Genomic DNA, 57499 nt, shown 5'->3' on the forward strand with positions numbered 1-57499 from the left:
AGAAGTTGTCGCCGTACTTCCACGCATCGGCGTGTTCGAAGGTCACGGTTTGCTGGATCTGCGGGTTAACAGTGAAGTTCTTGCCCCACAGATAAGTCAGGCTGTTGTTCTGCCACTGCAGCAGATCACCGGCCATGGCCTGGCCCCCGGCCAGCAGGGATCCTGCCAGCATCAGGCTGTTCACGGTACGTTTCATTCGGTTGCTCCCGAGGTAAAGGTTTCTGGTTTTTTTTCTAAGCGGACGCTCTGGTGTGGCGTCTTTTTGCTTGCCGCAAAAATCGTCTGTTCGGTCAGCTTTAATGCTTTTAGCAAGAGCTGCGCCAAGGTGTTTAAAAAGCCAAAAAATCCCCGTCGGCTGTGATGAACACAGTCGAATTCGGAGAGTTTTTGCACACGTTGGCTGCGGACTTGGGGCCCGGATAAGTTGGCCTTGCAGTCAGCTTTTACATTCGCTGTTTTTTTTTGAGTCGATTTGAGCGGGCGCCGAGAATACTGACTCCGAGGCTGGTGCTCAAGTGCGCTGTTACAGCGCGCGCGGGGCGAGAATGGGGCACGGCGCGTGGCCGGCCCCGGGTGAATGGCGTGCATAGTGTGTTCCCTGATCGTTATTGTTTTTGTTGTGACGCAGGAATCAATGTGGGTGTGCGTGAGCGCTTGCGGCAGCGCGTTCGGCGCCGCCCAGAATGTTGAATAACAGGTTCAGTGACAGCGCGCTGAGGGTGGCCATGGCGATGCCGCTGTGAGTGATCGGGCTCATCCACAGCGGCAACTGTGCAAAGAACTCGGGACGTACGACCGGGATCAAACCCATGCCGATACTGACCGCCACCAGCAACTGGTTACGGCGGTCGGCGATGTCGGCTTCCTGGAGGATCTTGATCCCGGTGGCTGCCACCATGCCGAACATGGCAATCGCCGCGCCGCCCAGCACTGCGGGTGGAATCGACGCTACCAGGAACGCGGCCTTGGGCAGCAGGCTCAGCACAATCAGAAACGCCCCGGCCACGATCGTCACCGAACGGCAGCGCACACCGGTCATCTGCACCAGGCCGATGTTTTGCGCGAACGAGGAGTGGGTAAAGGTGTTGAAGAACCCGGCAAAAAACGACGCGCCGGCATCACACAACAGGCCGCGACGCAGCATCCTCGGCGTGACGTCCTGGCCGGTGATCTTGCCCAGGGCGAGGAACATCCCGGTGGACTCGACGAAGATAATCACCACCACCAGGCACATCGACAGAATGGGCGCCAACTCGAACTTCGGCATGCCGAAATGCAGCGGCGTCACCACTTGCACCCACGGTGCCTGGGCCAGGCCGCTGAGGTCGACCATGCCGATCATCCCGCACAGTCCATAGCCCAGAGCCATGCCGATCAGCACCGAGATATTCACCCAGAAGCCGCGCATGAAACGGTTGATCAGCAGGATAGTGGCCAGCACCAGCGCGGCAATCGCCAGGTAAATCGGTGAGCCAAAGGTGGAGGCCGCCGCGCCACCGCCGGCCCAGTTGACCGCGACGGGAAACAGCGAAAGGCCAATGGCGGTGATCACAGTGCCGGTCACCAGCGGCGGAAAGAAGCGTACGACCTTGGACATGAACGGCGCGATCAGGATGCCGAAAAAGCCGGCGGCGATGGTCGCACCGAAGATCCCTTGCAGGCCGATGCCGGGCATGCCTGCCATGGCGACCATGCTGCCGACTGCGGCGAAACTGGCGCCCATCATCACGGGCATGCGAATGCCCACCGGGCCGATGCCGAATGACTGGACCATGGTTGCGATGCCCGCCACCAGCAGGTCGGCGTTGATCAGGAAGGCGATTTCTTCACGGCTCAGGCCTGCCGCCTGGCCGATGATCAAAGGCACGGCGACGGCGCCGCCGTACATCAGCAAGACGTGTTGCAGGCCCACCAGAATCAGTTGCAAGAGGGGCAGCCGCACCATGGCGGGCGCGGCAGGAGTCTGCGTTTCTAGCTGGGACATGCAACACCTCGGATCTTTTTATTGTTGTGTTGTTCGGCATTCAATTGCCGGGTGGAACTCATTCTTCAATACACACCGCAGATCCAATGTGGGAGCGGGCTTGCTCGCGAATGCGGTGGTTCAGTCACCTGAAGTGTTGAATGACACACCGCATTCGCGAGCAAGCCCGCTCCCACACGAGTCCTGCGTTAATCAGTCAGTTGGTACGCGCCCCCTGAGTGATCCAGGTGCCAATCAAGTCTCGTTCCTGCTGGGTCATCTGGGTGATATTGCCCAGTGGCATGATCTGGCTGGCCACGGCCTGCGCCTGGATCCGTGGCGCCATTTGCTGGATCTGCTGCGGCGTATCAAACATCACCCCGGCCGGTGCGGCGCTGAACAGTGGGCTGGTGGGCTTGGCCGAATGGCATACCGCACAGCGCTCCTGAATCACCCCGTGGACCTTGTCAAAATCAACCGATGCCTGGGCCGGTGCTGCTTCGGCGGGCGCCGGTGCAGGGGCTGTTGGCGCCGCTGGTTTAAGCCCGCCACCCAGCGCCGTTTCCGGCAGTGGCTGGTACTCGATGGCCGCGGGTGCCTTGGCCACTTCCGGTGCAGTCGCCACTGGTTTTGGGCCGGTCACGTAGGCCAGGCAAATCATCGCCAGCGCGCCCACCGGCAAGGTCCAGGCATATTTCTGGCTGTTGTGACGGGTGTTGAAGTAGTGACGCACCAACACCGCCGCCACCGCGATACCCGCCAGGATCAGCCAGTTGTATTGGCTGCCGTAGGTGCTCGGGAAGTGGTTGCTGATCATGATGAACAGCACCGGCAAGGTGAAGTAGTTGTTGTGGCGCGAACGCAGCAAACCCTTGGCCGGCAGTGCCGGGTCGGGCGTGCGGTTTTCCGCGATGGCCGCTACCAGCGCACGCTGGGCCGGCATGATGATGCGGAACACGTTGCCCACCATGATGGTGCCGATCACGGCGCCCACATGCAGGTACGCACCACGGCCACTGAACACTTTGCTGAAGCCGTACGCGGCGCCGATCAACAGCACGAACAGGATCAGGCCGAGCAGGGCAGGGCGTTTGCCCAGTGCCGAGTCGCAGAGAAAGGAGTAGATGAACCAGCCGGCCAGCAGCGAGCCGAGGCCCAGCAACACACCTTCCGGACCACTGAGGCTGCTGCCCGGGGCCAGCAGGTACAAGGTCGGGTTGGCATAGAACACCACGCACAGCAGCGCGATGCCGGACATCCAGGTGAAATAGGCTTCCCATTTGAACCAGTGCAGGTTGTCCGGCATGGTCGGTGGGGCCAGTTTGTATTTTTCCAGGTGGTAGATACCGCCACCGTGGATCGCCCACAAGTCACCGGCGAGGCCGTCCTTGGGGTTCACGCGATTGAGGTTGTTTTCCAGCCAGACGAAGTAGAACGAAGCGCCGATCCAGGCGACGCCAGTGATCATGTGAACCCAGCGCACGCTCAGGTTCAGCCATTCCATCAAATGTGCTTCCACAGTCTTTACCTCTCGCCTGTCACTCTGTCGTCGAGTGATCAGACCTTCTCTTATTGGTGGGGGGCGAGGATCAACCGCTCATCCTCTTTGAAAAAATGCTCATCGCAGTTATTGCCTGTGCCACTGCGATCAACCACCAGGAAGTCATCCCGCTTTTCGATCGTCAGCACCGGGTGGTGCCAGACGCCGCGATGGTAATTAATGCCCTGCCTGCCGTTGGTAACGAAGGCGCGGACCAAGCCCGATACAGGTTCATCGCCAAGTGGCGCGACCACGATCAGAAAGGGGTTGCCGAGCAGCGGGATGAAAGCCTGGCTGCCCAGCGGGTGTCGTTCCAGCATGCACACGGTCAGCGGCATGTCCTGCGCGTCGGCGCGGAAGATGCTGATGATCGCGTTATCTTCTGGCGTGGCGGTTTGCACCGTCGCCAGTTTATGAAAGCGCATGGTCGACCCGTTGTTGATCATGAAGTGATCGCTGCCATCGGTTTCGATAACGTCTCCGAAAGGGGCGAAGGCTTCTTTGGTCAGGGGTTCGATCATCAGTGTGCGCATGGCTGTCTTCTTAATCTTGTGTATGGATCGTTCCCACGCTCTGCGTGGGAACGCCGCCCTGGACGCTCTGCGTCCGCTCTTGTGACGCAGAGCGTCACGGTATGCATTCCCACGCAGTGCGTGGGAACGATCGGGTGTTACTTCGAGACCTTGCCCAAAACCCGCAGGCGGCTCACACCACCATCCGGGAACACATTCAAACGAATGTGAGTGATCGGGCCCAGCGCCTTGATTTGCTCGGCAAACGTGTGTTCAGCGTGCATTTCCAGTTTCTGCGCCGGCAGCAGTTCGCGCCAGAACAGCGATTGGGTTTCGATCTGGCTGTCGGTGCCACCCTTCACGAATGCGCCCTGGATCGAGCAAGTGTCCGGGTAGTTGCCCTTGAAGTGCAGGGTGTCGACCACGATCTTCTCGATCTCGCCCGGGTGGCCCAGTGCGACGATGACCCAGTCATTGCCCGGCGTACGACGACGTGCGGTTTCCCAGCCATCGCCCATGTTGATGCCACGGCCCGGGTTGAGGATGTTGCTCATGCGTCCGAAGTGTTCATCGGAGCAGGCCAGTGCGCGGCCGCCGTTCAATGCAGCAGCCAGGTCCACCTGTTCGTTGTCGCCCACCGCCGACCAGTCGCGGAACGGAATGCCGTACACACGCAGACGGGCCACACCACCGTCCGGGTAGATGTTGAAGCGCAGGTGGCTGAAGGCCTGGTCGTTGTTGATCTCGTGGAAGTGATGGCTGTTGCCTTGCAGCTCCACCGCCGACAGCACTTCAACCCACTGGGTGTTGTCATCCGGCTCGCCGCTCGCGAGGAAGCAGGCTTCCAGGGACGCCGATGGCGGGAAGTTGCCGGTGAAGAATGAAGTGTCGATGTCCACGCCTTTGATCGAACCCGGTACACCCAGGCGGATCACGGCGCTGTCGTAGCCTTCGAAGCGCTTGCGGCGCGACTCCCAGCCGTCCATCCACTTGCCGTTGTCATCGAAAACGCCCTCCTTCCACACGGCCGGGGTCGGCTGGAACAGGCGGTTGGCGTCGGCGAACCAGTCATCGGTGACAGAGATGATCTTGGTGCCCAGGCGGGCGTCGGCCAGGTTGACGAACTTCTCGAAAGGTACGGGTTGCGCTTTCATTCTTCTTGTCTGCCTTAAAGTAAGTGGCTTGGGATGCTCGCCAGACCCTGGGCGTTCATGAACCGCTCGGGCCAGGTCTGCTAAAGGGTCAGTAATCGGAACAACGCGATTTTATTGATCTCGGCCAGCGCACATTTGAACTCGGCTTCCACCGAGTGGTGAATGCGCGTTTCAAACGCGGCGAGGATCTGGTGCCGGTTGCTGCCTTTTACCGCCATGATGAAGGGAAACTTGAACTTGGCTTTGTAGCCATCGTTCAGCTCGGTGAAGCGAGAAAACTCTTCGGCCGTGCATTGGTGAATACCGGCGCCAGCCTGTTCATTAGTGCTGGCTTCGGTCAACTGGCCCTGGACGGCCGCTTTGCCCGCCAGGTCCGGGTGAGCGTTGATCAGGGCCAGTTGACTGGTGTGATCGGCGCTCAACAGGATGTCGCTCATGCGCTGGTGCAGGGTTTCGATCTGGTCGATCGAAGCGTCCTGGCCCAGGTCGAAGGCCTTTTCGGCCACCCATGGCGAATGTTCGTAGATGTCGGCGAAGGCTTTGACGAACGCGTCGCGGCTCAGGGTCGAGGGTTTCAGGGTCTGGAACGCAGTCATTTGGCGGCTCCCTGGAAAGGGTGCACGTCATGCCAGTGACGGGCAATGTCCACGCGGCGGGCGAACCACACCTGGTCATGGCCCTTGGCGTATTCGATAAAGCGCTTGAGTGCAGCCAGGCGTGCCGGGCGGCCGATCAGGCGGCAGTGCAAGCCGATGGAGAGCATCTTCGGTGCTTCCGCGCCTTCGGCATACAGCACGTCGAACGCGTCTTTCAGGTATTCGAAAAAGTCGTCGCCCTTGTTGAAACCCTGGACCTGGGTGAAGCGCATGTCGTTGGTGTCCAGGGTGTAGGGGATCACCAGGTGCGGCTTGCCGGTCGGGTTGTTGGGTTCCCAGTAGGGCAGGTCATCGTCGTAGGTGTCGCAGTCGTAGAGGAAACCGCCTTCCTCCATTAACAGCCGCCGGGTGTTGGGGCCGGTGCGCCCGGTGTACCAGCCCAGTGGGCGCTCGCCGGTGAGTTCGGTGAGGATGCGGATCGCTTCGAGCATGTGCTCGCGTTCCTGGGCCTCATCCATGTATTGGTAGTCGATCCAGCGGTAGCCGTGGCTGCAGATCTCGTGGCCGGCGGCGACCATCGCGCGGATCACGTCCGGGTGGCGCTGGGCGGCCATGGCCACGGCGAAAATGGTCAGCGGGATATCGAATTCCTTGAACAACTTGAGGATGCGCCACACGCCGGCCCGGCTGCCGTATTCGTACAGCGACTCCATGCTCATGTTGCGCTCGCCTTGCAGCGGTTGCGCCGAGACCATTTCCGAGAGGAAGGCTTCCGACTCTTTGTCGCCGTGCAGGATGTTGCGCTCACCACCTTCTTCGTAATTGAGTACGAACGACAGGGCGATACGGGCCTTGCCCGGCCAGTGTGGGTGAGGAGGGTTACTGCCGTAACCGACCAGGTCGCGTGGGTAGTCAGCGCTCACTGCAGTCTTCCTTCTTGTTCGTGGTAGCGGTGTGTGTGGCGGCCGGGCAGCGGAAAGACTGGGTGGCGTCACAACGATGACTGATTGTATACAACTTAGTGCGCACTTTGTAAGCCTGTATTTCTGCATTTTTTCCGCAGGGTCTTCGCAGAATAGCATTGCAAGAAACCTGCCTGACTGGTCAGCTAAATTGAAAAAAACCTCATTCACTGTAGGAGCGAGCTTGCTCGCGAAAAACCTGAGAATGCCTCGGTAACCCTGAAGCGCTGCGTTATCGTTGAAGGTCTTCGCGAGCAAGCTTGCTCCTACAGAATCGATGTCAGCAACGGAAAGCAGGCTTGTTGAATTTATTGTGTACAATTTTTTTGAAAAGTGTCTTAATCAGCCATCGCCGGCTTTTTCAGTGACCTGAAAAGGTGCGGTCTTTCACTTTACTGACTTCGGGAGGCGCGTAGACGCTATGGGACGTTTGACCACACACGTATTGGACTCCGCGCATGGCTGCCCCGGTAGCGCGATCAAGGTTGAGTTGTACCGTGTCGAGGGTGCACAGCTTGAGCTGGTGGCGAGCACCCTGACCAACAACGATGGCCGCTGCGATGCCCCCCTGCTGCAAGGCGATGACTACCGCAGCGGTGTCTATCAGTTGCAGTTCAGCGCCGGTGATTATTACCGCGCTCGCGGTGTGCAACTGCCCGAACCTGCGTTTCTCGATGTGGTAGTGCTGCGCTTCGGCATCAGTGCCGAACAGGATCACTACCACGTGCCTCTGCTGATTTCGCCTTACAGCTACTCCACCTATCGCGGTAGCTGAGTCGTCACCGCGCTTCATACCCCCAAAGCTCTTCGTTGATTTCGCCCGCTCACACTGCGGGCTTTTTTTCGTCTGCCGGTTGAGGTCCGGTAACTATGTATAGCCTGCGGGGTCCGGCGCCTGCTTACCCTCGGTGTTTCATTTGGAGCCGTTGGCGACATGACTACCGAACAAGACGATGCCGACACCCTGGACCAGCAAGCGCAGATTCGCCAGCGCCTGACTCGGCGCCTCGACGCCAGCGGCCAGCCCAGCCGGTTCATCAATGAGCTGCATGCCGCCGAAGTGCGTTGCCGCGACGCGATCAGACAGTTGCGCCGCCTGCTGGAACCGGCGCCGGGCATTTATCGCCTGGTGCGCAAGGCTTTGCGTGAGGCCTTTTTCCTTGACCCCGACACGCTGTTGTTCAGCGAGCCGTCGACGCCTGGCGGGTCGCCAGTGGTGGACAGCCTGACTGACCGGGCGCTGGGCTTGCTGGACAATCCCCTGTTCCCGATCAACATCAATCGCTACACCCGCCTCAGCATGAGCACTGATGCCAGTTTCAAAGTGGCTTTCACCGCCAGTGACGCGCTGCATAAGGTCAATGCCTTGGGGTTGCCCGCACAGATCAACTCGGCGATCGCCGACTACTGGCAGGGGTTGGCGTTTGGCAGCGCGGTGTCGCGCGAGGAGCGTTGGGTGCAGGTGCACAGCGACTTCTTCGCCGAGCGGGCGTTTCTGGCCCATGCCCTGTACGACTTGTCGGACCATGGTTTTGCCATGGCGCTGGGCATCCTGGACGCGCCCACCCCACAGGCACGTGAGCAGGCGGGTGGCGCGTGGGGGCGCTTGCAGGTCTGCGAGCTGGTGTGGCCAACAGCTGAAGGGCACGGGGTGCCGTTCAGCGGCGCACTGCATATCTACCGCGAGGGCGATGAGCGAACCAGGCGCCAGGTGGTCTACCTGCCGGGCTCGGACAAGGTCTTTCATGAATTCGCCAGCCTGGCGCAGATGCAACTGAAATTGCCCGAACGGGTCCACGGCCCTGAGCGTGCAGCCCTCTGGCAGCGCCTGCCCCTGGCGCGCCGACAGGCGTTGGCGCACGCGTTCACGGTGCGTCGGTCGGCGGCGCTGACGGATGACGCCCTGCGGCTCAGCGCACTGGCGCAACTGAATACCCAGCGGGACAACGAATGGAACAGCCTGCTGGCGCGGCATGCCCCGTGGGTGATCGATGGGCCGGCAAGCGTCACGTTGAGTGCTGCGCAGCGCCTGAAAATAGTGGAGCGGGGCCGGCGCCCGGCACCCGCCAGCGAACGGCTGAGAGCCGCACTGGACCAACTGCTGGAGTGGGATCGTCGGCGCCGTGGCCAGGAAGTGAGTTGCGCCACACTGAACCCGGGCCTGGCCATGCGCACCGCCGAAGACCTGGTGCGGCGTCACGAGCAGGGCGCGCTGGCGCTGCTGAACAAGGCTGACCTGAGCGAAAAGTCCCGCCCTTACGACAGCCTCCAGACCCTGCAGGCGCAATGGCATGAACAGGTATCGGCTGTGTACGCGTTGCTCGACGGGCAGGAACATCGTGTGGGCCAGCGCGAGTTCTGGCTGGAAAAGGCCCCGGGGTCGACCCGCCATCGCGCAGCTCAACGCCTCAATGCCCAGCGGTCTGCGCTGGCAAAAGAAGCACAGTTGCAATTCAGCCTGGGGTTGATCAACGCCACCGACCTGGCACTGCTCACCGAGGTACTCGACCAACCGCTGGACGCTGAGCCTGGCAATAGCACCACCCGTGTTCTGCAACTGTCCGTCGGCCAGGCCCGGCAGCCGCTCTACCGGTTGACCGGGGCGTTTGTGGTCACCACCGCTGAGGCCCTGGAGGACATGGCTCGACAGCTGCCGGTGGTGCTGCATCTGCCGGGTAAGGACGGCGGCCTGCAAGCGTTCGATTGCCTGGATGAACTGTCGAAAAGCCTCGACCTCAGCCTCAAATGCCCGGACGGTTCGATGCTCTGGCACTGTATCGGGCGTGACCAGCGCCGGGAGGCGCGCGCAGTGATCGCTGCGTTGGGCCAGGCGCCGACGCTGGTGTACTTCGAGGTGCTGGAGAGCAATGTGCTGTCAGAGACCTTCAAGGAGCAGATCAGGCAATTCGCGCGGGTTGAGCGCTGGACGGCCGAGGGAGGGCGGCCCTTCAGCGAGGTGACGGACCAGGCGCTGGCCCGAGCCTTGCTGGCTCGCGAATGGGCAGACACGCTGCAACTGCCCCGCAGTATCGCTCGGGCGCAGGCACTGGCCAACGTCAGCGTACTGCGCCTGGCGGTGGCCCAGGCGAAGACGCTGCCGGCCTGGCTGGCGAGTGCATCGCCAGTGTTGCGCAAGCGTTATCAGCGCCAGCAAACGCATTGCCTGGCCAGCGCCATGGTCGTGGAGCAGCAACTGGCAGAGGCGCTGCCGAGCCTGGAGGATTTCGCCCGGCGCACGCTGATCGCGCAACTGATGCAGGATGAGTTGCACCCGCTGCTGGACATCGATACCCCATTCCTGGACATGCCTGACGATGTCAGTACGCACTGGGAGTCTCATCCCCAGCGGCCGGTGGGGGATTCCGGAATCAGGACCGTGGTCAGCAGGACACGCCATACCTACAGCCTGTTGCAGTTGGCGCTGCATAACCTGGACCCTGATGCGCCCTGGACCCGCTGGCGATTGCAGCACAGCCGTTACCTTGAGCCGCTATGGATGAAGCATTTGCCCCCCAGGCAGTTGATCCAGCTGATCGCGGAGCTGGACCTGGCGGGACAGTATGAGCGGCTGATTGCCCGGGCGTTTTACCCCTCGTCTGCGCAGGTGCCGGCGCGGTTATCTCAGGCCCTGCTTGAGCGGCCGTTGATCCAGCGGGCGCGGCTGGAGGAGTTCAGCGCTGCGCAGCAAGGTCTCAGTGAAGCAGCCCTCAGCCTGTTCTCCACGGCCTTGGCGGCGAGGACGCCTGCCGACCTTGAAAAAAACGGTCATCACATTCGGCTGTGCTGTGCCCATCTGGCAGCGCTGACCCTGGAGCAACCACGCCATATCAGCGGGATGCTGATTATCCAGGATCATCTGTCGGCCAAGACCCTGCTTTACTGGCCTGGCGTGCAGGGTTACCCGGCGCTCACCGAACACCACACGGTGGCAGCGGCCCGGCGGGCGTTGCTGGAAATGGCGGCTGCGCCTGGAAACCTCAAGGTCCTGGCGACAAAAGTCGCGCCGGGTTGGGAGCAGCAAGCCCTCGAGCGTTACCCCGTGACGCTGCGCTCCACCGGCTCGATGCTTGAGCCTGGTGTGTCGTTCATTGTGCGTGGAAATTCATTTTTTCCGTTACCCATCAGGGGGGTGTGGTGGGCAGTGGATGGCATCCGGCGCTGGTTCAGGGTGCGACGCGCACAACCGGCGACGGCGTTATCGGAGGTTGAAAAGGAGATCCGGGAGCAACTGGAAGCCGACCCCGGGCAGTGGCTGGGCATCACCGGCACCAACGGTTGTGACCTGTTGCGCATCCTTGCGCACGGCCAGGTGCTGGGGCTTGAGCGAGCGGTGCGCGCCGTCGCCAACTCGGCCAGGGAGCTGGCGAGCTATCGCGAGTTGCGGTTGGGCGAACAATCCGCGGCACGGGTGCGCGGGCTGTTGTCGTTCATTCCCGGGGTGAGCATCGGGGTCAATCTGTATGAGGTTCTGCTGGCGGCGCGTCGGTTCCATCACAGCGGTGATCCCAGGGATGGCATGGCCATGGGGTTTGCCACCCTGATCTTGATGGGTGATGTGGCGCTCACTGCGATGCCACATGTCAAAGGGGCGCCCAGGATCGGCATGCCGATCCGGCCCCTGTCGATGGTACCGGCGCTCAACCAGATACGTCGCCAGCACCGGCCCATTATTACCCTCGGCTTGCCGCCTGCCCGCAAGGCGCTGAAGGACATGGAGGCCTATCGCAAGGCGCTTTCGACAGAGGGGGCCGTCAGCTTGCACGGGCCGGTCAACCAGGGCAGCCGCGTCAGGGCCGGCGAGCAGTTTATTGTTGAAGAGGGGCACGTCTACCCGGCTTATCGTCGCCGCAACGAGCAGGTGTTACGCATCAAAAACCCAAAAGCCAACGGCGAGGACGAGCTGCTCCTGACCATCGAGCAGCCCGGTGAATGGCTATTGGGCGCCGATAATCCGCGCCCGGGAACCAGCACCGGGGTGCGCAAGCCATGGGAAACACCGGTGGGTGGGCCCGGGTGGGTCGCGCCGACGGTTTCTTATACCGAGCGCGTGGCCCGGCAGCCGCCACTGGTTGCCAGTTATTGGCAGGCCTGGGGGCAGCGGTTGGAAGGGCGGTCCGTGCAGGAGATTTCTGCGTCACGCAGGCTGTATCGGGTTCAGGGCGAGCACGCTTACGACGCCGTCAGGCTGGGGGATCATTATTTTGAGCTGCTGCCCAACGGTTCGAATGTCTCTGAAGGCATCATTTTCATCAGAAATCCCCAGGTGCCCGACGCGAGGCCCGGTCATGATTTATTGCGCAGGCTGTCGCACGACGTGCACGAACAACCCATCCCAGCGACGTTTGGCGCCGACCAGTTATGGACGCCTCGCCAGCCGCTGTTCAGCCGCCCGCTGTTTGACTCGGTGAGGGATGCCTTTCCCGGCTTGACACCGGCCAGCAACCGTTTCGTGACCGAGCGTCTTGTGGAGTTGGCGGATTCCGGCCGGTCGATGACGGTGAGTCGAATGCTCAACGTGCGCACGACGCTGGACGACTGGCTGCCGCCGGTACCCCGGGCGGCGGGCAATACGGATGATTTATTGCGCATGCTGCGGCCGGTGGTGCGCAGCGGGCGGGTCAGCGTCAATATCGGTATAGACGGGCTGGTGCCAGGCCTGGAGCGCGTGGATTTCCAGCTGCCGATGCCCCTTGCCCCGTCCATCCTCAATAACACGCGGACGGCGACCGGCCATCTGCGGCCGGTCGCGGCCCAAACCGCGGTCAGGCAAGTGCTCGAAGGGCAGGGGTTTGCTGTTCAGCCACTTTATAAAAGCAGCTCGGCCCAGTTGTTCAACTTTTTTTGCACGCATCCAAAGTCGAACAACCTGTATTACGTGCTGACGCGTTGGGCCGAGTCGCCGAGTATCGCGCTGGGATCGGGGAGCATGTTGCTATTGTCCGACGCCTGGTTTCGCGCGCCTAACCGGTCGGCGATGCGGCACCAGGCAGCCCTGCACCGGCCCATCCTGCAAGCGCTGGATGAGGGCCGGTTGGTCAGAATCATTGCGGGTATACAGCGGGTTGAACGGTCAAATCGCGTCACAGTGTTTTTCGTCAAGCTGTCGGATGTCTAGCGGCTCAACAACGACGCCGCACCCGCGCCGGAGAACAGCCCGGCGCTGATCCGGTTGAACCAGCTCTGGCCCTTGCCGCTGCGCAGGTAGCGCGCCGCGCCATGGGCGCCGAGGCCGTAGGCCAGCTTGCACAGCAGGTCGAGCACGGTCCAGGTGGCAATCATGATCAGCAACTGCGGCAAAAAGGCCTGCTGGGCGCTGAGGAATTGCGGCAGGAAGGCGGCGAAAAACAGAATGTCCTTCGGGTTGCTGGCGCCCAGCACAAACGCCCGGCCAAACAGCGCACGAAAACGCGGTGTGGCGGCCACTTGCGGTACGTCGGCACCGTGGGACGGTTGCCGCGATTGCTGCCAGCTCTGCCAGGCGAGATAGAACAGGTACACCGCACCGACGATCTTCAGGGCGCTGAACAGCTGTTCCGAGGCCAGCAACAACGCCCCCAATCCCAGCGCCGAGGCGCTTAGCAGGCAGATCGAGGCAATCACCCCGCCGAGAAAGGCCGGATACGAACGGCGCAGGCCGTAGTTCAAACTGTTGCTGATCATCAGCAGGGACAGGGGGCCGGGGATCAGGATCACCACCAGCGCAGCGCCGCTGAACAGCAGCCAGGTTTCCAGACTCATTGCATTCCTCCATTCGTACAAAAGCCCCACCCGACGGGGTGAGGCAGGGGCAAGCGGGTTGGCCTACAGGAACGCGAACTTGGCGATGAAGATCGCGCAAAGCACCCACAGGCTGATGGAAATTTCCTTGTGTTTACCCGTGCCGGCCTTCAGCGCCACGTAGGTGATAAAACCCAACGCGATGCCATCGGCGACGGAAAAGGTCAGAGGCATCATGATCGCCGTGACAATCGCCGGAATGCTGTCGGTGGCGTCGTCCCAATTGATATGGGCCATGCCGCTCATCATCAGCATCGCCACATAGATCAACGCGCCTGCGGTGGCATAGGCCGGAATCATGCCAGCCAACGGAGCAAAAAACATCGCGGCGATAAACAATACGCCAACCGTAACGGCTGTCAGCCCGGTACGGCCACCGGCGGCCACCCCGGCGGCGCTTTCCACGTAACTGGTGACGGGTGGCACGCCAACCATGGCGCCGAACACGCTGGAAGCACTGTCGGCTTTCAGGGCGCGGGAGAGGTTTTCGATCTTGCCGTCAGCATTCACCAGGCCTGCACGCTGGGCGACGCCCATCAAGGTGCCGGCGGTGTCGAACATGTGCACGAACAGGAAGGCGAACACCACGCTGATCATGCTGACGTTGAACACGCCCATCACGTCCATGGCCATCCAGGTCGGTGCCAGGCTTGGCGGGGTGGCCATGATGCCGTGGTATTCCACCAGGCCCAGGCCCCAGCCGGCGAGGGTCACGGCGATGATGCTGATCAGGATCGCGCCGAATACCCGGTGGTAGCTGAGGATCGCAATCAACAGGAAGCAGATGGCCGCCAGCAAGGGGGCGGGTTCATGCAGGGAACCGAGCTTGATCAGGGTGGCCGGGCTTTGCACGATGATGCCGGCGGTTTTCAGGCCGATCACCCCGAGAAACAGCCCGACACCTGCGCCCATCGCGTGGCGCAGGCTCACCGGAATGCTGTTGAGCAGCCACTCGCGAATACGCGAGAGTGTCAGGATCATGAACAACACCCCGGAGACAAATACCGCACCCAGCGCCGTCTCCCAGTTGTAGCCCATGGTGCCGACCACGGTGTAGGTGAAGAACGCGTTCAGGCCCATGCCCGGCGCCAGGCCTACGGGCCAGTTGGCGTAGAGCCCCATCAGCAGGCAACCCAGCGCGGCGGCGATGCAGGTGGCGACAAACGCCGCGCCATGATCAATGCCGGCGTCGGCCATGATGTTGGGGTTGACGAAGATGATGTAGGCCATGGTGATAAAGGTCGTGAGGCCGGCGATCAGCTCGGTCTTCACTGTGGTGCCATGCAAGCGGAGTTTGAACAGGCGTTCCAGCCAGCCATGCTTCGCGGGCGAGAGCTGGGGGGGCGATAGGTCCAGCGGGGCTTCGGATTTGCGGCTTTCCACAGCAAGTACTCCTCAAGAGTTTTATTGTTATTTCCAGCACCGGTCACATGAGTGGGCAGCAGCGCTTTGAGGTACCAGCGGGTTTTGTTGACCAATAGGTCAGGAACTCGCACGAAGCGAATTATGCTTTTGTATACAAATAAAGCAAATAATGTTTTGTATTTTGTGTGCGAAAAGGATGAAAGGCAATTCAGGATTGGCCACTGAGTGCCTTGTTTACCGCCAGCCAGCCTTCTACTGCCGTCTCGCCAGCCTCGGCAAACGCCCGTTGCAGCAGCTTCACTTGCTCGCGCCGCAGGGATTGTTCGAAACGCTGACCTTCCTCGGTCAACTCCAGCAAGCGCTTACGCTTGTCGGTCTCGGACGCCACGCTGATCACCAGGTGCATTTCCTGCAGTTGGCGCAGCGGCATGTTCAACGCCTGTTTGCTCACGCCGAGCAGTTCCAGCAGTTCCTTGACGCTCAACGCCGGGTAGCGCGCGATAAAGAACACAATGCGTTGATGCACCCGGCTCAAGCCGCGACGTTCAAGCATTTCGTCGGCCTTGGCGGTGAACGCCTGGTAGCCGAAGAAGAAGGCTTCCATGGCGGTTTGTTGGCTGGTCTGGTTTTTAAGGTCAAGCATATTGACGTATCTGCCCAAGTCGTCGTAATTTCGGTCAACCAGTTTGACGTATTTCCCTCAGGCTTCGCTACCGGTGACCCTTATGGCCTTTTCAGAACGTGTTTCGCGCCTTAAAAGCTCCTTGATCCGTGAAATCCTCGCGGCAGCGCAAAAACCGCAGGTGATGTCCTTCGCCGGTGGCCTGCCGGCCGAAGTGATGCTGCCCAAGCTGGATTGGACGGACATGCCGCTGAACATCGGCCAGTACGGCATGAGCGAAGGCGAGCCGCAGTTGCGTGAACTGCTGGCGGCCGAGGCGCGGGGGCTGGGTATTGCGTGTGAGGCCAGCCAGGTCATGGTGGTCAGTGGCTCACAGCAAACCCTGGATCTGGCGGCCAAGCTGTACATCGACAAGGGCACCAAAATCCTGCTGGAAGGCCCGACCTACCTGGCGGCGTTGCAGATATTCCAACTGTTCGGCGCTGATTGCCTGACCGTGCAGCTTGAGGCGGACGGTCCGGACCTGAAGGCGCTGCGCAACAGCCTTGAGCAGGACCGTCCGTCCTTCGTCTACTTGATCCCGACCTTCCAGAACCCGTCGGCGGTTCGCTACAGCGAGGCCAAGCGCCAAGCCGTCGCCGCGCTGCTGGACGAGTTCGGCGTGACCCTGGTCGAAGACGAGCCCTACCGCGAACTGACCTTCGACGGCGGCAGCGCGCAACCCATCGTCAGCCGGTTGAAGAAGGCCAGCTGGATCTACACCGGCACCGTGTCCAAGACCCTGTTGCCCGGCCTGCGGGTCGGCTACCTGATCGCCAGCCCCGACCTGTTCCCGCACCTGCTCAAGCTCAAGCAGTCGGCGGACCTGCACACCAACCGCGTGGGCCAGTGGCAGGCGATGCAGTGGATCGGCACCGAGAAATACCAGCACCACCTGGTGGAACTGCGCGGTTTCTACCGAGGCCGCCGCGACGCATTCCAGGCTGCACTGGCGCGGCATTTCAGCGACCTGGCCGACTGGCAAATACCCCAGGGCGGATTATTCTTCTGGCTGACCTTGAAACAGCCGCTGGATACCCGCACCTTGTTGGCACCTGCGCTCGACCAGGACATCGCGTTCATGCCCGGTGAGCCGTTCTTTTCCGAGCCGGACAATCATCACGGTCACTTGCGGCTCAATTTCAGCCATATCGACCCGGCGCGCTTGGACGAAGGTCTCAAGCGTCTCGCTGCGGTGGTCCGTCAAGCACAGCACGCGCAAGCGGCATAGGGGAGCCTCCATGTACAAGGTTTACGGCGATTACAAATCGGGCAATTGCTACAAGGTCAAACTCATGCTCAGCCTGTTGGGCATCGACTATGAGTGGATTGATGTCGACATCCTGAAGGGTGACACCCAGACCCCGGAGTTCCTGGCCAAGAACCCCAACGGCAAGATCCCGGTGCTGGAGCTCGAAGACGGCACCTGCCTGTGGGAATCCAACGCAATCCTCAACTTCCTCGCCGACGGGAGCGAGTTCCTGCCCACCGAACCGCGCCTGCGCACCCAAGTGCTGCAGTGGCAGTTTTTCGAGCAGTACAGCCATGAGCCGTACATCGCGGTGGCGCGGTTTATCCAGTTTTACCTGGGGCTGCCGGAAGACCGGCTGGAGGAGTACAAGAAGCTGCACAAGGGCGGTTACAAGGCCCTGAAGGTGATGGAGCGCCAGTTGCAGTTAACGCCGTATCTGGTGGGCGACCAGTTCTCGATTGCCGATGTGGCGCTGTATGCCTACACCCATGTGGCGGATGAAGGTGGTTTTGACCTTGGCGCTTATCCGGGTGTGCAGGCGTGGTTGAAGCGCGTGGCCAGCCATCCAAAGCATGTGCCGATGCTGGGCTGAAATGCGCTCAAAAATGTGGGAGCGGGCTTGCTCGCGAATGCGGTGGATCAGCCAACCTATGTATGGGCTGACCCACCGCCTTCGCGAGCAAGCCCGCTCCCACATACATTTAGTTTTGCGGTGCGCCAGGTAATTCTTCACTGAGCAACTCAAAACAGCGCTGCGCCGCCGGGCTCAACGGCTGCCCACTGCGACTGATCAACCCGATCTCCCGGTTCACCCCCGGGTGATCAATGGCAATCCGCTTCAACCCTTCCAGACTGTCCGCCGCCGATTCCGGCAACACACTGATCCCCAAGCCCTGCCGCACCAACGCCAGCACGGTCGACATGTAGTTGGCCTCCATCCCCGCGAGCATCGTCAGGCGCGTCTCGTCGAACAACGCGTCCACCTGTTCCCGCACGCTGCTGTCGCGGCCGGTGAGGATGATCGGCTGCTCGGCCAGTTGCTCCAGGCTTAGCTTGGCATAGCGCGTCAGCGGATGATCCAGCGGCACAAACGCACACAACCGGTCATTCAGCACCGGCACAAACGCAAACCCATGGCTCAGCCTCGCCCGCACACCAATACCGAAATCCACCTCGCCCGAACGCACTTGTGCGTGAATGCGGTGAGCCACCAGGTCATGCAAGCGCACCTCGATCCCGGCAAAACGTTCGCGAAACAGGCGCAGGGCAGGCGGCAATGCGCCGGCGCACACGGAGGGCAGGGCGGCGATGGTCACCACGCCTCGGCGCAAGGCTGCGAGGTCACGGGAGCCGGTGACGATGTTGTCCAGGTCCAGCAACAGCTTCTCCATCGGCCCGCGTGCGTCCAGGCCGGCGGCGGTGATGCTGACGTGGCGCGGGCTGCGGTCGAGCAGGGCAACGCCCAGCCATTCCTCCAGTTGTTGCACCTGCACGGTCAGTGCCGAGGGCGATAGGTGCAGTTCGTTGGCCGCCTTGGTAAAGCTGCCTGTACGGGCAACGGCGAGAAACGCCTGGATATGCTGGATCGAATTTTTCATTTTTATTTTGCTCGAGCGTTTTGTTTTTTCGAATGTGGAGTGCCGAATATTCCAATTTACAAAGCCTAACGCGATTCCAATACTCCAGGGAAAACAATAACCGGCCGAAAACGCCGTTCTGGAGCTACCCCATGCTCGCTACCCTGGGTGTCATCACCATCCTGTGCCTGCTCACCGCCGTCATGAGCAAACGCCTGTCGCCACTGGTGGCCCTGATCGCCTTGCCGATCATTGCCGCACTGCTCGGCGGTTTCGGCCTGCAAACCAGCGCCTTCATCATCACCGGCATCAAGAACGTCGCCCCCGTGGTGGGCATGTTTGTGTTCGCGATCCTGTTTTTCGGGATCATGACCGATGCCGGTATGCTGGATCCAATCATTGATCGCATCCTGCGCACGGTAGGGACGCGTCCTACAAGGATTGTCGTCGGTACCGCGACCCTGGCATTGCTGGTGCACCTGGACGGCTCCGGCGCGGTGACCTTTCTGGTGACGGTGCCGGCGATGCTGCCGCTGTACACGCGACTGGGGATTGATAAACGTATCCTCGCCTGCGTGGCGGCGATGGCGGCCGGGGTCAACTTCCTGCCCTGGACCGGCCCGGTGTTGCGCTCTTCGGCGGCGTTGCATGTGCCGGTGGCGGACTTGTTCCAGCCACTGATCCCGGTGCAGATCGTCGGCCTGGTCTTTGTGTTCGCCTGCGCCTGGTGGCTGGGCCACCGTGAAGAAAAACGCCTGGGGCTGGGCGCCGGTTCCAGCGTGGAAGCGGTGCCGCAACGGGTGCTCAGCGACGATGATATTGCCCTGCGTCGCCCGCGGTTGTTCTGGGTCAACCTGGTTCTGACCGTACTGGTGATGGTGGTGATGATTGCTGGCTGGGTCGACCCGGTGGTGATGTTCATGCTCGGCACCGTGGTGGCGCTGTGCATCAACTACCCGAACGTCGACGCCCAGCGCGCACGGATCGATGCCCACGCAAAAACCGCCCTGACCATGGCCAGCATCCTGCTCGCCGCTGGTGTGTTCACCGGCATCATGCAAGGCACCGGCATGCTCAAGGCCATCGCCGAAGTGGCGGTGGCGCAGATTCCGGCGGGCCACGGCAAGTTGATCCCGGCGGTGGTGGGTTTCCTGTCGATGCCGTTGAGCATGCTGTTTGATCCCGATTCCTACTATTTCGGCGTGATGCCGGTAATCGCCGAAGTCGGCAAGGCCCTGGGCGTCGACCCGTTGCAAGTGGCCCAGGCCTCGTTGCTGGGCGTGCACACCACCGGCTTCCCGGTCAGCCCGCTGACGCCCGCGACCTTCCTGTTGGTGGGCCTGTGCAAGATCGAACTGGCCGATCACCAGCGCTTCACCATCCCCTTTCTGTTCGCCGCGTCGGTGTTGATGACCCTGACGGCTTTGCTCCTGGGAGTGATTTGACATGAAAACCTTGCGCATCGGTTCCGGCGCCGGCTACTCCGGCGACCGTATCGAACCTGCGGTGGAATTGGCCGAACAGGGCGACCTGGATTACCTGGTCTTCGAATGCCTGGCCGAACGCACCATCGCCCTGGCGCAACAGGCGCGGATCAGCGATCCACAAGGCGGTTACGACCCGCTGTTGAGTGAGCGCATGCGCCGCGTGCTGCCCTTTGTCGGCCAGCCCGGCGGGCGCCGGCGCTTGCGGGTAATCACCAATATGGGCGCGGCCAACCCGGTGGCGGCGGCGGTGGAAGTGCGCCGGATTGCCGCTGAACTGGGGCTGAACCTCAAGGTGCTGGCGGTGATAGGCGATGATGTACTCGAAACGTTGCGGGGCCAGCCGGAGCAACGGCTCGACAACGGCCAGACCCTTGGCTCATTGGGCGACCGGCTGATTTCCGCGAACGCCTACCTGGGCGCCGAGGGCATTATCGACGCCTTGCGCGCCGATGCCGACGTGGTGATCACCGGCCGGGTGGCAGACCCTTCGCTGTTCCTGGCGCCGCAGATGTTCGAATTCGGCTGGGCTGCGGATGATTGGCAACGGCTGGGGCGCGGCACGCTGGTGGGGCATTTGCTGGAATGTGCCGGGCAGGTCAGCGGTGGCTACTTTGCCGATCCGGGCTTCAAGGATGTGGACGACCTGGCGCGCCTTGGCTTTCCGTTGGCCGAGATTGATGCAGACGGCGAGGCACTGATCACCAAGGTCGCCGGCTCCGGCGGGCGGGTCAGCCGGGCTACGTGCACCGAACAACTGATCTACGAAGTGCACGACCCGGCGGCGTACCTTACGCCGGACGTATGTGCCGACTTTTCCCAGGTGTCGTTTGCTGAGGAGGCCGTCGACCGGGTGCGGGCCCACGGCGCAAGCGGGCGGCCACGGCCCGAGCAGTTGAAAGTCAGCGTCGGGTATCTGGACGGCTGGATCGGCGAGGGTCAGATTTCCTACGGCGGCCCGGGCGCGGTCGCTCGTGCACAACTGGCTCGCGACGTGGTCCTGAAACGGTTGGAACTGACCGGCGTGCGCCTGCAGGACGTGCGTGCCGAACTGATCGGCATCGACTCCCTGCACGGTCCGCGCAGCACTGTTGAACCGTGGGAAGTGCGCCTGCGCATTGCTGCCCGCTGCGAAGAGCGCAGCGAGGCGGTGCGCGTCGGCAATGAAGTGGAAACCCTCTACACCAATGGCCCGTCCGGCGGCGGCGGTGCCAGCAAGAGCCTGCGCCAGGTGGTGGCGGTGGCATCGTTGCTGTTGCCCCGTAACGCGGTCAACCCGAGGATCGAAGCATGAAGCTGCACACTCTGGCCCACTCCCGTACCGGCGATAAGGGCGACACCTCGAACATCTCGATCATCGCGTATCGGGCCGAGGACTATCCGCTGCTCTGCGAGCAACTGACGGCTGAGGCGGTGGCGGCTTTTTTTGCGCCGTTGCTGGAGGCGGGCGCTGCACCGGTGCGGCGTTATGAGCTGCCCAATGTGCAGGCACTGAACTTCGTGTTGCCGGGGATCTTGCGGGGCGGGGTGACGCGGTCGCTGGCGCTGGATGCCCATGGCAAGTGCCTGGGCTCAGCGCTGCTGGATATTGAATTGGCCATACCAAACTAATGTGGGAGCGGGCTTGCTCGCGAATGCGGTGGATCAGCCAACCTATGTATTGGCTGACACACCGCATTCGCGAGCCAGCCCACTCCCACACAGGATCCTCGCTGTTTCTCAGGCCGCCGCAAACCGTTTGTCCAGGTAATCGATGATCACCTTGGAGTCGTACATCCAGGTGGTCTGGCCGTTCTCTTCAATGCGCAGGCACGGCACCTTGATCTTGCCGCCTTGTTCCAGCAGGGTCTGGCGGTCCTGTTCGTTGTTCTTCGCGTCCTTCAAGGCCACCGGCACGTTCAGGCGGTGCAGGGTGCGGCGGGTCTTCACGCAGAACGGGCAGGCGTGGAATTGATACAGGGTCAGGTCCTTGGCCGCTGCGTTCACCTGCGCCTGTTGTTCGGCAGGGCGCTGCTTTTTGCGCGGACGGGTCAGGAAGTCGCCGGCGATGATGACGTGGCCGAGACCCACTCGAAGTGCTTTGACGAACATGGCTGAAATCTCTTGCCCTAGACTGAAGGGGCCGCAGCTTACCTGATTTTTCACAGGCGAAAAAAAACCGGCGATGAACGCCGGTTTTTCCAGGTGCTGCGTATTACTTGATCAGGCTGAGAAACTCGCTGCGGGTCGCCGCGTTTTCGCGGAACTCACCCAGCATCACCGACGTGATCATCGACGAATTCTGCTTCTCCACACCGCGCATCATCATGCACATGTGCTTGGCCTCGATCACCACCGCAACGCCCAGGGCGCCGGTGACCTGCTGGACCGCATCGGCGATCTGGCGGCTGAGGTTTTCCTGGATCTGCAGGCGACGGGCATACATATCGACGATACGCGCGACCTTCGACAGGCCCAGCACTTTGCCGCTCGGGATGTACGCGACGTGAGCCTTGCCGATAAACGGCAGCAGGTGGTGTTCGCACAGCGAGTACAACTCGATGTCCTTGACCAGCACCATTTCGCTGTTGTCAGAGCTGAACAAGGCACCGTTGGTGACTTCTTCGAGGGTCTGTTCATAACCGCGGCAGAGATACTGCATGGCCTTGGCGGCACGTTTTGGCGTGTCGAGCAGGCCCTCGCGGGAAACGTCCTCGCCGAGCTGGCCGAGGATCGCGGTGTAATTCTGTTCCAGGGACATGAAACTACCTAGTGGGGTTTTCGCAAAGGGCAAGGGTACGGTGGCCAACACATCGCTGCAAGCCTGACGATGGCACTTGTTACTCGTCGCGACCTTCCATCATGGTGCGCTTGAGCATCACGTACACCGCGCCAGCGCCGCCGTGACGTGGCTGGCATGAGGTAAAACCCAGCACTTGGGAGTGCTGGCGCAACCAGGTGTTGACGTGGCTTTTGATCATCGGCCGCTTGCCGTCCAGGCGCACGGCCTTGCCGTGGGTAATGCGCACGCAGCGGATTTCGAATTGAGTGGCTTCGGCGAGGAACGCCCAGAGGGTTTCGCGGGCTTTTTCGACGGTCATGCCGTGCAGGTCGAGGCTGCCTTCGAACGGGATCTGGCCTACCTTGAGCTTGCGCATCTGGCTTTCCTGCACGCCGTCGCGGGCCCACATCAGCTCGTCTTCGGGGCCTACATCGATAACGAACTGATCCGACAGACCGTCCACGGTGGTGGCGTCCATACGTACGGTCGCGGCCTGGCGCAGCTTGGCGATCTGGGCGCGGTCGGTCTTGGGTTTGCCGGTGTCTGCGCGATCATGCTTGATCGGCTTGACGCCGCGCAGCTCGTTCTTGAATAGGGAAAAATCGTCGTCTTGCATGTCAGCCTCCGCGAAGGGCGGGCAGTTTACCTAATCGCGGCGGCTTGATGCGCAACAAACGCTATCGGCATGCCATCAGTCGTGCTTTTTCATCAGGTGCGAGGCGATGTTCAGTGACAGGGGCTGGCGCATGCGCCGACGGCAACGGCGCCACAGCCAGACGCCAAACCACAGCACCAACAGGCCAATGACCAACAGTATTGCAGAACCGCCAGGGCTGGCGTTCAGTTCGCCCAAGGCCGGTGAATGTCCAACCAAACCAGCGCCGCCGGCAATTGCCAGTAGTACGCCACCTATCGCCAACAGCGCGGCAAAGCCGGCGCCGATGCGCAGACGCCAGTTGCTCGGGCCCTTGGGGCGCAAGCGACGAGCGTCAAAACCATCGGATATCTTCATTCCGACCTTTCCTCCAGGGTATCGGCCCTTCGACCGGAAGATACACAGGTTGTTCCGGGTACAGAGGCAATTGCAGCAAATGACAGGTTTTTGCGGATGAGCGGGCGGCTACCCGCTCATCGAAGGTCGATCAGATCAGATCTTTGGTCAAGGCGAGGGTGGCGAAGTTGTCGGCCATGATGGCCATTTCGGTCTGCTGCACGTGTTCGGCGCTGAGGATGCCGCCCTTGTAAGGCAGGTCGCGGGTGGCGCAGGCGTCTTCTACCAGGGTGCAGCGAAAGCCCAGGTTCTTCGCCGCGCGCACGGTGGTGCTGACGCTGGAGTGGCTCATGAAGCCGCAGACAATCAGGTCCAGGGAACCGAGGTCTTGCAGGTGCTTCTCAAGGCCAGTGCCGTGGAACGCGCTGGGCAGCAACTTGCCGATGATGGTCTCGTCGGCCTGGGGCTCGAGGCCTGGAATGAATTCACCGCGCTCGCCCTGGGGATCAAACAGCCCGCCGACTGTGCCCAGGTGGCGCACGTGCACGATCGGGCGCCCGGCGTTGCGCGCGGCAGCGGCCAGTTGCTTGATGTTTTCGACAGCCGCGTCCATGCCCGAGAGGGCGAGGGGACCGCTGAGGTATTCCTTCTGGGCGTCGATGATCACGAGGGTCGCATGGTTCAGGTTCGCCGCTGCGTAACCACGACCGCTGAGTTGAAACATCGTCTTTGGAACGGACATTCTGGGGCTCCTGTGAGTGGGGCTTTTGTGACATTGTCCTCCGGCTGAGCGCTTCTGTGAATCGCTACCATCGTAAGGTACGCCGTTGTTGGCGTGCAGCGATGTCAATAGGGCACTACGTTTAGGCAAAAACCGTGTTTAAGATGAAATCCGACGTGCGGCAAAGGGTTTTTTCGTACATCGTCGGTACAGCTTAAGACTGTTAGAATCGCCGGTCGTTTTTTCCAGGAGCTTGCCCCCGTGATCACTTCTCGCCTGCGCACCTTGCGCGACCACATCCGATGGGCTGTCAGCCGTTTCCATGGGGAAGACTTGTTTTTTGGCCATGGCACCGACAACGCCTGGGACGAAGCCCGGCAACTGGTGCTCGGCGCCCTGCATCTGCCGTGGGAAATTGCCGACAGCTACCTGGATTGCAACCTGGAAGAAGAGGAAATCTCCCACGTGCAACGGTTGTTGCACCGCCGCATCCATGAGCGTGTGCCTACCGCTTACCTGCTGAAGGAAGCCTGGTTCTGCGGCATGTCGTTTATCGTTGATGAGCGTGTGCTGATTCCACGCTCACCGATTGGCGAACTGATCGAAAACCGCTTCGAGCCGTGGCTGGGCAAGCCGCCGGCACGCATTCTGGACCTGTGCACCGGTTCCGGTTGCATCGGTATTGCCTGCGCCTACGAGTTCCAGGATGCCGAAGTAGTGCTGGGCGACCTGTCCTTTGAAGCCTTGGAAGTGGCCAACCAGAACATCGAGCGCCATGGCGTCGATGAGCGCGTGTATACCGTTCAGGGCGATGGCTTTGATGGTTTGCCGGGCCAGCGCTTTGACCTGATCGTGTCCAACCCGCCGTATGTCGATGCCGAAGACTTCGCCGACATGCCGGATGAATACCAGCACGAGCCGGAGTTGGGTCTGGCCTGCGGTGACGACGGCTTGAACCTGGTTCGGCGGATGCTGGCCGAGGCGGCAGATCACTTGACCGAGAAGGGCTTGCTGATTGTCGAGGTGGGCAACAGCCAGGTTCACGTCGAGGCGTTGTACCCGGAGGTGGACTTTGCCTGGCTGGACTTCCAGCGCGGTGGGCATGGGGTGTTCATGTTGACGGCTGAGCAATGCCGGGCGCATCAGGCGGTGTTTGCCGCGAGGGTCTAAACCCTGCCTGCAGTATGCTGATCATTGTGGCGAGGGAGCTTGCTCCCGCTGGGCAGCGTAGCGGCCCCAAGAATCTTGGGAGCGCTTCGCACTCCAGCGGGAGCAAGCTCCCTCGCCACAAATACACTTTATGATTCAGCGATGCGTCGCAATCCAGATCAACAACCCCGCCTGAAACACGGTAAACGCCACCAGACACGTAATCGTAAAGCGCAACCCGCTGTCTTCGCGCTTGAACTTGGTGACCTTTTCCTCTTCCTTGCGCAACTTCACTTCCTGTTCCGCCAGGTTCTGCTCGGCCTGTTGCAGCATCTGCGCCGCTTCCAGAATCTCCACGAACTGCAGCTTTTCGGTGTTCCAGCTGTCCAGCACATCGCTGACCTTGCCCGGCTGCACGTTGCCCTTCAAATGCTGGACATCGGCATACGCCACATCAAAGCCCTGGATTCGCAGGAAGTGATCCCGGCGCAGGCGGGTGGCTTCGTTCAGCGCGTCCTTGTTGGCCAGGTCAACGCCGTCGACGCGGTAGTGCGACCACTTCTTTTTCGCCCAGGCGGCGCCTTGGGCCACCAGGAAGCGGCCGATGCCGCGGTTCGCCGGTTCGATCTCCAGGCTGTTGCCCGGGCCAAAATGCACGCGGTGGGTGGCGTGATCGACCCAGATATCCAGGTGATTCTGTTCCCGGCGCACCCGCTGGCCAGGCAATTGAATGACCATGCGCAGCAGGCTGTGATCCTTGTTGTTGCGTTCGGCCCAGCCAAATTGCACAAAGCGCAGGGGCCGCACGCCCGTGGCGCGGTCGGTGGCCAAAGGGGCCAGGCGCAGCATCTTGAAATGTTCGGCCTGTACCTCCGCCCACGGTAACGCGGCCGATGCGGCGGCCTCGGTGTCTGCCGTGGTGTCGGCGGTAGGTTCGGGTGTTGCTTCGGTGTTCGTCATTCGGCGCGATCCTGTCCAAGCTCTGCGGGCCGACAGGCTTTTTGCTGTCGACCCAGGGCTTATCGGCCGTTTTGCTCAGGACTGGAGGGGGAATACTCGCTTAACTGGCGCGAAGTCCGTCGATAAAGCGAACCAGGCGTGTGCCCAGTTCGGCAGCCAGCGGGAGCTGTGGGTCGTTGTAGGACTCCAATTGCTGCTTCACGTCATTGGGCACGATGCGCATCACGTGGTTCATGCCCTCGATCACCGTCAGCTCGGCGTCGGGCTTGGCCTTCTGCAATTGTTGCGCATCGGCCACGCCGACCTGCAGGTCGTTGGTGCCCTGGACGATCAGGGCCGGCATCTTCAGTTTGGCAAATGCGGCCGAAGGGTCGGCGCGGAACAGGCTGATCAGATAAGGCTGCACGCTGGGTCGGAAGATGCCCTCAAGCGGTGTAGGCACATCGGCGTCCACCTGGCCGGCCTTGAGGTGATCGAGAATCTGGTTGCTGCGCAGTAATAGCGCGGGAGGCATGTGGTCGGCCAGTTGCTGGCGGATGACCTGGTCCACCGGGCGGGCACTGCCCGACAGGGAAATCACCCCGGCCGGATTCAGCTGCGGGGCGGCGAGGGCGGCTACCAGCGCGCCTTCACTGTGGCCGAGCACAATCAACGGACCCATGCGCGGGTCGGCCTTGAGCAACTTGCCCCAGGCCACGGCGTCGGACACGTAGGCGTCCAGGGTCAGGTTGCGTTCATCGGGGGTGGCGGCAAGGCTGGCGGCTACACCGCGCTTGTCGTAGCGCACGCTGGCAATGTTGTGCCTGGCCAGCACCCAGGCCAGGCGCTTGAGGCTGTCGTTGCGTGCGCCGTCGGCGCTGTTGCCGTTGCGGTCGGTGGGCCCGGAGCCGGCAATGATCAGCACCACCGGCACGGGCTTGTCGGATTTGGGTAACAACAACGAGCCAAATAGCTCGCCACTGCCGGTGTCCAGGCTGATAGGCCGTTGCAGCACGACAGGGGAGGCGGCGAAGCCAAGGCTGGAAAACAGGGTGAGGGTCAAAAGCAGAACTCGCAGCATCATCGCGCCATCATGAGGAAGGTGCCGGTTGGACCAACGTCTACCGGTAAGGTTTCGAGGATGAACTAGTCGGTTAGCCTGCGTATACTGGCCGCCTTAAGTTATTACGGTTGACTTGATTCAACTGATTTCACGGAGCGCCCTGCATGTCCGGCAATACCTACGGCAAGCTGTTCACTGTTACCACCGCGGGCGAAAGCCATGGCCCGGCGTTGGTCGCCATTGTCGACGGCTGCCCGCCGGGCCTCGAGTTGTCCCTGGAAGACCTGCAGCGTGACCTCGACCGCCGCAAGCCCGGCACCAGCCGCCATACCACCCAGCGCCAGGAGCCCGACGAAGTCGAAATCCTCTCCGGTGTGTTCGAAGGCCGCACCACCGGCTGCGCCATCGGCCTGCTGATCCGCAACACCGACCAGAAGTCCAAGGACTACTCGGCGATCAAGGACCTGTTCCGCCCGGCCCACGCCGACTACACCTACCACCACAAATACGGCGAGCGCGACTACCGTGGCGGTGGCCGCAGCTCGGCGCGGGAAACCGCGATGCGCGTGGCGGCAGGGGCGATCGCGAAAAAATTCCTGGCCACCCAGGGCATCGTGATCCGCGGCTACATGAGCCAGCTGGGCCCGATCGAAATTCCGTTCAAGACCTGGAACAGCGTCGAAGACAACGCTTTCTTCTGCCCCGACCCGGACAAGGTGCCGGAGCTGGAAGCCTATATGGACCAGTTGCGCCGTGACCAGGATTCCGTCGGCGCCAAGATCACCGTGGTCGCCGAAGGCGTAATGCCCGGCCTGGGCGAGCCGATTTTCGACCGCCTCGACGCTGAACTGGCCCATGCGCTGATGAGCATCAACGCGGTCAAGGGCGTGGAAATCGGCGCCGGGTTCGACTGCGTTGCCCAGCGTGGCACCGAGCACCGTGACGAACTGACTCCTGAAGGTTTCCTCAGCAACAACGCCGGCGGCATTCTCGGTGGCATCTCCTCCGGCCAGCCGATCGTTGCACACCTGGCCCTCAAGCCGACGTCCAGCATCACCACGCCGGGCCGTTCGATTGATGTGCACGGCAACCCGGTGGAAGTGATCACCAAGGGCCGTCACGACCCGTGCGTCGGCATCCGCGCCACGCCGATTGCCGAAGCGATGATGGCGATTGTGTTGATGGATCACCTGCTGCGCCACCGTGGGCAAAACGCCGACGTAAAAGTCAGTACTCCGGTATTGGGCCAGTTGTGATCGTGTGTGGCGAGCGAGCTTGCTCGCGCTGGGCTGCGAAGCGGCCCCAAAGCCTGCAACCCGGTATTAGCTGGAGAACTGCGGCGCTTCTAGTGGGGCCGCTTCGCAGCTCAGCGCGAGCAAGCTCGCTCGCCACAAGTCACTTATGCTGACGCAAGGCCTTCCATACTGGCGACTCTCCAGCTTCTACCTGTTCTATTTCGCCCTGCTGGGGGCGACGGCGCCGTTCCTGGCGTTGTACTTCGATCATCTGGGGTTCTCCAGCGCGCGCATCGGCGAGCTGGTGGCCATCCCCATGTTGATGCGCTGCGTGGCACCCAACCTGTGGGGCTGGTTGGGGGACTACACCGGCCGGCGCCTGGCCATCGTGCGCTTTGGCGCGGTGTGCACCCTGGTGAGTTTCTCGCTGATCTTTGTCAGCAAGACCTACGCCTGGCTGGCGCTGGTCATGGCCTTGCACGCGTTCTTCTGGCACGCGGTACTGCCGCAGTTTGAAGTCATCACCCTCGCGCACCTGCAAGGCCAGACCTCGCGCTACAGCCAGGTACGGTTGTGGGGCTCCATCGGTTTTATCCTCACCGTGGTGATCATGGGCCGCCTGTTCGACTGGCTGAGCCTGGACATCTACCCGGTGGTGATCGTGGTGATCATGGCCGGCATCATCGGCGCGAGCCTCTGGGTGCCGAATGCGCAGCCGCCGGCCCAGGGCAATCGCCTGGCCGGTGACGGCTTTTTGCGGCAACTGCGCAGCCCCGGCGTCCTCGCGTTTTATGCCTGCGTGGCGCTGATGCAAATGAGCCACGGCCCGTACTACACCTTCCTCACCTTGCACCTTGAACACCTCGGTTACAGCCGTGGGGTGATCGGCATGTTGTGGGCGTTGGGCGTGGTCGCGGAAGTCTTGATGTTCCTGGCCATGAGCCGGATTCTCACGCGCTTCTCGGTACGCCGGGTGCTGATGGCGAGTTTCCTGCTGGCGGCGCTGCGCTGGTTGCTGCTGGGTTCATTTGCCGAATTCTTCTGGGTGCTGTTGTTGGCGCAGGTGATGCACGCGGCGACCTTTGGCAGTTTTCACGCGGCGGCCATCCAGTTCGTGCAACGCAGCTTTGGTGCTCGCCAGCAAGGCCAGGGCCAGGCACTGTATGCCGCATTGGCCGGTACCGGCGGTGCGCTGGGCGCACTCTATTCAGGTTACAGCTGGAACCTGCTGGGGCCGACCCTGACCTTCAGCATTGCCAGCATTGCGGCGCTGGCCGCCGCCCTAATCATTGGCATTCGATTGCAAGAGGAGCGGCCATGAGCGGCTCCCGTGACAGAGGAAGAATTTGATGAGCTATCTCGCGGTTTACCACGTCTCTACCCCCGACACCCCGAACAAGGTCCTGACTTACCAGGACGATATCGCCTCGACCCTGGCCGAGCTGGGGGTGGGGTTTGACCGCTGGCAGGCCGCTGCCCGGCTTGAGGCGGACGCCAGCGAGGTTGAGATCATCGCGGCCTACCAGGCGCCCATCGATAAGCTGATGACCGAGCGCGGCTACACCACCGTTGATGTGATCCGCGTCAGCAACGACCACCCGCAAAAAGCCGAACTGCGTGCCGAGCGACTCGACGAACACCGCATGGCGCAAGACCACGTACGCTTTTTCGTCGCAGGCCGTGGGCTGTTTACCTTGCACATCGAAGACTATGTGTACGCGGTGTTCTGCGAGAAAAACGACCTGATCTCGGTGCCTGCCGGCATTGCGCATTGGTTTGATATGGGGGAGAACCCACACTTTGTGGCAATCCGTCTGTTCAGTGACCCTGAAGGGCAGGCGGTCCACCTGACCGGCGACGGGATCGCCGAGGGTTTTCTCCGGCTTGAGGACTAAGGTTATCCGCCAATGCCTCCTGAATAGGAGGCATTTTTTTAGTTCAATTCCTGCAGGTTGGAAATCACTGTAGGAACAAACTTTGAAGTTTGTGGGTAACGGCTGTTTATCGTTGGTCTTACTTAATATTTCCTCTCTTTGTGTAACTCTCTCTGGCCGCAATATTTAATCGCCTGTCAATAGGAGGAATCCGACTTCGGGCGTTACAAGACCTATATGAAGAGAGAGGCCTGCATGAGCGGTACAGAGCCACAGGAACAACCGTCCACGCACACTGATAACGCGCCGGTTCCCTGCCGCAAGACGCGTGAGATGTTGGCGGGTAAAGCCTTGACCCCAAAGGAACGGGAAATTCTGCATTGGGCTGTAGAGGGCAAGACGGTGTGGGAAATCAGCAGGATTCGCTCAATCTCCCAGGCCACGGTGAAGTTTCACCTGCGCAATATCTACGGCAAGTTGCAGGTGACTAACCGGGTCCAGGCGGTCAATGAGGCGGTGAAGCAGGGATTGTGCAAATAAAAAAAGGCCGTGGTGCGCAACGGCACCACGACCTGTTCAGGTCCTGCATGACAATCAAGCCGAATGGTAAGTCGGCAGGGCAAAGCGGTTCTGGCTTTGCAGCATCGAAATCTGTGGCAGGTCGCTGGCTTGTTCAGCCAGGTCGCGACGAATCGCGCTGATGACCCACGTCAGTTGGTCGGCAGTGTGCAGTTGCTGATAAGAGATCGAACGTTTGATCTGCTTGCCTTCGCTGTTACGCAAGGTCAGCAGGATGCCGCCATCAGGACGGGCCTGGGTGGTGACGTCGAAATTGGAGAACACAGAAGAAAATTTATCTTGGATCAGGCTCATATCTATCAGCTCCGTTTGCTCATGTTTTGCAGCGTGGAGTGATAGGTGCAGTGATTGTGCCAGTACTGGGAATCTTAAAAAATCGTTATAAATCAGTTAGTTATAAATTTATTGGATTTTCAGTTTCGTGCAATTTGCATGAATGGCCATCGTGCATCCTGCATTTTGCGGGGTTTTGCCAATTGCTTCGCCACGCGTGGGTGATGCAGGTCTTCCATAGTGACCGCGTCACCGGCCGTTAAATCCTTTTCCTTTTGGGATACAAAACTTTTCAAATCCTGCGTGTACAGCCGAAGAATGGCAGGCGTATTTTCCTGCAAGGCATTCGGCGCCGGTCTTACGGTGCGAAGGGTGCTTGAGGTCATACGAACAATAAGAAAAAGGACGTTCCTGCCATGAACCACCCGCCGAGTGACATGATCACCTGGGGCAAGATGCTGCGTAAGGTGCCCACCATTGTCCGTGCCCTGCCGCGTCTTGTCCGCGGTATGCGCGCCGCCAACGTCACAGACCCGGCGCAGCCGTGCGGCCTGGGCTGGACGTTCGAGCAAGCCACTCAACGCAATCCCGATGGCGCCGCGCTGCTGTATGGCGACCGCGTGCTCAGCTATCGCCAGGCCAACCAACAAGCCAACCGCATGGCCCATTACCTGCAGCAGCAGGGTATCGGCAAGGGCGACGTGGTGGCCTTGTTTATCGAGAACCGCCCCGAGTTGTTGCTCAGCGTGCTGGCCGTGGCCAAGGTGGGCGGCATTTGCGCCATGCTCAATACCTCGCAAACCCAGGCGGCGCTGGTCCACAGCCTTAACCTGGTGACGCCGGCGGCGATTGTTGTGGGGGCCGCGTTGGTAGGCGCCTACGAGACCGTGCGCAGCCAGGTGGCAATTGAAGCCGATAACACCTGGTTTATCGCTGATCAGCAGCACACCCACGTGCCGCCGAATTACGTAGACCTGATGGCCGCCAGCGCCGATTGCCCGGTGGAAAACCCCGCCAGCACCCAGCAGATCTACTTCAACGACCCTTGCTTCTATATCTACACCTCCGGCACCACCGGCTTGCCCAAGGCCGGTATTTTCAAACATGGCCGCTGGATGAGGACGTCCGCCAGTTTCGGCACCATCGCCCTGGATATGGGTCCCGAGGATGTCGTGTATTGCACCTTGCCGCTGTATCACGCCACCGGTTTGTGCGTGTGCTGGGGTTCGGCGATTGCCGGGGCGTCGGGGTTTGCGATTCGCCGCAAGTTCAGCGCCAGCCAGTTTTGGGACGATGCGCGCCGATTCAATGCGACCACCCTCGGTTACGTCGGCGAACTGTGCCGCTACCTGATCGACCAGCCCGTCAGCGAGCAAGACCGGGATCACCGGGTGACGAAGATGATCGGCAACGGCTTGCGTCCTGGCGTCTGGGCCGAATTCAAGCAGCGCTTTGGCGTCGATCACATCTGCGAGCTGTACGCCGCCAGTGACGGCAATATCGGTTTCACCAACGTGCTGAATTTCGACAACACCATCGGCTTTTCCCTGATGCACTGGGCACTGGTGGACTACGCCCACGATAGCTGTGAACCGATTCGCGGCACTGACGGCTTCATGCGCGAAGTGCCAAAGGGCGGCCAAGGGCTGCTATTGGCCAGGATTGATGACAAGGCACCGTTCGACGGCTACACCGACCCCGAGAAGAACCGCAAGGTGGTACTCAGCGATGTGTTCGAGAAGGGCGACCGCTATTTCAACACCGGCGACCTGTTGCGCAACATCGGCTTCGGCCATGCCCAATTCGTTGACCGACTGGGGGATACCTATCGCTGGAAAGGTGAAAACGTCTCCACCACCGAAGTCGAGAACATCTTCCTGCAGCACCCGCAGATCTCCGAAGTGGTGGCCTACGGGGTGGAGATTGAAAACACCAATGGCCGCGCTGGCATGGCCGCCATCACCCCTGCCGAATCCCTGGCGTCCCTGGACATGCGCGAACTGTTGACGTTTGCCCATGGGCAACTTCCCGCGTATGCGGTGCCGTTGTTCCTGCGGATCAAAGTGAAGATGGAAACCACCGGCACCTTCAAATACCAAAAGGTAAAACTCAAGGAGGAGGCGTTCGACCCAGGCAAGGCCGGTGATGATCCGATCTTTGCCTGGCTGCCGGGATCGGACAGTTACGTGCCGGTTACCGGGCAACTGCTGGCGGAAATCCAGGGGGGCAAGTTTCGTTATTGATTCTGCCTATCGGCGCTTTTGGGAAAAAAGCCATGACAGTGGGGAACTCCATCGCGAGACTGGGCGCCTTATGAAACACCAGACAAGGAGCCCCACATGTCAGACCAAGCCAAACAAATGACCGAAGACGAAGCCGCCGAATTTGCCGAGCAGGTCTTCGACGTGGCGCGCAAGGGCGACGCGGCGATGCTGGCTGCGCTGCTGGCCAAGGGCTTGCCGCCAAACCTGCGTAACCACAACGGCGATACGCTGTTGATGCTGTCTGCCTACCACGGTCACGTCGACGCGGTGAAAGTGCTGCTGGAATTCAAGGCCGACCCACAGATTGCCAACGACAAGAACCAACTGCCGATTGCCGGCGCGGCGTTCAAGGGCAACCTGCCGGTGGTCAAGGCGTTGATCGAAGACGGTGCGCTGGTCGAAGGCGCATCCTCTGATGGCCGCACAGCCTTGATGATGGCGGCGATGTTCAACCGTACCGAGATGGTGGATTACCTGATCAGCCAGGGCGCCAACCCCAAGGCTACCGATGCCCAGGGCGTGACCGCGCTGGCAGCGGCGCAGACCATGGGTGCAGTGGATACGGCGGCGCAGTTGCAAAAACTGGTGTAGGCTTTGCGCCCTCAAAATCAGCCCCGCCACAGGACCACCCCATGAAGACCGCACTCGTCGAACTCATCAGCAAAATCAGCTCCGGCTGCATGAGCGAACCCGAGATCGCCAAGGTGGCGGACGAAGCGGCCCAGGCCTACGCCGATCCTGAAGCTTTCCTGGCCGCCAACCCCGACATCAACTACGACGACACTTTCCCGATTCCCCTGGGTGAGTGGATCGTCGTCGGCAGCCTGCCTGACACCGTGCTGTTCCAGGCCGACACCTACCTGGACCTGTTCGCCCAGATCGTCGCCTCGTTCGGCCCGGGCGTGGCCTTCAACCTCAAGCCCAAGCAACTGGCCAAGACCGAAGCCCTGACGGCGCTGAACCGCATCCAGATCCAGATGAGCGCGCTTAATCCGGAGAACGGCGGCTATGTGCTGATGAACTTCAGCCAACTGCTGGACGACGAGATCCAGGCCGTGCTGGTCTACGGCAATGACGTGCCACGGGTGCTGGAGTTGTGTGCCGAAGTCGGGATCAAGGGCGAACCGTCCCTGGAAGCCCTGCGGGTTGCGGTACACGTCTGAAATAAAACGGAACCCCTGGCCACGGCTGACTATCCTAAGCAGGCAAGCCCTCACTTAGGAGCGATAACATGGGTTCCACTTTTAATGGTCTGATCGGGTTGATCATCCTCGCGCTGGATATCTGGGCGATCATCAATGTGTTCAAGAGCGGCGCGAGTACCGGTGCCAAGGTGCTGTGGATCCTGCTGATCCTGTTGCTGCCGGTGTTGGGTTTGATCATCTGGGCGATCGCGGGGCCGCGCGGCAACGTGCGGATCTGATCCAAACGACGCTATCCAGAGCGGGCACAGTAAGTGTGGGAGCGGGCTTGCTCGCGAATACGGTGTAACAGTCACCTGATGTATCGACTGATTTACCGTATTCGCGAGCAAGCCCGCTCCCACATTTGTTTCCGTAGTCCCGTTATTGTGTTTCGAGATATTCGCTGTACAGAATTTTCACATTCCATCCAAGACAATTTGCCGGCTCTTTTCCCTGCCGAGTGCTCTAAAACGAGTGCCCACCTACTGCAGGAGTGAGTAATCAATGGCGTTGCCGGCGTTGATCGGGCACCATTTGCGCCATTGCGTTCACCGTCTACCCCAGCCTGCCTGGGCGAGGGCGGGGCGCCGCTGTATTCATTCGCAACTTAAACTTCCAATGGGTCCTAAAACGACATGGCAAACCCGGACGCCCTGAATCAGCAGCGAGCTTCTAATCGCTTGCTGCAACCGACCGTCAAATCCCATCTGGCGTACACGCTGCTTTGTGCCTTGATCATGATGGTGATGTTCTCCCTGCTGCGCCTGGCGCTGCTGGTCTACAACCGCGAGATGATCCTCGACACACCGGCCTCGACCTTCCTTGAAGCGTTCGCCAACGGCCTGCGCCTGGATATCCGCCTGGTGATGTACGTGCTGGTGCCGCTGCTGCTGGCCTTGTTCAGCGTGCGGGCCATGGCGGCGCGCGGGTTTTTCCGCTTGTGGCTGACGGTCGCGTCCAGCATCGCCCTGTTCCTGGGCCTGATGGAAATGGACTTCTACCGCGAATTCCACCAGCGCCTCAACGGCCTGGTCTTCCAGTATGTGAAGGAAGACCCGAAAACCGTGATGAGCATGCTCTGGTACGGTTTCCCGGTGGTGCGCTACCTGCTGGCCTGGGCCGTGGGTACGCTGATCCTGAGCATCGCCTTTAAAGGCGCCGACCGTGCAACGCGCCCACGCGGCCCGTTCAGCGGTGGCACCATCGGCACCCGCCAGGTGGCGCCGTGGTACACCCGCATCGCGGTGTTCGTGGTCTGCCTGCTGGTCGCCGTGGTCGCCATCCGTGGCACCCTGCGCCAGGGCCCGCCGCTGCGTTGGGGTGACGTGTACACCACCGACTCGAACTTCGCCAACCAGTTGGGCCTCAACGGTACCTTGTCGCTGATCGCGGCGGCGAAGGCGCGCTTCTCCGAAGAGCGCTCTAACATCTGGAAAGCCACCCTCGAACAGCCGTTGGCCACCCAGACTGTGCGCGACATGCTGGTACTGCCGACCGAGAAACTGGTCGACACCGACACTGCCGCTGTCCGCCGTGACTTCACGCCGCCGGCCGAGAAGACCCTGCCGATCAAGAACGTCGTGGTTATCCTGATGGAAAGCTTCGCCGGTCACTCGGTAGGCGCCCTGGGCCGTCCGGGCAACATCACGCCGTACTTCGACAAACTGTCCAAGGAAGGCCTGCTGTTCGACCGTTTCTTCTCCAACGGCACCCACACCCACCAGGGTATGTTCGCCACCATGGCGTGCTTCCCGAACCTGCCGGGCTTCGAATACCTGATGCAGACCCCGGAAGGCAGCCACAAGCTCTCGGGCCTGCCGCAGTTGCTCAGTGCCCGCAAGTTTGACGACGTGTATGTCTACAACGGCGACTTCGCCTGGGACAACCAGTCGGGCTTCTTCAGCAACCAGGGCATGACCAACTTCATCGGGCGTAATGACTTCGTCAACCCGGTGTTCTCGGATCCGACCTGGGGCGTGTCCGACCAGGATATGTTCACCCGTGGCCTGGAAGAGTTGAAGGCACGTGAAGGCGGCAAGCCGTTCTATGCGCTGTTGCAAACCCTCTCCAACCACACGCCGTACGCGTTGCCGACGCCATTGCCGGTTGAGAAGGTCACCGACCGTGGCAGCCTCAACGAGCATTTGACGGCCATGCGCTACTCCGACTGGGCCTTGGGCCAGTTCTTTGAAAAGGCCCGCAAGGAGCCGTACTTCAAGGAAACCCTGTTCGTGATCGTGGGCGACCACGGCTTCGGCAACGAGCAGCAGATCACCGAAATGGACCTGGGCCGCTTCAACGTGCCGATGCTGATGATTGCACCGGGCATGCAGGAGAAGTTCGGCGAGCGTGACCACACCGTGGGCACCCAGATCGACATCGTGCCGACCATCATGGGCCGCCTGGGCGGTGACACCCTGCACCAGTGCTGGGGTCGTGACCTGCTCAACTTGCCGGAAGGCGACAAGGGCTTTGGTGTGATCAAGCCGTCGGGCAGCGACCAGACCGTCGCCTTGCTCACTGGTGACCGCGTGCTGGTACTGCCCAAGGAAATGCCACCGAAGTTGTGGGAATACGAACTGGGCGCCAACCCGACCGGGAAAGTGATTCCAGAATCGCCGGACGAAGCTGGGTTGAAGCAGAAGCTTGAATCGTTCCTGCAGACCGCTACCAAGAGCCTGCTGGACAACACCGCAGGTGTAGTGGACGGCAAGCCGGACTAAACACCCGCGCATAAAAAAAGAGGCCTTTTTAAGGCCTCTTTTTTTTGCACGCTGGAACGCGTTATATCTTGCCGAGCAACAACAGAATCAGCAGCACTACCAACACAGTACCGAGAATACCCGATGGCCCGTAACCCCAGTTGCGTGAGTGAGGGAACACTGGAAGACCGCCGACCAGCAGGAGGATCAGAATAATGATAAGAATGAGGCTCATGTTTTGTTTTCCTTATTGTCTTCTGAAAAGACCTGTTATTTAACGAATAGGCCCGACAGCAGACGGACGCCTTAATAACTCCGACCCATGTGTTTGGCAGAAAATTCCGTGTTTTTTTAAAGCTTTTCGCGAACTTGCTTATTTCCTTTAATCGCGTTGCAAATAACCGCCCTTAGTTCAAATAAATTGAACTTGGCAGGTTTCCCGCTATCCGACCCGGCCCACAGTTTGCTTAGGGCATTCAGCAGTCTGATGGTGCGTGGGTGCAGGAAAAACCTTCGCTACACTGCGGCTCACTTCTTCCGTGAACCACAAGGCTACTTTCCTATGCAAAATCGCATGATGATCACCGGCGCCGGTTCTGGCCTGGGTCGCGAAATCGCTCTGCGCTGGGCCCGTGAGGGTTGGCAACTGGCCTTGTCGGACGTCAGCGAAGCTGGCCTGCAAGAAACCCTGAAGCAGGTGCGCCAGGCCGGCGGTGACGGTTTCACCCAGCGTTGCGACGTGCGCGACTACAGCCAGCTCACCGCCTTCGCACAGGCCTGTGAGGAAAAGCTCGGTGGCATCGACGTGATCGTCAACAACGCCGGTGTCGCATCGGGCGGGTTCTTCAGCGAACTGTCCCTGGAAGACTGGGACTGGCAGATCGCAATCAACCTGATGGGTGTGGTCAAGGGCTGCAAGGCCTTCCTGCCACTGCTGGAACAGAGCAAGGGCCGCATCATCAACATCGCCTCCATGGCCGCCCTGATGCAGGGCCCGGCCATGAGCAACTACAACGTGGCCAAGGCCGGCGTGGTAGCGCTTTCGGAAAGCCTGCTGGTGGAACTCAAGCAGCAGGAAGTCGGGGTGCACGTGGTGTGCCCATCCTTCTTCCAGACCAACCTCCTGGACTCGTTCCGCGGGCCGACGCCGGCGATGAAGGCCCAAGTGGGCAAGCTGCTGGAAAGCTCGCCGATCACCGCCGCACAGATCGCCGACTACATCTACCAGCAGGTGGCTGAAGGGCAATTCATGATCCTGCCCCACGAGCAGGGACGCATGGCCTGGGCACTGAAGCAGAAGAACCCGCAACTGCTGTATGACGAGATGACCGTGATGGCGGACAAGATGCGGGCCAAGGCTCAGTCGCTCAAAGCCTGAACATCACGTTTAGTTCTGAGGCGTAATTCGCGATTTGTAATCGCTTGTCTGTAAGGCAAATTACCTACGCGTGTAAGGCATGCCTGTTTAACCTGAAGGCCATTGATGGTGATGGGCGGGGGGCGCATGGTCGGGGTTCGGTAACTTAAAAAGGACGAACCCCATGCTGGTATTAAGCCGCGCGGTAGGTGAAATAATTTCGGTGGGTGACCAGATCACTTTGCGCATTCTGGAAGTGAACGGCACCCAAGTGAAGCTGGGTGTGGAAGCGCCGGTGGGGGTCAATGTGCACCGGGCGGAGGTTTATCAGAAGATCCTCAGTCGCCAGGGGCAACAGGCCAACACCCATCCAGTGCCTGTGCCCAATCCTTGAGTGTCAGTCGAACAGATGCTTGGGCACATCGTGCTTGAGCATCAACTGGCACTGCTCGCTCTCGGGGTCGAAGACAATCAGCGCCTGGCCCTTGGTCAGCGCTTGGCGTACCCGCAGCACCCGGGTTTCCAGGGGGGTGTCGTCACCGTTGTCGGTGCCGTCGCGGGTCACGAAGTCTTCGATGAGGCGGGTCAGGGTGTCGACTTCAAGTGCATCGTAGGGAATCAGCATACAAGCCTCGGCTAAGGAATCCCGGCGATGCTACTGCGCCGGGATCCGAGTTGCCAGTCTCAGGTTTTTTGGCCCACCAGGCTGTCCACCGACGGCACGCGGGTATCACTCTCCATTTGCGTGTCGTGTTCGATCTGGTGACTGAACCGGTCGAGGGAGCCTTTGGCCGGCTGTGCATCGCTGGCGAACACCGGCGGGCTGAGGATGTAGGCGCCCAGCAGGCGGCTCAGCGCGGCGAGGCTGTCGATGTGCGTGCGCTCATAGCCATGGGTAGCATCGCAACCGAATGCCAGCAGTGCGGTGCGAATGTCGTGGCCGGCGGTCACCGCCGAATGCGCGTCGCTGAAGTAGTAGCGAAACAGGTCACGGCGCACCGGCAACTCATTCTCCGCCGCCAGGCGCAGCAGGTGGCGGGACAGGTGATAGTCATACGGCCCGCCGGAATCCTGCATCGCCACACTCACCGCGTGCTCGCTGGAGTGCTGCTCGTGGGCCACCGGCGCAATGTCGATGCCGACGAACTCACTCACATCCCACGGCAAGGCCGCGGCTGCACCACTGCCGGTTTCTTCGGTGATGGTGAACAGCGGGTGGCAGTCGATCAGCAACGGTTGGCCGCTGTCGACAATAGCCTTGAGCGCCGCCAGCAGTGCGGCAACCCCGGCTTTATCGTCCAGGTGGCGGGCGCTGATATGCCCGCTCTCGGTGAACTCCGGCAGTGGGTCGAAGGCGACGAAATCGCCGACGCTGATGCCCAGGGAATCACAATCGGCGCGGGTGGCGCAGTAGGCGTCCAGGCGCAGTTCGATGTGATCCCAGCTGATGGGCATTTCATCCACGGCGGTATTGAACGCGTGACCGGAGGCCATCAACGGCAACACGCTGCCACGGATCACGCCGTTATCGGTAAACAGGCTGACACGGCTGCCTTCGGCAAAGCGGCTGGACCAGCAGCCCACGGGCGCCAGGGTCAGGCGGCCGTTGTCCTTGATTGCCCGCACGGCGGCGCCGATGGTGTCCAGGTGCGCGGAAACGGCGCGGTCAGGGCTGTTTTTCTGGCCCTTGAGGGTGGCGCGGATGGTGCCGCGCCGGGTCATCTCAAAGGGAATGCCCAGCTCTTCAAGGCGCTCGGCAACGTAGCGCACGATGGTGTCGGTAAACCCGGTGGGGCTGGGAATGGCGAGCATTTCCAGCAGCACCTTTTGCAGGTAAGCGAGATCCGGTTCGGGGATGGTACGGGTCATAAAGACTCCTGATGAGTTGAGGATGATCGTTCCCACGCGCTGCGTGGGAATGCCTCATGGGACGCTCTGCGTCCGCTCTTGTGACGCGCAGCGTCACGGGCTGCGTTCCCACGCAGCGCGTGGGAACGATCATTCAAGCCGTCGGCTGGCTATGGGGGAACAACAGGTCCACGAACTTTTCAGCCGTCGGCTGCGGTTCATGGTTGGCCAGCCCGGCCCGTTCGTTGGCTTCGATAAAGACGTAGTCCGGTTGGTCGGCGGCCGGCACCATCAGGTCCAGGCCCACCATGGGAATGTCCAGGGCCCGGGCGGCGCGCACGGCGGCGTCCACCAGGGTCGGGTGGAGGATGGCGGTCACGTCCTCCAGGCAACCACCAGTGTGCAGGTTGGCGGTACGCCGCACCGCCAGGCGTTCGCCACGGGGCAGGATGCTGCTGTAGTCGTACCCGGCAGCGTGCAGCGTGCGTTGGGTTTCGTGGTCCAGGGGGATTTTGCTTTCGCCATCGGTGGCGGCCTGGCGCCGGCGGCTCTGGGCCTCGATCAACGCGCCGATGGAGTGCTGGCCATCGCCGGTGACCTCCGCCGGGCGGCGAATCGCGGCGGCGACCACTTCGAAACCGATCACCAGAATCCGCAGGTCGAGGCCTTCGTGGAAGCTTTCCAGCAGTACGCGCGAGTCGAACTGGCGGGCCGCTTCAATGGCTTTTTGCACGTCTTCAATGGTCTGCAAATCCACCGCCACGCCCTGGCCTTGTTCACCATCCAGTGGCTTGACCACGATGCGCTGGTGCTCGTCGAGAAACTCCAGGTTCTCATCGGCACTGCCGGCCAACTGCTGCTCCGGCAGCTTCAAACCTGCAGCCTTGAGCGCCTTGTGGGTCAGGCTCTTGTCCTGGCACAACGTCATGCTGATAGCGCTGGTCAGGTCGCTGAGGGATTCGCGGCAGCGCACCCGGCGGCCACCGTGGCTCAAGGTGAACAGCCCGGCTTCGGCGTCGTCCACCTGCACGTCGATCCCGCGCCGATGAGCTTCCTCGACGATGATCCGCGCATAGGGATTGAACTCCGCTTGCGGGCCGGGGCCGAGGAACAGCGGCTGGTTGATGCCGTTCTTGCGCTTGATGGCGAAGGTGGTCAGCGCGCGAAAGCCGAGCTTGGCGTAGAGACTTTTCGCCTGGCGGTTGTCGTGCAGCACCGACAGGTCGAGGTAGCTCAGGCCACGGCTCATGAAGTGTTCGATCAAGTGACGCACCAGCACTTCACCCACGCCGGGGCGGGTGCATTGCGGGTCCACCGCCAGGCACCAGAGGCTGCAGCCGTTCTCCGGGTCGTTGAAGGCTTTGTGGTGGTTAAGGCCCATCACACTGCCGATCACCGCGCCGCTGTCTTCATCCTCGGCCAGCCAATACACCGGGCCGCCTTGATGACGTGGCGTCAGCAGTGCCGGGTCCACCGGCAACATGCCGCGCCCCTGGTACAGCTGGTTCACCGCTTGCCAGTCCGCCTCGCTTTGTACCCGGCGAATCCGGAACCCGCGAAACACCCGGGTCGCGGGACGATAGTCGGTGAACCACAGGCGCAAGGTGTCGGACGGGTCGAGAAACAACTGCTGGGGATCAATCCCGAGGATCTGCTGTGGCGCCGCCACATACAGCGCGATATCCCGCTCGCCGGGCTGCTCGTTGAGCAACTCCAGGGCCAGGCTCGCCGGGTCCGGAAAAGTGTGGCCGATCAACAGCCGGCCCCAACCGCAATGCACGGCAATCGGCGTGGGGTCGAGTACGCTGCCGTCTTCGGCTAAGCGGGCTTGCAGGCGCTCGTAGGAGGGCGCCTGGCCCCGCAGCAAGCGTTGGCTGTAAGCCGTGGCATGAGGTTTCATGAATCAGATTCCTTGTTCGCTGAGCCACAGGTTCAGCGCCGCCAGTTGCCACAGCTTGGAGCCGCGCAACGGGGTCAATTGGCCTTGGGGATCGGTGAGCAGGCGGTCGAGCATGGCCGGGTTGAACAGGCCGCGATCCTGGCTTGGGTCCAGCAACAGGTCGCGCACCCAGTTCAAGGTGTCACCCCGCAAATGCTTGAGGCCGGGCACCGGGAAATAGCCTTTCTTGCGGTCGATGACTTCGCTCGGGATCACCCGGCGCGCGGCTTCCTTGAGTACTTGCTTGCCGCCGTCCGGCAGTTTGAATTTGCCCGGTACGCGGGCCGACAGCTCCACCAGGCGGTAGTCGAGAAACGGCGTGCGCGCTTCCAGGCCCCAGGCCATGGTCATGTTGTCGACGCGCTTGACCGGGTCATCCACCAGCATCACGGTGCTGTCCAGGCGCAGGGCTTTGTCCACCGCGGCATCGGCGCCGGGCTGGGCGAAATGCTCACGCACAAAGTCACCGGCGGCGTCATTGGCGGTCAGCCATTTCGGCGCAACCGTGGCGGCGTAGTCGTCGTAGCTGCGGTCGAAGAACGCATCGCGGTAGGCGGCATACGGATCGCTGGCGCCGTCCACTTGCGGGTACCAGTGGTAACCGGCGAACAGTTCATCGGCGCCCTGGCCGCTCTGCACCACCTTGCAGTGCTTGGCGACTTCCCGGGACAGCAGGTAGAAGGCGATGCAGTCATGGCTGACCATCGGCTCGCTCATGGCGCGGAACGCTGCCGGCAATTGCTCGATGATTTCGCTTTCGGCGATGCGCAGTTGATGGTGCCGGGTGCCGTAATGCTTGGCGATCAAGTCCGAATACTGGAACTCGTCGCCGCGCTCGCCACCGGCGTCTTCAAAGCCGATGGAGAAGGTCGACAGGTCCTGCACGCCGACTTCCCGCAACAGGCCCACCAGCATGCTGGAGTCGACACCGCCGGAAAGCAGCACACCCACGTCCACTGCCGCCCGCTGACGAATCGCCACGGCTTCGCGGGTGCTGTCGAGCACGCGGTCGGTCCAGTCTTCGAGGGTCAGGTTGGCTTCATCGGCATGAGGGCCGTAGGGCAGGGTCCACCAGGTTTTCTGTTCAGTCTTGCCATCGGCGTCGATGCGCATCCACGACGCGGGCGGCAGTTTTTCAATGCCCGCCAGCAAGGTGCGCGGCGCAGGCACCACGGCGTGGAAATTCAGGTAGTGATTGAGGGCCACCGGATCGAGGATCGGGTTGATATCGCCGCCCTTGAGCAGCGCCGGCAAGGCCGAAGCAAAACGCAGGCGCTGGCCGGTGCGCGACAGGTACAGCGGTTTTACGCCGAGGCGGTCACGGGCGATAAACAGGCGCTGGGCATCGCGCTCCCAGATGGCGAAGGCGAACATCCCATTGAGCTTGGGCAGCAAGGCTTCGCCCCAGGCGTGGTAGCCCTTGAGCAGCACCTCGGTGTCGCCACCGGAATAGAAGGCGTAGCCCAGGGCTTCCAGCTCTTCACGCAATTCCGGGAAGTTATAGATCGCGCCGTTGAACGCCAGGGACAGGCCCAGTTGGGCGTCGACCATCGGTTGGGCGGAGCCGTCCGACAGGTCCATGATTTTCAGGCGTCGATGGCCCAGGGCAATCGGCCCTTGGGCATGGAAGCCCCACGCGTCAGGACCGCGTGGCGCCAGGTGATGGGTGATTCGTTCCACCGCTGCCAGATCGGCAGGTTGGTGATCGAAACGTAACTCTCCAGCTAATCCGCACATAAATTCCTTACCGGTTTTTCCGTTGGGGAGGGATAGAAATGCAGCCGCCAAAACAGCGGGTACCCAGAGACTGACCCGGGTAAATTGTGGGAGTTTTAGAACAATACGTTATAAGGCAATGAGCCTTGACGGGCTGTGGGCCCGTCTTGGCCCTCAGGATTTGCCTGGGTTACCGCGAATCAGCGCCCGCAGCGCGAAGCGATTGGGGTGACAGGCTTCGCTGACACTGCGCGGCAGCGGCAGCGGCTCATTGTCGAGCCAGGCGGCCAGCAGCTCGGCGCAGAGGGGCGCGGTGACCAGCCCCCGTGAGCCATGGCCGCTGTTGATATATAGGCCGTGCAGCCACGGGCAGGGCGCGTCAGGTATATGTCGGGCGTCTTTGCTGAGGGCGGCGTAGGTGTGATCAAACGCCGCGCGTGCTGCCAGCGGCCCGACGATCGGCAAGTAGTCCGGGCTGGTGCAGCGGAAGGCGGCGCGGCCTTCGAGCTGTTCGGGTGCCAGGCTGTCGGCGCCCAGGCGTTGCAGCAGGTCGAGGGAGATTTCCCGCAGCATCTCAAGGTTGCCCACGTGCTCGGCCACTGTGGGCGTAAGGTCGTCGCTCTTGAAGTCAAAGCTGGCGCCGAGGGTATGCTCGCCCAGGCGTGGCGGGGCGACGTAACCTTCGGCACACACCACCGTGGCCAACGCCTGGCTTTGCGCTGTTTGCGGCAGCCGGGTGATTTGCCCGCGGATGCGTTTGAGGGGGAGGTCAGCGCTGAAGGAAAACCGCTTGATCTCGGCGGCACCGGCCATCACCACCACACTGGCCTGCGCCAGAACCGTATCGCCCTGCAGCGCCTGCCACTCACCGTCGACCTCTTTGAGCTCAAGGGCGTCATGGTGCTGCAGCACCTCGATCAGCGGATGCCTGGCTTGCCACTGGCACAGCGCGGGCGGGTGTACCCAGCCGCCCTCGGGGAAGAACAAGCCCCCTTGCTCCAGGGTTATTCCGGCGCGCGCCTGGGCCTGCTCTTTATCCAGCAGGTGCAACAGGTCCGGGGCAAAAGCGCTGGCCAGCTGTGCCTGGCGCTCGGCTTCCTTGGCATTGAAGGCCAGTTGCAGCACGCCGCAGGCATCCCAATCCACGCCACGTTGCAGGTGTTCCAGCAAGCGCCGCGTGTGGCCGAAACCGCTGAGAATCAACTGCGACAGTGCCGTGCCGTGGGCGGAAAGCTTGAGGTACAACACCCCTTGCGGGTTGCCGGAGGCTTCCTGGGCGAGTGCTGCATGGCGTTCCAGCAAGCTGACCCGCCAGCCCCGTGCCGCCAGGCTGGCGGCCGTGGCACAACCGGCCAGGCCACCGCCGATGACGAGGGCATGGCGTTCACCAGCCACAGCAGGCGGGCGCGCAAACCAGGGTTTTGCCGCGGCAGGCGCGGGCGCTTCAGTGGGCCAGCCGAGAAACTCGCCCCGCAGGATTTCCCACTTGTGGCCGATGCCCGGGGTGCGCTTCATCTTGAACCCGGCCCCATTGATCAGCCGGCGCACCCAGCCGGTGCTGGTAAAGGTGCTGATGGTCGAGCCCGGCGCCGCCAGGCGCGCCAGTTGGGCGAACAGCTCGGCAGTCCACATGTCCGGGTTTTTGGCCGGGGCGAATCCGTCGAGGAACCAGGCGTCGACCTGAGCGTCCAGCTGTGGCAATTGCTCCAGGGCATCGCCGATCAACAGGGTCAGGGTGACGCGACCGTTATCCAGCACCAGCCGCTGGAAGCCCTGATGGATCGCGATGTATTGCGCCAGCAGTTGCTCGGCGAACGGTGCTAGTTCCGGCCAGAGGGCGAGGGCGCGTTGCAGGTCGGCGTGGCTCAGCGGGTACTTTTCCACGCTGACAAAATGCAGGCGTGCGCCCGGCACTGCGTGTTGCTCGAACAACTGCCAGGCGCACAGGAAATTCAACCCGGTGCCAAAGCCGGTCTCACCAATCACCAACCGCCTACCCACGGGCAGCGCAGCAAAACGTTCCTGCAAACGGTTCTGTTCGAGGAACACGTAGCGGGTTTCTTCAAGGCCCGACTTGTCGGAGAAGTACACGTCGTCGAACACCCGCGAGTGCGGGCGGCCTTGGTCATCCCAGTCGAGCTGGGCGTGGGATACGGGGTTCATGGGCGGCTCATAAAATACGGCAGGCAAAGACAAGGCGGCCATTCTAGCTGATCAACAGGGGTGTCATTGATCCATGACAACCGGGTGTGGAATTTCCTCCGGCGCTGCACCGTCCAATCCGCTAGTCTTGCCTCATTCTGGAACGGAGCCGCCCATGTTCGAATCTGCCGAAATCGGTCACGCCATCGACAAAGACACCTACGACGCCGAAGTACCCGCATTGCGCGAAGCCTTGCTGGAAGTGCAGTACGAACTGCAGCAGCAGAAGCGCTTCCCGGTGATCATCCTGATTAATGGCATCGAAGGCGCCGGCAAGGGTGAAACCGTCAAACTGCTGAATGAATGGATGGACCCGCGTCTGATCGAAGTGCGCACCTTCGACCAGCAGACCGACGAAGAACTGGCCCGCCCGCCGGCCTGGCGCTACTGGCGCCAGCTGCCGGCGAAAGGCCGCATGGGCATCTTTTTCGGCAACTGGTACAGCCAGATGCTGCAGAGTCGCGTCCATGGCGAGATCAAGGATGCGCGGCTCGACCAGGCCATCGCCGGTGCCGAGCGCCTGGAAAAGATGCTGTGTGACGAAGGTGCGCTGATCTTCAAATTCTGGTTTCACCTGTCCAAAAAGCAGATGAAATCCCGGCTCAAGGCCTTGCAGGACGACCCACTGCACAGCTGGCGCATCAGCCCGCTGGACTGGCAGCAATCAAAGACCTACGACAAGTTCGTGCATTTCGGTGAGCGGATCCTGCGCCGCACCAGCCGTGACTATGCGCCGTGGTTTGTGATCGAAGGCGTCGATGCGCATTACCGTGGGCTGACCGTCGGCAAGATCCTGCTGGAGGGCCTGCAAAACGCCTTGAAAGTGCCCAAGGGTAAAGTCAGCGGCATGAACCCGGCGCCGCTGCCGTCGGCGGTTGACCAGATGAGCCTGCTGAACAGCCTGGACATGAGCCTGAGCCTTGAAAAGGACGATTACGAAGAACAACTGATTACCGAACAGGCGCGGTTCTCCGGGCTGATGCGCGACAAGCGCATGCGCAAGCACGCGTTGGTGACGGTATTTGAAGGCAACGACGCGGCGGGCAAGGGCGGCGCGATCCGCCGTGTGGCGGCCGCCCTCGACCCCCGGCAGTACCACATCGTGCCGATTGCCGCGCCCAGCGAAGACGAACGCGCCCAGCCTTACCTGTGGCGTTTCTGGCAGAAAATTCCGGCGCGGGGCATGTTCACCGTGTTCGACCGCTCCTGGTACGGTCGGGTGCTGGTGGAGCGCATCGAAGGCTTCTGCACGCCGACGGACTGGATGCGCGCCTACGGCGAGATCAACGACTTCGAAGAGCAACTGCGCGACGCCGGGGTGATCGTGGTCAAGTTCTGGCTGGCGATCGACAAGCAGACGCAGTTGGAGCGGTTCCAGGCCCGCGAGGAAATCCCGTTCAAACGCTTCAAGATCACCGAGGATGACTGGCGCAATCGCGACAAGTGGGACGACTACCGGGCGGCGGTGGGTGACATGGTAGACCGCACCAGCACCGAGATTGCCCCGTGGACGCTGGTGGAAGCCAATGACAAGCGCTGGGCGCGGGTGAAGGTGTTGCGCACCATCAACCGGGCGCTGGAAGAAGCGTTCGACAAAACGGACAAGCACGACAAGAAGGACAAGAAGAAGTAGCGCCATGCTTTTGCATACGCGGGGTGAATGATTGTCGCGGTTGAAGAGGGCGGGATCTATGCTCGATCCATCTCTCAACAACCCCAACAATAGAGGTAGCCCATGCGTGAAGTAGTGATCGTCGACAGCGTGCGAACCGGCCTGGCCAAGTCCTTTCGCGGCAAGTTCAACCAGACCCGTCCCGATGACATGGCTGCCCATTGCGTCAACGCGCTGCTGACCCGCAACGGCATCGACCCGGCCACGGTCGAGGATTGCATCGTCGGTGCGGGCTCCAACGAGGGTGCCCAGGGCTACAACATCGGCCGCAATGTGGCGGTGTTGTCGCAACTGGGCACCGGCACGGCGGGCATGACCCTTAACCGTTTCTGTTCTTCGGGCTTGCAGGCGATCGCCATTGCGGCCAACCAGATTGCGTCCGGTTGCAGCGACATCATCGTGGCCGGTGGGGTTGAGTCCATCAGCTTGACCATGAAAAGCGTGAACACCGATAACCTGATCAATCCGTTGCTCAAGGAGCAGGTGCCGGGTATCTATTTCCCTATGGGGCAGACCGCGGAAATTGTTGCGCGGCGGTATCACGTGAGTCGTGAAGAGCAGGATCTGTATGCGCTGCAAAGCCAGCAGCGTACGGCTCAGGCCCAGGCTGACGGGTTGTTTGATGATGAAATCGTGCCGATGGCGGTGAAGTATAAGGTCGAGGATAAGAACACCGGCGCGGTGCAGGTGTTGGACGGGGTGGTTGATCGGGATGATTGCAATCGTCCGGATACCACCTTGGCCAGTCTTGCGGGGTTGAAGCCGGTGTTTGCCGAGGATGGGTCGGTGACGGCGGGGAATTCGTCGCAGTTGTCTGATGGGGCTTCCATGACACTGGTGATGAGCCTGGAGAAGGCCCTGGAATTAGGGCTGAAGCCGAAGGCGTTTTTCCGTGGGTTTACGGTGGCGGGGTGTGAGCCGGATGAGATGGGCATTGGGCCGGTGTTTTCGGTGCCCAAGTTGCTCAAGGCCCGTGGGCTGGCGGTGGCGGATATTGATTTGTGGGAACTGAATGAGGCGTTTGCGTCGCAGTGTCTGTATGCGCGTAATCGGCTGGAAATTGATAACGCCAAGTACAACGTCAACGGTGGGTCGATTTCCATCGGGCATCCGTTTGGGATGACGGGGTCGCGGCAGGTGGGGCATTTGGTGCGTGAGTTGCAGCGGCGTAAGTTGCGTTACGGCATTGTCACTATGTGCGTTGGGGGTGGGATGGGGGCTACTGGGTTGTTTGAGGCGGTGCGGTAGGTTGGGGGGCATATCCGTTATTTAGGTAACGGCCGCCTATGGTTTCGCTCTTACAGCGAGTCACTTTGCAAAAGCGGCAAAGTAACCAAAACGCTCTGCCCCGCCTGTCGGCACCTCGCTGGGGCTCGGTGTTCCACTCCGGCACCGCGAAGCGGGCCGCCGCGACGGGCCATCCATGGCCCGGCGCGGCTAAACCGGCGTCCTGCCGGTTTACCCGCTCCGCACTGCCTGCGTTCGGCCTCGGGCTGAATGGGGCAGTCAGATCAAGATCAAAAGCAAAAGCACAGCGGCCTCCCGGCCGGCTTGAGTGTTAAAAGCAAAGGCAAGATCCAGAGCGAAAACAGATCTGCTTTTCTGTGGGAGCGGGCTTGCTCGCGAAAAACCTGAGGTCGCCGCGTTCATTCAGAATGCCCACGTCATCGTTAACGACCTTCGCGAGCAAGCCCGCTCCCACATTTGGACCGTGCCCGCTTTAGCTTTTGATTTTGCTGTTGCTCTAAAACACTCAAGCCGGCCGGTAGGCCGCTGTGCTCTTGCTTTTGATCTTGATCTTAGGCGCCCCGTTAAACCACGCTGGGCACACCGAGCCCAAGCGAGGTGCCGAGTGGTGGGGCAAGAGCGTTTTGCTTACTTTTGCGCTGTTCAAAAGTGAGCCGCCGTAAGGGCGGAACCAATAGCGGCGGTTACCGCAGCAACGGATATGCACACCAACCAATCCAATGTGATCGGCTATAGTGCCCGACGACTCTGGAAAGGGAGACCCTTCGTGCGAATTGCGCTTTTACTGTCAGCCTGGCTCATCTGCCTGGGCGCCCAAGCCGCCCCCGTGGACGTCGCGACCCTGGACCGCGGCACCTGGCCCGAACGCCTCAGCAATCCCGCCCTGTTCGACGTCGCCTCACGCGCAGAAATCCTGATGTTCGCCCACACCTTGCTGGCCAGCGAAGCCCTCGACGAGCCCGCCCTCAAGCAGCGCCTGGGCCTGAAGATCATCAATCTGGCCTCCATCGACGACCTGCGCCGCCAACTGTGGCAACGGCTATTGGAAAACTACACCTTCGCCCAACAAAGCTGCGAACAGGACGCCTCCTTCTGCTACCTAGTGGAAAACATGGACGACCTGCGCGAACAAGCCGCCAAATTTGAAGTGAGCGACAACTCCTTCTATATAGGTTGGGCCGGCCCCAGTCGCGCATTCCACGAACGCTACCTGGATGAACAGTTGCGCAAGGCCGCCCTGTTCCCCCAGATCAGCAGCGAAATCGCCCGCTTCGGCGACCACGAACGCAACGGCGACGAGCTCAACGACCGGATGTTCCTGCTGACCTTCGACAGCGGCCCATCCCCCGTCAGCGGCAACACCGACTGGCTCACCGACTACCTGCGCAAACAGAAAATGCACAGCCTTTTCTTTGTGCTGGGCAACAGCCTGCAAACCCGCGTCGAGAAAAGCTCGGCCACCGATGTGCAGGCGCTGTACCAGGGCCAGTGCGTCGGCACCCAGGGTTGGCAATACCGCTCCCATAGCCACTGGGTCGACTGGCAGTCGTCCATCACCCGCAGCGCCTCTCTGGCCCAGAACCTGATGCCGGAAAATTACGTACCGCTGTTCCGCCCACCCTACGGCCAGCGCCGGGCCGACAGCCAAGGCTTCTTCCAGTCACAAGGGCTGCAAGTGGCCTTGTGGGACATCGATTCAGAAGACGAACCCGGCAAGCTCAAGGCCGACGAATCGGCCAACCGGGTGCTCACGCTGATGCTGCTGTGGCGGCGCGGGATGATCGTATTCCACGACACCCAGGACAAGGCACGCATCGCATTACCCTGGCTTTTGCACGCCACGGCAGAAAGTGGACTCGGCTGGCAGGATTGCCGGGAAGCGTTTCGCTGAAAAAAGCACAAAGAGCCCGGCCCTGTTGGGGCTGAGGTTTTTTAGGGGAGAATTTGGGAGATATTTCGATACAGGCGGACTTCCGACTTTAACGGTGCAATGCCGGCTCGCCTAGTGCTATTCGTCATCCTGAAAAATAAACTTCAAAAAAGCGTCAAAGTGCTTTTTCCTGTCATGTGTTTTGCGGTATTACGAAGACAGACAGCCGAAACCTGCAACACAGGTGGCGTCTTCCAAGACACCTCTTGTGTGCACCGCACTTGACGCCCCTCAAGTGCGTTCGACGGTCGAATCGAGGCGCAGCACTGTCGTGGTATTGCGTCGACTGGCTCCCACAAAGGTGACCGAGTATGGATGATCATGGACGTAACCCTTCTTCCGACCAGCCAATCCTTTATGTGCTTGATACCAACGTACTGATTCACGATCCAAACGCACTGCTTAACTTCGAAGAACACCACGTCGCCATCCCGATGATCGTGCTTGAGGAGCTCGACAAACTCAAAAGCGGGCACCACAGCGTTGCCGCCGAATGCCGCCAGGCCATCCGCCTGATCGACAAGACCCTCGGCGAAGCCTCCCCCGACGATGTCGAGGTGGGCGTACCGATCCAGCGTGGCAAAAGCGGGCCCAAGGGCTTGCTGTCGATTCTGATGAGCAAACGCAGCGAGCCCAATAGCCTGCTGCCGGAAAATCTGAACGACAACAAAATCATCAACCAATTGATCGACCTGCACGCACGCGACAAGGACCTGCGCCTGGTGCTGGTGACCAAAGACATCAATATGCGCCTCAAGGCACGAGCGTGTGGGATCGCTGCCGAGGACTACAGTACCGACCAACTGGTCGACGACGTGTCGATGTTGTCCCGTGGTTATCACACCATGACCGGCTCGTTCTGGGATCGCGTCAGCAAGGTCGAAACCCGTCAGGACCATGGCCGCACCTGGCACCAGGTACAGCTGATCGACAACCTGCCGGCGGTGCACATCAACGAATTCATCATCGATGAACAGGGCTTTGTGGGCTGGATCAAAGAGATCCAAGTCGACAAGCTGCTGATCCTCGACCTGCATCAGGAACCCCTGTTGCACCAGGAAGCCTGGGGCCTGAAACCGCGTGATATCTACCAGAGCCTGGCGCTGTATGCCTTGCTTGATCCGGACATCCACCTGGTCAACCTGACCGGCGCCGCAGGTTCGGGGAAAACCATCCTCGCCCTGGCTGCCGCCATCGAACAGACCATGGTGACCAAGCGCTATCGCCGCATCATCGCCACCCGCAGCGTGCAGGGCCTGGACCAGGAAATCGGTTTCCTGCCCGGCACCGAAGCGGAAAAAATGGAGCCGTGGCTGGGGGCGATCACCGACAACCTCGAAGCCTTGCACATGGATGACGAAAACACCCATGGCAGCGTCGACTACATCCTCAGCAAAGTGCCGTTGCAGTTCAAATCCCTCAACTACATTCGAGGTCGCAGCTTCCAGCAAAGCCTGATTTTGATCGATGAATGCCAGAACCTGACGCCGCACCAGATGAAAACCATCATCACCCGTGCCGGCGCCGGTTCTAAAGTGGTGTGCCTGGGTAACCTGGCACAGATCGACACCCCTTACCTGTCCGCGACCAGCTCCGGGCTGACCTACTTGACGGAACGCTTCAAGGACTTCCCGAACGGCGTGCATATCGCCCTGCAAGGTGTCCCTCGCTCGATTCTGGCTGAATACGCAGAGTCGCATCTGTAAACACAAATGTCTTAACTGGTGGCTAAATGCCACGAACCACCCCGGATTTCTCACGAAGTCCGGGGTTTTTGCTGTGGGTGAAATTTGTTTTCCTTGACCTGCCTTTATGTGCTTGTGGCGATTGTAATTATTTTGTTACATTTTTTGGCCGGCACAAAAAACAGAATAAAAACGACGCTCGGCTCCGTCGGACAACCGCCTCATCAATTCGACGACGCATTGGAGACCTCTTACGGGTTTCAGCGTGACCCTGCCTATTACAAAAAGCCCGATACATCGCTCATTGACGACGCACTTATCTAAAGGGAAAGGAACATGGACGTAGCAGGTAATGGCTCTACTTTGCCTCAGCGCAAAGGCACTGCAGGTTTCAAATCGATACCCCTCACACCCATCGCACTCGGATTGGCGCTATGGCTGGGCCAGGGTCCCATGGCCCGGGCGGATGACAGCAACCCCTACACGGCTCAGGTGCTGGAGTCGGCCTTCAGGAACGCGGTTGCTTCGTTTGGCCCCAACACCGATGTCTACAAGAACCTGCGGTTTGCCTACGCGGACATCGTTGACCTCGCGGCCAAGGACTTTGCCGCGCAGTCCGACAAGTTCGATTCGGCCCTCAAGCAACACTACGAACTGCAGCCGGAAAACCTGACGATTGGCGCGATGCTCGGCGACACCAAACGGCCGCTGGACTATGCCTCGCGTCTGGACTATTACCGCAGCCGGTTGTTCAGCAACAGCGGCCGTTACACCACCGATATTCTCGATTTTTCCAAGGCCATCATCGCCAATCTGCCCGCCGCCAAGCCCTATGTCTATGTAGAACCGGGCGTCAGCAGCAACCTCAACGGGCAACTGAATGCCGGTCAATCCTGGGCGGGCGCTACACGTGACTGGAGCGCCAACGCGCAAACCTGGAAGACCCCGGAAGCCCAGGTCAACTCCGGCCTGGACCGCACCAATGCGTATTACGCCTATGCCTTGGGCATGACTGGTAAGGGCGTGAATGTCGGCGTGCTGGACTCGGGCATCCTCACCGAGCATTTCGAGTTCCAGGGCAAGAACGCCCAGGGCCAGGATCGGGTGCAGGCGGTGACTTCCACCGGTGAGTACTACGCCACCCATCCGCGCTATCTCCACGACACCCCGGATGGTGAGTTTCAAAAGGGCGAGCACTTCAGTATTTCCGGCGAGTACGACCCGGTCATCAACGACGGCCACGGCACGGAAATGTCCGGTGTATTGGGCGCCAGTCGCAACGGCACGGGCATGCATGGCATTGCCTTTGACGCAAACATCTTTGTGGCCAATACCGGCGGCACCGATGACAACCGTTTCCAGGGTTCCAATGACCTCGACTACAACGCCTTCATGGCCAGCTACAACGCCCTGGCCGCAAAGAATGTGTCGATCGTCAACCAGAGCTGGGGACAAAACTCTCGCAACGACGTGGAGAACCACTTCGGCAATGTCGGCGACAGCGCGGCGGACAACTTGCGCGACATGACCGCCGCCTATCGCCCGTTCTGGGACAAGGCCCACGCCGGGCAGAAAACCTGGATGGACGCGATGGCCGACGCGGCGCGGCAAAACACCTTTATCCAGATCATCTCGGCAGGCAACGACAGCCACGGGGCCAACCCGGATACCAACGCCAACCTGCCGTTTTTCAAGCCCGACATCGAAGCCAAATTCCTTTCGATCACCGGTTACGACGAGACCAGCGCCCAGGTGTACAACCGCTGCGGCACCTCGAAGTGGTGGTGTGTGATGGGCGTTTCGGGGATTCCATCCACTGGGCCCGAAGGTGAAATTATCCCCAATGCCAACGGCACATCCGCCGCCGCGCCGAGCGTTTCCGGTGCCCTGGCCCTGGTGATCCAACGCTTCCCCTACATGACCGCCAGCCAGGCCCGCGATGTGTTACTCACCACCTCCAGCCTGCAAGCGCCGGACGGTCCGGACACGCCGGTGGGAGACCAGACCGGTGGCCGCACCTACGACAACCTGCAACCGGTGCACGATGCTGCGCCGGGTACGCCGCAAGTGCCCGGCGTGGTCAGCGGTTGGGGTTTGCCCAACCTGCAAAAAGCCATGCAGGGGCCGGGGCAGTTCCTCGGCTCGGTGGCGGTGGCATTGCCCACCGGTACTCGGGATATCTGGGCTAACCCGATTTCCGACGAGGCAATCCGCGCCCGTCGCTTGGAAGATGCCACCGAACAGGCGACCTGGACCACCACCAAACAGCAAAAAGGCTGGCTCAACGGCTTGCCCGCTAATGCGTCGGCGGACGATCAGTTTCAATACGAAATCGGCAGCGCGCGGGAGCAGGCGACATTGGCACGCGGCAAGGACCTAGTCACCGGCAACACCTACGTCGGCAGCCTGGCCAAGTCCGGAGACGGTGAACTGGTGCTGGAAGGCCAGAACACCTATTCGGGCAGCACCTGGGTACGCGGCGGCAAGCTGTCGGTGGACGGCGCGTTGACCTCGGCTGTGACGGTGGATGGCAGCGCGGTGGGCACGGTGAACGCAGATAACGGTGTGACCACCACCCAGGGCGGCACGCTGGCCGGCAACGGCACGGTGGGCGCCTTAATCGTCAACAACGGTGGCCGCGTGGCGCCGGGGCATTCGATCGGCACGCTGCACACGGGCGACGTGACCTTCAACTCTGGCTCGGTGTACGCCGTGGAGGTTGGTCCGAACGGGCGAAGCGATCAGATTCAGAGCAGCGGCGTCGCCACCCTCAATGGCGGTGTGGTCACCGTTTCCCTGGAGAACAGCCCCAATCTGCTGTCCGCCACCGAGGCCCGCAGCCTGCTGGGCCAGCAGTACAGCATCCTCAGCGCCAACCAAGGCATCAATGGCCAGTTTGCGGCGATCTCACCCGACTACCTGTTTATCGGCACCCAGTTGAACTATCAGCCGAACCTGCTGAGCCTTGCGGTGGAGCGCAACCAGACGACCTTTGCCAGCGTCGCGCAAACCCGCAACGAACGCGCCGTGGCCACGGCAGTAGAGGCCTTGGGCAGCGGCAGCCCCGTGTATGAAAGCCTGCTGGCGTCAGATTCGGTGGCCCAGGCGCGGGACGCGTTCAAGCAACTCTCGGGGCAACTGCACTCGGATGTGGCGGCGGCGCAAATGGCCGACAGTCGTTACATTCGCGAAGCCGTCAACGGCCGTTTGCAACAAGCTCAGGCACTGGACTCCAGTGCGCAGATCCAGGCCAGCGACAACGGCGGCTGGGTGCAACTGCTGGGCGGTCGCGATAACGTCAGCGGTGACAACAACGCCAGTGGCTACTCCTCGTCCACCAGCGGTGTGCTGCTCGGCCTGGACACCGAGGTCGGCGACGGCTGGCGTTTGGGCGCAGCGACCGGCTACACCCAGAGTCACCTCAATGGCGACGCCTCGGCATCGGCAGACAGCGATAACTATCACCTGTCGGTCTACGGCGGTAAACGCTTCGAGGCCGTCGCTCTGCGCTTGGGCGGCGCCACCAGCTGGCACCGTATCGACAGCTCGCGGCGAGTGGCTTACGCCAACCAGTCGGACTACGACAAGGCCGACTACAGTGCTCGCACCGATCAGGTGTTCGGCGAAATCGGCTACACCCAATGGGCGTTTGTCGAGCCCTTCGCCAACCTGACTTACCTGAACTACCAAAGCAATTCGTTCAAAGAGAAAGGCGGCGCCGCGGCCGTGCATGCCAGTAAGCAAAGCCAGGACGCCACGCTCTTGACGTTGGGTCTGCGTGCGCATACCCAATTGCCGGTCAGCTCGACCTCGGCCGTGACGTTGCGCGGTGAGCTGGGCTGGGAGCATCAGTTGGGCGATACCGACCGTGAGGCCTCGCTGAAATTTGCCGGCAGCGACACTGCGTTTGCCGTCAACAGCGTGCCGGTGGCCCGTGATGGGGCCGTCATCAAGGCCAGTGCGGAGATGGCCTTGACCAAGGACACGCTGGTGTCCTTGAGCTACAGCGGTCTGCTGTCCAACCGGGGCAATAACAACGGGATCAATGCCGGATTTACCTTCCGCTTCTAACGCCGCATCGTTGCCTGTGAGGGGGCGCACTGAGGGATCAGTGCGCCCCTTTATTCATGGGATAAACAGCCCTGCGCAAAATTGACTCACAGGTTTACAATTGCCGCTCCTGATCAGGAGTATCCCTGTGCTGACTCATCTCGATTCCCAAGGTCGCGCCCACATGGTCGACGTCACTGAAAAAGCCGTGACGTTCCGTGAAGCCGTGGCCGAAGCGCGGGTGCGCATGTTGCCCGAGACCCTGAAAATGATT

At 61.1% G+C, this 57499-nt stretch carries 51 protein-coding genes (2 of these 51 running past the window's edge); 25 read left to right on the forward strand and 26 right to left on the reverse strand.

All coding sequences use genetic code 11. The features are described from left to right. The 8 genes from D109_RS0128885 to puuE all read right to left on the reverse strand — a co-directional run. Positions 1–196: the beginning of an outer membrane protein OmpK gene (locus D109_RS0128885; RefSeq protein ID WP_017479980.1), read on the reverse strand. Its footprint begins 590 nt before the window's first position; the window shows 196 of its 786 coding nt (coding positions 1–196); it begins with the start codon at positions 194–196; its stop codon lies off the left edge, out of view. Then, positions 193–588 carry a hypothetical protein gene (locus tag D109_RS1000000134440; protein ID WP_152416422.1) on the reverse strand — a complete coding sequence of 132 codons (396 nt, stop codon included), beginning with the start codon at positions 586–588 and terminating at the stop codon, positions 193–195. The genes D109_RS0128885 and D109_RS1000000134440 overlap by 4 nt, the downstream gene beginning before the upstream one ends. Positions 589–631: 43 nt before the next feature. Next, the gene (locus D109_RS0128890; protein ID WP_026078286.1) at positions 632–1984 is read right to left on the reverse strand and encodes a nucleobase:cation symporter-2 family protein; all 1353 of its coding nucleotides are present in this window, start codon (positions 1982–1984) and stop codon (positions 632–634) included. Between the two features lie 196 nt (positions 1985–2180). Next, a complete protein-coding gene (locus D109_RS0128895) occupies positions 2181–3482 on the reverse strand; it encodes a urate hydroxylase PuuD (protein WP_026078287.1) in 1302 nt (433 codons plus the stop codon). A gap of 50 nt (positions 3483–3532) precedes the next feature. Next, positions 3533–4036: an ureidoglycolate lyase gene (locus D109_RS0128900; RefSeq protein ID WP_017479983.1), complete on the reverse strand. Its 504-nt coding sequence runs from the start codon at positions 4034–4036 to the stop codon at positions 3533–3535. Between the two features lie 137 nt (positions 4037–4173). After that, positions 4174–5169 (reverse strand): allantoicase, encoded by a 996-nt coding sequence (alc, locus tag D109_RS0128905; protein ID WP_003209112.1) that lies wholly within the window; start codon positions 5167–5169, stop codon positions 4174–4176. An 80-nt stretch (positions 5170–5249) separates the two neighbouring features. Then, a complete protein-coding gene (uraD, locus tag D109_RS0128910) occupies positions 5250–5765 on the reverse strand; it encodes a 2-oxo-4-hydroxy-4-carboxy-5-ureidoimidazoline decarboxylase (protein WP_017479984.1) in 516 nt (171 codons plus the stop codon). Further along, the gene (gene puuE / locus D109_RS0128915; RefSeq protein WP_017479985.1) at positions 5762–6688 is read right to left on the reverse strand and encodes an allantoinase PuuE; all 927 of its coding nucleotides are present in this window, start codon (positions 6686–6688) and stop codon (positions 5762–5764) included. Before puuE ends, uraD begins: the two co-directional genes overlap by 4 nt. A gap of 460 nt (positions 6689–7148) precedes the next feature. Between puuE and uraH the strand changes: the two genes are divergently transcribed. Then, positions 7149–7502, forward strand: coding sequence for a hydroxyisourate hydrolase (gene uraH / locus D109_RS0128920; RefSeq protein WP_017479986.1), 354 nt, complete (start codon positions 7149–7151; stop codon positions 7500–7502). Between the two features lie 159 nt (positions 7503–7661). Next, positions 7662–12842, forward strand: coding sequence for a dermonecrotic toxin domain-containing protein (locus D109_RS0128925; protein WP_017479987.1), 5181 nt, complete (start codon positions 7662–7664; stop codon positions 12840–12842). Here the strand turns inward: D109_RS0128925 and D109_RS0128930 are convergent. From D109_RS0128930 to D109_RS0128940, 3 genes are all read right to left on the reverse strand, one after another. Beyond that, positions 12839–13465: a LysE family translocator gene (locus D109_RS0128930; RefSeq protein ID WP_017479988.1), complete on the reverse strand. Its 627-nt coding sequence runs from the start codon at positions 13463–13465 to the stop codon at positions 12839–12841. The genes D109_RS0128925 and D109_RS0128930 overlap by 4 nt on opposite strands. A gap of 63 nt (positions 13466–13528) precedes the next feature. Continuing rightward, positions 13529–14860 carry an NCS2 family permease gene (locus tag D109_RS0128935; protein WP_226477241.1) on the reverse strand — a complete coding sequence of 444 codons (1332 nt, stop codon included), beginning with the start codon at positions 14858–14860 and terminating at the stop codon, positions 13529–13531. A 217-nt stretch (positions 14861–15077) separates the two neighbouring features. Continuing rightward, on the reverse strand, positions 15078–15512 hold the full coding sequence (locus D109_RS0128940; protein WP_017479990.1) for a MarR family winged helix-turn-helix transcriptional regulator: 435 nt from the start codon (positions 15510–15512) through the stop codon (positions 15078–15080). Positions 15513–15594: 82 nt separating this feature from the next. Between D109_RS0128940 and D109_RS0128945 the strand changes: the two genes are divergently transcribed. Together D109_RS0128945 and D109_RS0128950 are read left to right on the forward strand one after the other, a co-directional pair. Beyond that, complete coding sequence (locus D109_RS0128945; RefSeq protein ID WP_017479991.1) at positions 15595–16761, forward strand: PLP-dependent aminotransferase family protein; 1167 nt, start codon at positions 15595–15597, stop codon at positions 16759–16761. A 10-nt stretch (positions 16762–16771) separates the two neighbouring features. Further along, the gene (locus tag D109_RS0128950; protein WP_017479992.1) at positions 16772–17374 is read left to right on the forward strand and encodes a glutathione S-transferase family protein; all 603 of its coding nucleotides are present in this window, start codon (positions 16772–16774) and stop codon (positions 17372–17374) included. Positions 17375–17483: 109 nt separating this feature from the next. Here D109_RS0128950 and D109_RS0128955 read toward each other — a convergent pair whose 3' ends face one another. Continuing rightward, positions 17484–18380, reverse strand: a complete 897-nt coding sequence (locus D109_RS0128955) for a LysR family transcriptional regulator (protein ID WP_017479993.1) — start codon at positions 18378–18380, stop codon at positions 17484–17486. Positions 18381–18511: 131 nt separating this feature from the next. On the opposite strand from D109_RS0128955, the gene D109_RS0128960 reads away from it, so the two are divergent. The 3 genes from D109_RS0128960 to D109_RS0128970 are packed head-to-tail and all read left to right on the forward strand — an operon-like array spanning position 18512 to position 21454. Then, positions 18512–19804, forward strand: coding sequence for a CitMHS family transporter (locus D109_RS0128960; RefSeq protein WP_017479994.1), 1293 nt, complete (start codon positions 18512–18514; stop codon positions 19802–19804). A 1-nt stretch (position 19805) separates the two neighbouring features. Then, on the forward strand, positions 19806–21137 hold the full coding sequence (locus tag D109_RS0128965; RefSeq protein ID WP_017479995.1) for an acyclic terpene utilization AtuA family protein: 1332 nt from the start codon (positions 19806–19808) through the stop codon (positions 21135–21137). After that, positions 21134–21454 carry a hypothetical protein gene (locus D109_RS0128970; protein WP_017479996.1) on the forward strand — a complete coding sequence of 107 codons (321 nt, stop codon included), beginning with the start codon at positions 21134–21136 and terminating at the stop codon, positions 21452–21454. Before D109_RS0128965 ends, D109_RS0128970 begins: the two co-directional genes overlap by 4 nt. Positions 21455–21562: 108 nt before the next feature. Here the strand turns inward: D109_RS0128970 and D109_RS0128975 are convergent, their stop codons facing one another. From D109_RS0128975 to D109_RS0128995, 5 genes are all read right to left on the reverse strand, one after another. Next, positions 21563–21934, reverse strand: coding sequence for a glutathione S-transferase N-terminal domain-containing protein (locus D109_RS0128975; protein WP_017479997.1), 372 nt, complete (start codon positions 21932–21934; stop codon positions 21563–21565). Positions 21935–22037: 103 nt separating this feature from the next. Then, positions 22038–22583: a GTP cyclohydrolase I FolE gene (folE, locus tag D109_RS0128980; RefSeq protein WP_003204506.1), complete on the reverse strand. Its 546-nt coding sequence runs from the start codon at positions 22581–22583 to the stop codon at positions 22038–22040. Between the two features lie 79 nt (positions 22584–22662). Next, positions 22663–23220, reverse strand: coding sequence for a Smr/MutS family protein (locus tag D109_RS0128985; RefSeq protein WP_017479998.1), 558 nt, complete (start codon positions 23218–23220; stop codon positions 22663–22665). Between the two features lie 75 nt (positions 23221–23295). Next, positions 23296–23616 carry a hypothetical protein gene (locus tag D109_RS0128990; RefSeq protein ID WP_003213133.1) on the reverse strand — a complete coding sequence of 107 codons (321 nt, stop codon included), beginning with the start codon at positions 23614–23616 and terminating at the stop codon, positions 23296–23298. Between the two features lie 130 nt (positions 23617–23746). Continuing rightward, complete coding sequence (locus D109_RS0128995) at positions 23747–24337, reverse strand: cysteine hydrolase family protein (protein WP_026078288.1); 591 nt, start codon at positions 24335–24337, stop codon at positions 23747–23749. A 240-nt stretch (positions 24338–24577) separates the two neighbouring features. On the opposite strand from D109_RS0128995, the gene prmB reads away from it, so the two are divergent. Then, positions 24578–25486 carry a 50S ribosomal protein L3 N(5)-glutamine methyltransferase gene (prmB, locus tag D109_RS0129000; RefSeq protein ID WP_017480000.1) on the forward strand — a complete coding sequence of 303 codons (909 nt, stop codon included), beginning with the start codon at positions 24578–24580 and terminating at the stop codon, positions 25484–25486. 135 nt (positions 25487–25621) lie between these two features. Here the strand turns inward: prmB and D109_RS0129005 are convergent, their stop codons facing one another. Together D109_RS0129005 and D109_RS0129010 are read right to left on the reverse strand one after the other, a co-directional pair. After that, positions 25622–26425, reverse strand: coding sequence for a hypothetical protein (locus D109_RS0129005; protein ID WP_003213127.1), 804 nt, complete (start codon positions 26423–26425; stop codon positions 25622–25624). 100 nt (positions 26426–26525) lie between these two features. Next, complete coding sequence (locus tag D109_RS0129010; RefSeq protein WP_017480001.1) at positions 26526–27488, reverse strand: alpha/beta hydrolase; 963 nt, start codon at positions 27486–27488, stop codon at positions 26526–26528. 143 nt (positions 27489–27631) lie between these two features. Here D109_RS0129010 and aroC point away from each other — a divergent pair, with 143 nt between their 5' ends. From aroC to D109_RS0129030, 4 genes are all read left to right on the forward strand, one after another. Next, on the forward strand, positions 27632–28723 hold the full coding sequence (gene aroC / locus D109_RS0129015) for a chorismate synthase (RefSeq protein WP_017480002.1): 1092 nt from the start codon (positions 27632–27634) through the stop codon (positions 28721–28723). A gap of 148 nt (positions 28724–28871) precedes the next feature. Beyond that, positions 28872–30023, forward strand: a complete 1152-nt coding sequence (locus D109_RS0129020) for an MFS transporter (RefSeq protein WP_026078289.1) — start codon at positions 28872–28874, stop codon at positions 30021–30023. A 28-nt stretch (positions 30024–30051) separates the two neighbouring features. Continuing rightward, positions 30052–30597, forward strand: coding sequence for an acireductone dioxygenase (locus D109_RS0129025; RefSeq protein WP_017480004.1), 546 nt, complete (start codon positions 30052–30054; stop codon positions 30595–30597). Between the two features lie 234 nt (positions 30598–30831). Then, a complete protein-coding gene (locus D109_RS0129030) occupies positions 30832–31116 on the forward strand; it encodes a response regulator transcription factor (RefSeq protein WP_026078290.1) in 285 nt (94 codons plus the stop codon). 54 nt (positions 31117–31170) lie between these two features. On the opposite strand, the gene D109_RS0129035 is transcribed toward D109_RS0129030, so the two are convergent. Further along, positions 31171–31449: a DUF3509 domain-containing protein gene (locus D109_RS0129035; RefSeq protein WP_003216777.1), complete on the reverse strand. Its 279-nt coding sequence runs from the start codon at positions 31447–31449 to the stop codon at positions 31171–31173. A 395-nt stretch (positions 31450–31844) separates the two neighbouring features. Between D109_RS0129035 and D109_RS0129040 the strand changes: the two genes are divergently transcribed. From D109_RS0129040 to D109_RS0129060, 5 genes are all read left to right on the forward strand, one after another. Further along, a complete protein-coding gene (locus tag D109_RS0129040; protein ID WP_017480007.1) occupies positions 31845–33671 on the forward strand; it encodes a long-chain-acyl-CoA synthetase in 1827 nt (608 codons plus the stop codon). 96 nt (positions 33672–33767) lie between these two features. Beyond that, entirely contained in the window at positions 33768–34283 is a 516-nt protein-coding gene (locus tag D109_RS0129045; protein ID WP_017480008.1) for an ankyrin repeat domain-containing protein, read from the forward strand. A gap of 41 nt (positions 34284–34324) precedes the next feature. Next, a complete protein-coding gene (locus D109_RS0129050) occupies positions 34325–34855 on the forward strand; it encodes a hypothetical protein (protein ID WP_017480009.1) in 531 nt (176 codons plus the stop codon). 68 nt (positions 34856–34923) lie between these two features. Further along, positions 34924–35115: a PLDc N-terminal domain-containing protein gene (locus D109_RS0129055; protein ID WP_003172956.1), complete on the forward strand. Its 192-nt coding sequence runs from the start codon at positions 34924–34926 to the stop codon at positions 35113–35115. A 396-nt stretch (positions 35116–35511) separates the two neighbouring features. Beyond that, positions 35512–37599, forward strand: coding sequence for an LTA synthase family protein (locus tag D109_RS0129060; protein WP_017480010.1), 2088 nt, complete (start codon positions 35512–35514; stop codon positions 37597–37599). A 61-nt stretch (positions 37600–37660) separates the two neighbouring features. Here the strand turns inward: D109_RS0129060 and D109_RS1000000133465 are convergent, their stop codons facing one another. After that, entirely contained in the window at positions 37661–37813 is a 153-nt protein-coding gene (locus tag D109_RS1000000133465; protein ID WP_003216767.1) for a DUF3309 family protein, read from the reverse strand. Positions 37814–38140: 327 nt separating this feature from the next. On the opposite strand from D109_RS1000000133465, the gene D109_RS0129070 reads away from it, so the two are divergent. Together D109_RS0129070 and csrA are read left to right on the forward strand one after the other, a co-directional pair. Next, a complete protein-coding gene (locus D109_RS0129070; RefSeq protein WP_017480011.1) occupies positions 38141–38956 on the forward strand; it encodes an SDR family oxidoreductase in 816 nt (271 codons plus the stop codon). A 163-nt stretch (positions 38957–39119) separates the two neighbouring features. Next, positions 39120–39329 (forward strand): carbon storage regulator CsrA, encoded by a 210-nt coding sequence (gene csrA / locus D109_RS0129075; protein ID WP_017480012.1) that lies wholly within the window; start codon positions 39120–39122, stop codon positions 39327–39329. Between the two features lie 3 nt (positions 39330–39332). On the opposite strand, the gene D109_RS0129080 is transcribed toward csrA, so the two are convergent. The 5 genes from D109_RS0129080 to mnmC all read right to left on the reverse strand — a co-directional run bounded on the left by D109_RS0129080 (position 39333) and on the right by mnmC (position 46601). Next, the gene (locus D109_RS0129080; RefSeq protein WP_003192759.1) at positions 39333–39560 is read right to left on the reverse strand and encodes a YheU family protein; all 228 of its coding nucleotides are present in this window, start codon (positions 39558–39560) and stop codon (positions 39333–39335) included. Positions 39561–39619: 59 nt separating this feature from the next. Then, positions 39620–40804 carry an osmoprotectant NAGGN system M42 family peptidase gene (locus D109_RS0129085; protein WP_003216760.1) on the reverse strand — a complete coding sequence of 395 codons (1185 nt, stop codon included), beginning with the start codon at positions 40802–40804 and terminating at the stop codon, positions 39620–39622. 133 nt (positions 40805–40937) lie between these two features. Continuing rightward, entirely contained in the window at positions 40938–42683 is a 1746-nt protein-coding gene (ngg, locus tag D109_RS0129090; RefSeq protein WP_017480013.1) for an N-acetylglutaminylglutamine synthetase, read from the reverse strand. A gap of 3 nt (positions 42684–42686) precedes the next feature. Then, a complete protein-coding gene (locus D109_RS0129095) occupies positions 42687–44459 on the reverse strand; it encodes an N-acetylglutaminylglutamine amidotransferase (RefSeq protein WP_026078291.1) in 1773 nt (590 codons plus the stop codon). A gap of 153 nt (positions 44460–44612) precedes the next feature. Then, complete coding sequence (mnmC, locus tag D109_RS0129100) at positions 44613–46601, reverse strand: bifunctional tRNA (5-methylaminomethyl-2-thiouridine)(34)-methyltransferase MnmD/FAD-dependent 5-carboxymethylaminomethyl-2-thiouridine(34) oxidoreductase MnmC (protein ID WP_017480016.1); 1989 nt, start codon at positions 46599–46601, stop codon at positions 44613–44615. Between the two features lie 154 nt (positions 46602–46755). Between mnmC and pap the strand changes: the two genes are divergently transcribed. The 6 genes from pap to moaC all read left to right on the forward strand — a co-directional run. Next, positions 46756–48273 carry a polyphosphate:AMP phosphotransferase gene (gene pap, locus D109_RS0129105; protein WP_017480017.1) on the forward strand — a complete coding sequence of 506 codons (1518 nt, stop codon included), beginning with the start codon at positions 46756–46758 and terminating at the stop codon, positions 48271–48273. 102 nt (positions 48274–48375) lie between these two features. Then, on the forward strand, positions 48376–49560 hold the full coding sequence (locus tag D109_RS0129110) for a thiolase family protein (protein WP_017480018.1): 1185 nt from the start codon (positions 48376–48378) through the stop codon (positions 49558–49560). A gap of 766 nt (positions 49561–50326) precedes the next feature. Further along, positions 50327–51451: a polysaccharide deacetylase family protein gene (locus D109_RS0129115; RefSeq protein ID WP_017480019.1), complete on the forward strand. Its 1125-nt coding sequence runs from the start codon at positions 50327–50329 to the stop codon at positions 51449–51451. Positions 51452–51801: 350 nt separating this feature from the next. Beyond that, complete coding sequence (locus D109_RS0129120) at positions 51802–53196, forward strand: PhoH family protein (protein ID WP_010170407.1); 1395 nt, start codon at positions 51802–51804, stop codon at positions 53194–53196. Positions 53197–53511: 315 nt separating this feature from the next. After that, entirely contained in the window at positions 53512–57246 is a 3735-nt protein-coding gene (locus D109_RS0129125) for an autotransporter domain-containing protein (protein ID WP_026078292.1), read from the forward strand. A gap of 127 nt (positions 57247–57373) precedes the next feature. Then, positions 57374–57499, forward strand: partial view of a cyclic pyranopterin monophosphate synthase MoaC gene (gene moaC / locus D109_RS0129130; protein WP_017480021.1) — the 5' portion only. It continues 348 nt past the right edge of the window; only the first 126 of its 474 coding nucleotides appear in the window; its start codon is at positions 57374–57376; the stop codon falls past the right edge of the window.

Source organism: Pseudomonas sp. PAMC 26793, assembly GCF_000313235.1.
Taxonomy (GTDB): Bacteria; Pseudomonadota; Gammaproteobacteria; order Pseudomonadales; family Pseudomonadaceae; genus Aquipseudomonas; species Aquipseudomonas yamanorum.

What these genes read in the sequence shown, in the direction of transcription:
- D109_RS1000000134440 (WP_152416422.1), bottom strand. Translation starts at nt 588, where the DNA reads ATGCACGCCATTCACCCGGGGCCGGCCACGCGCCGTGCCCCATTCTCG.
- D109_RS0128890 (WP_026078286.1), bottom strand. Translation starts at nt 1,984, where the DNA reads ATGTCCCAGCTAGAAACGCAGACTCCTGCCGCGCCCGCCATGGTGCGG.
- D109_RS0128900 (WP_017479983.1), bottom strand. Translation starts at nt 4,036, where the DNA reads ATGCGCACACTGATGATCGAACCCCTGACCAAAGAAGCCTTCGCCCCT.
- alc (WP_003209112.1), bottom strand. Translation starts at nt 5,169, where the DNA reads ATGAAAGCGCAACCCGTACCTTTCGAGAAGTTCGTCAACCTGGCCGAC.
- uraD (WP_017479984.1), bottom strand. Translation starts at nt 5,765, where the DNA reads ATGACTGCGTTCCAGACCCTGAAACCCTCGACCCTGAGCCGCGACGCG.
- uraH (WP_017479986.1), top strand. Translation starts at nt 7,149, where the DNA reads ATGGGACGTTTGACCACACACGTATTGGACTCCGCGCATGGCTGCCCC.
- D109_RS0128925 (WP_017479987.1), top strand. Translation starts at nt 7,662, where the DNA reads ATGACTACCGAACAAGACGATGCCGACACCCTGGACCAGCAAGCGCAG.
- D109_RS0128930 (WP_017479988.1), bottom strand. Translation starts at nt 13,465, where the DNA reads ATGAGTCTGGAAACCTGGCTGCTGTTCAGCGGCGCTGCGCTGGTGGTG.
- D109_RS0128940 (WP_017479990.1), bottom strand. Translation starts at nt 15,512, where the DNA reads ATGCTTGACCTTAAAAACCAGACCAGCCAACAAACCGCCATGGAAGCC.
- D109_RS0128945 (WP_017479991.1), top strand. Translation starts at nt 15,595, where the DNA reads ATGGCCTTTTCAGAACGTGTTTCGCGCCTTAAAAGCTCCTTGATCCGT.
- D109_RS0128950 (WP_017479992.1), top strand. Translation starts at nt 16,772, where the DNA reads ATGTACAAGGTTTACGGCGATTACAAATCGGGCAATTGCTACAAGGTC.
- D109_RS0128955 (WP_017479993.1), bottom strand. Translation starts at nt 18,380, where the DNA reads ATGAAAAATTCGATCCAGCATATCCAGGCGTTTCTCGCCGTTGCCCGT.
- D109_RS0128960 (WP_017479994.1), top strand. Translation starts at nt 18,512, where the DNA reads ATGCTCGCTACCCTGGGTGTCATCACCATCCTGTGCCTGCTCACCGCC.
- D109_RS0128965 (WP_017479995.1), top strand. Translation starts at nt 19,806, where the DNA reads ATGAAAACCTTGCGCATCGGTTCCGGCGCCGGCTACTCCGGCGACCGT.
- D109_RS0128970 (WP_017479996.1), top strand. Translation starts at nt 21,134, where the DNA reads ATGAAGCTGCACACTCTGGCCCACTCCCGTACCGGCGATAAGGGCGAC.
- D109_RS0128975 (WP_017479997.1), bottom strand. Translation starts at nt 21,934, where the DNA reads ATGTTCGTCAAAGCACTTCGAGTGGGTCTCGGCCACGTCATCATCGCC.
- folE (WP_003204506.1), bottom strand. Translation starts at nt 22,583, where the DNA reads ATGTCCCTGGAACAGAATTACACCGCGATCCTCGGCCAGCTCGGCGAG.
- D109_RS0128985 (WP_017479998.1), bottom strand. Translation starts at nt 23,220, where the DNA reads ATGCAAGACGACGATTTTTCCCTATTCAAGAACGAGCTGCGCGGCGTC.
- D109_RS0128990 (WP_003213133.1), bottom strand. Translation starts at nt 23,616, where the DNA reads ATGAAGATATCCGATGGTTTTGACGCTCGTCGCTTGCGCCCCAAGGGC.
- D109_RS0128995 (WP_026078288.1), bottom strand. Translation starts at nt 24,337, where the DNA reads ATGTCCGTTCCAAAGACGATGTTTCAACTCAGCGGTCGTGGTTACGCA.
- D109_RS0129005 (WP_003213127.1), bottom strand. Translation starts at nt 26,425, where the DNA reads ATGACGAACACCGAAGCAACACCCGAACCTACCGCCGACACCACGGCA.
- D109_RS0129010 (WP_017480001.1), bottom strand. Translation starts at nt 27,488, where the DNA reads ATGATGCTGCGAGTTCTGCTTTTGACCCTCACCCTGTTTTCCAGCCTT.
- aroC (WP_017480002.1), top strand. Translation starts at nt 27,632, where the DNA reads ATGTCCGGCAATACCTACGGCAAGCTGTTCACTGTTACCACCGCGGGC.
- D109_RS0129025 (WP_017480004.1), top strand. Translation starts at nt 30,052, where the DNA reads ATGAGCTATCTCGCGGTTTACCACGTCTCTACCCCCGACACCCCGAAC.
- D109_RS0129030 (WP_026078290.1), top strand. Translation starts at nt 30,832, where the DNA reads ATGAGCGGTACAGAGCCACAGGAACAACCGTCCACGCACACTGATAAC.
- D109_RS0129035 (WP_003216777.1), bottom strand. Translation starts at nt 31,449, where the DNA reads ATGAGCCTGATCCAAGATAAATTTTCTTCTGTGTTCTCCAATTTCGAC.
- D109_RS0129040 (WP_017480007.1), top strand. Translation starts at nt 31,845, where the DNA reads ATGAACCACCCGCCGAGTGACATGATCACCTGGGGCAAGATGCTGCGT.
- D109_RS0129045 (WP_017480008.1), top strand. Translation starts at nt 33,768, where the DNA reads ATGTCAGACCAAGCCAAACAAATGACCGAAGACGAAGCCGCCGAATTT.
- D109_RS0129050 (WP_017480009.1), top strand. Translation starts at nt 34,325, where the DNA reads ATGAAGACCGCACTCGTCGAACTCATCAGCAAAATCAGCTCCGGCTGC.
- D109_RS0129055 (WP_003172956.1), top strand. Translation starts at nt 34,924, where the DNA reads ATGGGTTCCACTTTTAATGGTCTGATCGGGTTGATCATCCTCGCGCTG.
- D109_RS0129060 (WP_017480010.1), top strand. Translation starts at nt 35,512, where the DNA reads ATGGCAAACCCGGACGCCCTGAATCAGCAGCGAGCTTCTAATCGCTTG.
- D109_RS1000000133465 (WP_003216767.1), bottom strand. Translation starts at nt 37,813, where the DNA reads ATGAGCCTCATTCTTATCATTATTCTGATCCTCCTGCTGGTCGGCGGT.
- D109_RS0129070 (WP_017480011.1), top strand. Translation starts at nt 38,141, where the DNA reads ATGCAAAATCGCATGATGATCACCGGCGCCGGTTCTGGCCTGGGTCGC.
- csrA (WP_017480012.1), top strand. Translation starts at nt 39,120, where the DNA reads ATGCTGGTATTAAGCCGCGCGGTAGGTGAAATAATTTCGGTGGGTGAC.
- D109_RS0129080 (WP_003192759.1), bottom strand. Translation starts at nt 39,560, where the DNA reads ATGCTGATTCCCTACGATGCACTTGAAGTCGACACCCTGACCCGCCTC.
- D109_RS0129085 (WP_003216760.1), bottom strand. Translation starts at nt 40,804, where the DNA reads ATGACCCGTACCATCCCCGAACCGGATCTCGCTTACCTGCAAAAGGTG.
- ngg (WP_017480013.1), bottom strand. Translation starts at nt 42,683, where the DNA reads ATGAAACCTCATGCCACGGCTTACAGCCAACGCTTGCTGCGGGGCCAG.
- D109_RS0129095 (WP_026078291.1), bottom strand. Translation starts at nt 44,459, where the DNA reads ATGTGCGGATTAGCTGGAGAGTTACGTTTCGATCACCAACCTGCCGAT.
- mnmC (WP_017480016.1), bottom strand. Translation starts at nt 46,601, where the DNA reads ATGAACCCCGTATCCCACGCCCAGCTCGACTGGGATGACCAAGGCCGC.
- pap (WP_017480017.1), top strand. Translation starts at nt 46,756, where the DNA reads ATGTTCGAATCTGCCGAAATCGGTCACGCCATCGACAAAGACACCTAC.
- D109_RS0129110 (WP_017480018.1), top strand. Translation starts at nt 48,376, where the DNA reads ATGCGTGAAGTAGTGATCGTCGACAGCGTGCGAACCGGCCTGGCCAAG.
- D109_RS0129120 (WP_010170407.1), top strand. Translation starts at nt 51,802, where the DNA reads ATGGATGATCATGGACGTAACCCTTCTTCCGACCAGCCAATCCTTTAT.
- D109_RS0129125 (WP_026078292.1), top strand. Translation starts at nt 53,512, where the DNA reads ATGGACGTAGCAGGTAATGGCTCTACTTTGCCTCAGCGCAAAGGCACT.